Below are 56,973 nucleotides of genomic sequence, written 5' to 3'. Positions count from 1 at the left end.
GATAGGACGTGCGTCGTCGAAACCGGCAGGCCGAGATGGTCGGCCGCACCGATCGTCAGCATGGCGACGACTTCGGCGGCTGCACCCTGGCCATACGTCAGGTGGGTCTTGCCGATCTTTTCGCCGACGGTGACGACGATGCGCTTCCAGCCGACCATGGTGCCAAGGCCGAGTGCCAGCGCCACGGCAACCTTCACCCAAAGCGGGATGAACTTGGTCGCGTGATCGACGGCGGCGTGATAGTTGGTCACGGCTTTCAGGTCGTCGGCGCTCATCGGCAGCAGCTTCTGCTTGTCGATCAGCTTCAGCGATTCACCGATCAGATAGATGTCGTTACGAACGTTGCCGACGAGGCCGTTCGGCAACTTTTCGACGCTCGGATAAGCGGCGATCTCGACGCTCGTGGCGTGGATATAGGCCTGCAGTGCCGGGGTGGTTGCGTCCGTCCAGGTCTTGCTCTTCACGGCATCGCTGACGACAGCCTTCGGGTCCGCAGGCGTGGCAACGCCGGGCTTCACATACTTGCCGAGGACAGTTTCGACCTGCGTCGAGGCTGCCTTGTAGGCATCGAGGTAGTTGATATCGGGTGTCCGGTTCAGCGCGAAAGCGGTCGGTACGAGGCCGATGAGGATGAGCATGATCAGACCCATGCCCTTCTGGCCGTCATTCGAACCGTGGGCGAAGCTGACGCCGGTGCAGGTGAAGATCAGCAGAACGCGAATCCACAGCGGAGGCGGCGCATTGCCCTTCGGCGCTTCATAGAGGTCCTTGTTGCGGATCAGAACTTTGGAAACCAGCAACAACAGCGCAGCGAGGCAGAAACCGATGATCGGCGACAGCAGCAGCGACAAGCCGACATTGCTTGCCTGCGACCAGTCGACACCGCTCGTGGCGGAACCGGCAGGGGCGAGGAACTGATTGGCAAGACCGACGCCGATGATGGAGCCGACGAGCGTGTGCGAGCTCGATGCCGGCAAGCCGAGATACCAGGTGCCGAGATTCCATACGATGGCGGCGGTCAACAGGGCGAAGACCATGGCGAGGCCGGAGCCGGAGCCGACCTGCAGGATCAGTTCGACGGGCAACAGCGCCAGGATGCCGAAGGCGACGGCACCGGAAGAGGTCAGCACGCCGAGGAAATTGAAGAAGCCCGACCAGATAACGGCAAACTCAGCCGGCAGCGAGCGGGTGTAGATGACGGTTGCGACCGCATTGGCGGTGTCATGGAAACCGTTGACGAATTCGAAGCCGAGCGCGATCAGCAGCGCCAATCCGAGCAGGATCCACGGAACCGCGGCAGCATTGGCAAGATCGCTGCCAAGGGCATAGCCAACATAGGCAAGGCCGCCAAGTACAACGATGCCGAAGATCGGCAGAAACCATTTAGCGGAACCGCCCGCGCCGTGAATAGGGTGATTGCTACCCTCAGTATTGCTTGAAACGACGTCGACCATCTCAAACTCCTTTATGACAAATAAAGTTGACCATTTAAGCGCGGTTGATGAACCTCTAATGACGCATAAAGAGATACTTATGCGGGTCATGGTTGTATCGTGCTTGCTCGCCGGCAGATGCGTTTCGCGTTAAGCGAAAGCTTATGGAAGGATCATCTCAACTTAACGTTCAACGTCTTGATTTCGCCGCGAAAATGCCTTTTTCGGTTCACCCGGCGTTCAGACGGCAGGGGTTTAAATCCGCTTGCAAGGGACTTGAAGAGAGGATCATCACGATGAGATTGTCCGTGATTGCCGTTGCTGCCGTCCTCGGCAGCCTTGTCGTATCTTCGGCAGAAGCGATGCCTATCGCTGCCGTTGGAACCGTAGCTAAAGCGCCGGTCGTAAACGTCGATTATGCCTGCGGCCGTGGCTGGCACTTGACGCCTCGCGGCGCATGCCGGCCGAACCGCTATGGACCGCCGCGCGGCTATGGCTGGGGATATTACAGAGCGCCACCGCCGCGCTGGGGTTGGTATGGCCATCGCCCCTATTATCGTGACGGCTGGGACGGTGGTTGGCGGGGCCGGCCGCGGGATTGGTGAAATCAGACACGTCGCCGTCCGGTGACGGCGGGTGCCGTCTACTAGAGCGGGGCAGCGATTCATGGAATCGCTTTTCCGCTCTATCTCTTTGTTTTTACGCATTCCAGACGGAAAACCGTTTCGCACGTTTCCTGGAATGCGCTAGTCGGCAACGACCGGCTTTATCCGCAGGAGCCGCGCGGTCCACCACAGCGCGGTCACTGCCGTCATCAGTGCCAGCATCGTCGCGGCAAGGCTTTTGCCGTGCAGAAAGATGCCGGCGAGCTGCGGCCGGACAAGGTCGGCCGTGTTGAAGCCCTCGCCACTGAAACGGCAGAGAACAAGCGATAGATTGTTGCGTACAAGCACGCCGTCGATTTCGGAGATGAGATCGCTGGCGGCCGCTTTTTCATCCTTCATCGTGCGCATCTGCAGCAGCGCCATCTTGGCCGCGGCGAGATAGGCATGCGAGCATTCGTTAAAGGGGCTGTCCTCATCCGCGACGCTTCCCGGCATGACGCCCCAAAGGCAATAGGCGCGCTGAATCTGTGCGAAGTTCAACACGCGACGGAACGCCTCGTCGGTGTCGGATGCCGATGAGGCAAGCGCAACGATACGCCCGTAGTAGGGGGCGATCACAGCCATCTCACCATGGCTCAGACTTGGTATAGGAATGCCCGCTTGGCTTCCCGACGAACCACCGGTATGCGCCTTCGCCTCTATTGGCAGGCTCAGGATGCAGATCAGGTAAAAGACCGACAATAGAATGGCTGGTTTCAGCAAGTGAGTCCCACGCATGAAGACATGCGGGGGACATATCAGGCTTGCCATTTCAGGCCCGGCGCATGGCCGTGCGGCCGTTGCGAACCTGCGGCAGATCGCGTTCGGCCCATGCCCCGAAGGCGAGGCCAAGCGTCGTCCATAGGATCGCGTGCATGCCGAGCGAAGAGATCCGGAATCGCCAGAGCACGACGGCGGAAAACTGCTCCGGCACCTCGTTGATCGCCGGCAGCAGGTATTGCACCAGGCCGATGAACACGATGTAGGCGATGCCGGCGAAGATCGCGCCGTTCCATGATCCGTAGCGCGCCGCCAACTGACGGGCGAGGGATACCGCGGCAACCATGGCGACGATGGAGGCCACGATCATCACGAAGAACAGCTCGGTCCTGGCGCCGATCGTATCCGGAGTGCCGATTGCCGGCGGATTGGCCGGATATTTGATGTCGGGAACCAACGAAATGGCGATAAAGGCGGCGATAGCCAGCAGGGCGGCAGTGCCGCGCGCGCCAAAGGGGCTGACACGGCCGTAGACATAGGCGAAGACCAGGGCAAAAAGCCCGCCGACCGCTGCGGCATAGATGATGATGCCGGTAAAGAGACCGAGGCCCGCCTGCGTGGCGCGGCTGACGATCTCCGGTTCCGGCATTTCACCTGCCGCCTGGGCAGCCTGCTCCTCAAACGCGATCGCTCGATCGACGAGCGGCTCGCCGAACGTATGCGCGAAGGCGAAAATGAGAATGCCAGCAAGCACTCCGACCAGCATGCCGCGGAGCAAAAGGCGTCCAACCATGAGCGTTACCCCTTAGTGGCAGGGGAAGCCGAGCAGGTGGCGCGCGTCATGCACGAATTCGTGCACGTAGGATCCGGAGAACAGCGCCGTCGCGCCTTCTTCTGCGCCGATGAAATAGATCGCCAGCATGAGGAGAAGCCCGGCAAAGATCGCCCAGGGCAGGATTTCGCCAGCCGGGATCGGAGTCGGGATTGCGGTCGGTGCGAATGTGGTGTCAGACATTGTATTCCCTTTTTTGAATAACGCGTTCCATTTGCGGAAGGGTTTTTTACGGGAAGGGTCTGGCTCTCTAGGGGCGGTATCCGCCCTTCGATTACAGTGGCGCGACCGCGCCGGGATTGCACCGGCTTCCACACCCGTAACACTAAGTTTATATCTGGCAGCAAAGATAGTTGTCAATCAAACGCCATCGCGATGCGAAATCGCGACAAGGATGGAGTTATCGAGCTGTATGAAAGGGCGTCTGAGCTGGATTTGTCACGGGCCGACCCGCGCCAATCGTGAGGGACGCTTTCCCGGCGACGAGCCGCTGGAGGCAAAAGCGCTCGAGCGTATTCAACTGCCGTCCGGGCTCGCAACGGTCGACCGGGCGTGGACGAGCCCGGCGCTGCGGGCTCGGCAGACGGCTGCGGCTTGCGGGCTCGACGTCAGGGAGGAGCTGTCTTTCCGGGAGTGCGACTACGGGCGCTGGCAGGGCAGGCCGATCACCGAACTGCATGAGAGCGATCCGGAAGCGCTGACGCAGTGGATGCTGGATTTCGATGCGGCGCCGCATGGTGGCGAGCCCTTGTCCGCCGTGCTCGCCCGCGTCGGAGATTGGATGAAGACCCACATCGGCGATGGCGGTCACACCGTCGTCGTTACGCATGCGACCATCATTCGCGCCGCCATTCTCCATGTGCTGCAAGCGCCGCCTGCGGCGTTCTGGACCATCGACATCGAGCCGCTCGGCATCGTGGAGATGACCAGCGATGGCCGCCGCTGGCAGCTTCGTTTTCCGAATGCTGCAAGATAGCGCTCTAGTGGCGCGCCTTCCCCCGCTGCCCCTCGAAATAGACGAGATAGGCGGCAAGGCCTGATGTCATCACGGCAAGCCCGTACCAGGTGATGGCGTAGACGAGATGATTGTTGGGGAAGACGATCTGCGTCAGGCCGCCGACCGGTAGGTCGTCTGGATTCTTCGTGTCGTCCGCATCGATGAAATAGGGTGCGACGTTCTGGAGGCCCCGCGCCGCGGCGATCGCCGTGACGTCGCGGGAATACCAGCGCTCTTCCGCCGGCACGTTGGAGCGCAGCAGCGTGCCCTTCGGCTCGTTGATCCGCAGCAGGCCGGTAACGGTCGTCTCGCCGGCCAGCTCGCCTGCGGGGCGGGTGTTCGGATTGCGCTTGTCACTCGGTACGAAACCGCGATTGACGATGATAATCGTACCATCGGCCTCTTTCATCGGCGTCAGCACCCAGTAACCCGCACCGAGCGCGGTCGAGGCATAGACCTGCGCTTCCTTGTCGTTGAGGAAGGTGCCGGTTGCCTGGACATGCTTGTATTCATAGCCGGCGGCATCGATCGTGGGCCATTCCGCCGGACCGGGGGCGGCGACGGGCGGCGCATGCACGCGGGCATCGACGCGGGCGATCAGATCCAGCTTCCAGGACAGCCGCTTCACCTGCCATGTGCCGAGCGCAATGAGCGCCGCAGTCAACAGCAGAAGCAGGATCACCCAGATGGCAAGCGTGAGCGCGGAGCGCGGCTTTTCGGAAAGGGAGGGGGGGGGGATGTCGGTCAAGGCGCAAAACTCCATCGGAGGCGCGGCGCAGTCGTCCGGCGAATATCTGGCGCCGGGAATGGCGGCGGGCATCCGTCGGGACGCCCGCCGCTCGATCGTTATGGCAGGTTGCGCATCATGTCGGGCGACATGGTCATCATGTTCGAATTCAGGTGGTGCATGACCCAGAGCGAGCCGGAGAGCGCAATGATCACCAGCACGATGGTGAAGATCAGCGCCATCATGTTCCAGCCGCCTTCCGACTTGGTGTTCATGTGCAGGAAGTAGATCATGTGCACGATGATCTGGATGGCGCCGAGGATCATGATCAACACCGCGGTGACGGCCGGATCGGAGAAGACCTTGGCCATGACCAGCCAGAAGGGAATGGCTGTCAGGATGACGGAGAGGATGAACCCCGTCATGTAGCTCTTGAATGTGCCGTGGCCGGCCTCGTGGCCGCCATGGCCGTGATCGTGACCATGACCGTGGGCGTCAGCGGAATGATGCGAAGGATTGGCGTTCGAGCTCATCCGAGAACTCCCATGAGGTAGACGAAGGAAAACACGCCGATCCAGACGACGTCGAGGAAGTGCCAGAACATCGACAGGCACATCAGACGGCGCTTGTTTTCGACGATCAGCCCCCGGCGGCTTGTCTGTATCATCAGCGTGATCAGCCAGACGATACCGGTGGTGACGTGCAGGCCGTGCGTGCCGACCAGCGTGAAGAAGGCGGAGAGGAAGGCGCTGCGCTGCGGGCCGGCGCCTTCCAGGATCAGGTGATAGAATTCGTTGAGTTCGAAATAGATGAAGGCAGCACCGAAGAGGCCGGTGATMGCCAGCCACAACAGCGTTCCCGACTTGTTGTCTTTTTCCATCATCAGCATGGCAAAGCCGTAGGTGATGGAGGAGAGCAGCAGCATCGTCGTGTTGAGAGCGACGACCGGCAGCTCGAACAGGTCAGCCGGCGACGGGCCGGCCGCATAGTTGCGGCCAAGCACGGCATAGGTCGCAAAGAGCACTGCGAAGATCAGGCAGTCGCTCATGATGTAGATCCAGAAGCCCAGCATCGTGCTGCCTTCGGGATGATGCTCTTCCTTCAGGTAGAAGGCGGGCGTTTCGCCGTCTTTCAGAGCTGGTGCGCTATGGGTCGTCATGGGTCTTATACCTGTCCTGCGAGCTGCTTCGTACGCTCGTTCTCGGTCTTCACGACCTGATCGGCGGGGATGTAGAAGTCGCGCTTATAGTTGAAGGTATGGCCGATCGTAATGGCGATCATTGCGACGAAGGTGATGGCGGCAAGCCACCACATGTACCAGATCATGCCGAATGCGAAGGCGATGGAGAGAACGCCGAGGATGACGCCCGTGCCGGTATTCTTCGGCATGTGGATCGGGATGAAACCCTCCGTCGGACGCTGATAGCCACGGTTCTTCATGTCCCACCACGCGTCGTGATCGTAGACGATCGGCGTGAAGGCGAAGTTGTAGGCCGGCGGCGGCGACGAGGTGGACCATTCCAGCGTACGGCCGCCCCAGGGGTCGCCGGTATGATCGCGAAGTTCTTCGCGCTTCATGAAGCTGACGCCGAGCTGGATGAGGAAGCAGGCGATGCCGATGGCGATCAGTCCGGCGCCGAAGGCCGCGATGATGAACCAGATCTGCAGCGACGGATCGTCGAACTGGCTTACGCGGCGGGTGACGCCCATCAGGCCGAGGATGTAGAGCGGCATGAAAGCGAACCAGAAGCCGATCTGCCAGAACCAGAAGCTCATCTTGCCCCAGAAGGGATCGAGCTTGAAGCCGAAGGCCTTCGGGAACCAGTAGTTGACACCCGCGAACATGCCGAAGAGCACGCCGCCGATGATCACGTTATGGAAGTGGGCGATCAGGAACAGCGAGTTGTGCAGCACGAAGTCGGCCGGCGGAACCGCAAGCATGACGCCGGTCATGCCGCCGATGGTGAAGGTCACCATGAAGCCGACGGTCCACAGCATCGGCGGCTCGTAGCGAATGCGGCCGTGGTACATCGTGAACAGCCAGTTGAAGAGCTTCGCACCCGTCGGGATCGAGATGATCATCGTGGTGATGCCGAAGAAGGAATTGACGCTGGCGCCCGAGCCCATCGTGAAGAAGTGGTGCAGCCAGACGAGGTAGGAGAGGATCATGATCACGCAGGTGGCGTAGACCATCGAGGCGTAGCCGAAGAGGCGCTTGCCGCAGAAGGTGGCCACGACTTCCGAGAAGACGCCGAAGGCCGGCAGGACCAGGATGTAGACTTCCGGGTGACCCCAGATCCAGATGAGGTTGACATACATCATCGGATTGCCGCCGAGGTCGTTCGTGAAGAAGTTCGTACCGGCGTAGCGATCGAGGGTAAGCAGAGCGAGCGTGGCGGTCAGGATCGGGAAGCTCGCAACGATCAGGATGTTGGTGCAGAGCGACGTCCAGGTGAAGACCGGCATTTTCATGAAGGTCATGCCCGGCGCGCGCATCTTGACGATAGTGGCGATCAGGTTGATGCCCGAAAGCGTCGTACCGATACCCGCGACCTGCAGGCCCCAGATGTAATAATCGACGCCGACGTCAGGACTGTAGGCGATGCCGGAGAGCGGCGGATAGGCCAGCCAGCCGGTCTTTGCGAATTCGCCGATGAAGAGCGAGATCATGATGACGATCGCGCCTGCCGTTGTCATCCAGAACGAGAAGTTGTTCAGGAACGGGAAGGAGACGTCGCGTGCGCCGATCTGCAGCGGCACGACGAGGTTCATCAGGCCGGTGACGAAGGGCATCGCCACGAAGAAGATCATGATGACGCCGTGGGCGGTGAAGATCTGGTCGTAGTGATGCGGCGGCAGGTAGCCCTCGGAACCGTTGAAGGCGATCGCCTGCTGCAAACGCATCAGCAGCGCGTCGGAAAAGCCGCGCAGCAGCATGATCAAAGCCAGCACCACATACATGATGCCGATCTTCTTGTGGTCGATGCTGGTGAACCATTCCTTCCAGAGGAAGCCCCAGAGGCGGAAATAGGTGAGCAGGCCGAGCACGGCGATGCCGCCGATGGCGACGCCGATGAAGGTCGCGACGAGGATCGGCTCGTGATAGGGGATCGAATCGAGCGTCAGCCGACCGAAGATGAATTTATAGAGGTCCGGGTTGGAAAACATGGATTGCCTCTGTCCTTATAAATGTCTTGTTACTGAGCGCACGGGATCAATTGCTCGGCTGCTGTGCCGGCGTTGACGAACCGGCGGTCGGTGTAGCGCTGGACGAACCGGCTGAAGCGCCGTTGCCCATCTGCATATTGCCCATGTCCATGCCCTGCATGGAGGCGTCGCCGTGCTGCATCTCGTGAGCTGTGGTGTCGCTTGCCTTTACCGGCGTGACCTCACCGGCATCCGCACCGCGGTTGTCGTAGATCAAGCGCTCGCGGTTTTCCTGGCTGTCCTTGCCGGCGCCGCCCTTGGCATCGATATGCATCATCTCGCCCATGCACATCTTGCTGGGATCGGCGCACATATTGAGGATGGCGTCATAGAGACCGTCGTCGACCGAATTGAAGTAGCGCACCGGCTCTCTTTCGCTCGGCTTGGCGAGCGCCAGATATTCCGTGCGGCCGAGGGCCGTGCCCTGGCTCTTCACCTTCTGGACCCATCGGTCGAAGTCGGCTTGGCTAAAGCCATGGAATTTGAAGCGCATATGCGAGAAGCCGGCGCCGCTGTAGTTGGCGGACAGACCCTGATATTCGCCGGGGTGGTTGATGACGGCATGCAGCTTCGTTTCCATGCCCGGCATGGCGTAGATCTGGCCCGCAAGTGCCGGGATGAAGAACGAGTTCATCACCGAGGAGGCCGTGATCTTGAAATTGATGGGTGCATCCACCGGCGCGGCCAGTTCGTTGACCGTGGCAATGCCGAGATCGGGGTAGAAGAACAGCCATTTCCAATCGAGCGCCACGACTTCGACATTCACGGCCCTCGTGGTGGTCGTTACGGGCTTGCCGGCGTTGACGCGATCGAGCGGCCGATAGGGATCGAGCTGATGGGTGCTGATCCAGGTCACCGCGCCGAGCGCAATGATGATGGCCAGCGGCGCCGACCAGATCACCAGTTCGAGGCGGGTCGAATGATGCCATTCCGGATCATAGACCGACGTCGCGTTCGACTGGCGATATCTCCAGGCAAACAACAGGGTAAGGAAAATCACCGGGACGATGATCAGCAGCATCAGGACGGTAGAGACGACGATAAGGTCGCGTTGCTGCACGGCGATGTCGCCGGAGGGAGCCATTACCACCATATTGCAGCCCGAGAGCAGCAGGGTGAGCGGCAGGACGGATAACAGGCTGAAAATCTTCGATAGTCTTGGCACGTCTCAAAGCTCTTTTTGTTATTGACCGTACCGCGACTAAAGGACGGCGGTCATGAACGGTATGAGGTGTTTCGTCGCACCGCAGCAAGCTTGGGTGCAATGCGGGATCGACTGCAAACGTCACCTATCGGGAAAATCCTGAGAAATCCAGAAGGTTTTCCAACGACCGGTTGCCTTTGTCGCGGCTAATATACCGAGATCGGCGGATATGGCTACCGGTGGCGGCACGCCAACCCGGCATTGTCTTGGCAAAAAGGTCCGAATTCGGCCGGATCCAATCGCTAATTCGCGAATTATTCCATGCACGATACTTGATAAGTTCGTAAGTTTGATAAAACATCTTATCTCGACGCGACTTCGTGGAGGAATTCGCGTCCGGAGAGGGAGGCTCCCGTATATGGTCAGCGCCACGCATGAATCATTAAATCCAACGTCCGCCGGTTTGGAACGCGATGCTCGCAATATGCATGCTCGCGGTACTGTCGACCCCGGCAGTATTGCCATCGGCGTGATCATCGGTCGCACGTCCGAGTTTTTCGATTTCTTCGTTTACGCCATCGCATCCGTCCTGGTCTTCCCGAAGCTGATCTTCCCCTTCGCGGATCCCCTGCACGGCACGCTGCTTTCCTTCCTGGTTTTTTCGCTCGCCTTCATCGCCCGCCCGGTCGGTTCGTTTATCTTCATGGCGATCGACCGCACCTATGGCCGCGGCGTCAAGCTGACGATCGCGATGATTCTGTTGGGCGGGTCCACGGCGTCGATGAGCTTCCTGCCTGGCTACCACGAAGTCGGCGTCTATGCGATCGTCCTGCTTGCCGCCTTGCGTATCGCTCAGGGCCTCGCGCTCGGTGGCGCCTGGGACGGTCTTGCCTCGCTGCTGGCGCTCAACGCGCCGGCCAACCGTCGTGGCTGGTATGCGATGATCCCGCAGCTCGGCGCGCCGACCGGCTTCATGCTGGCAAGCGCTCTGTTCGCATATTTCGTGGCAAACCTCTCGACGGTGGATTTCCTGGACTACGGCTGGCGCTACCCCTTCTTCTGCGCCTTCATGGTCAACGTCGTGGCGCTGTTCGCCCGGCTCCGTCTGGTTGCTACACCGGAATTCGGTGCGTTGCTGGAGCGCCATGAGCTGGAGCCGGTCAGGATGACGGAGCTTCTGCGTGTGCATGGCCGCGACGTGCTGATCGGCGCTTTCGTGCCGCTGGCAAGCTTCGCGACCTTCCATCTGGTCACGGTCTTCCCGCTTGGTTGGGTAACACTTTATAGCGCGCAAACCCCCGGTTCGTTCCTGTTGGTGGAGTTCCTCGGCGCGATCTGCGGTATCGCCGCAATCGTCAGTTCCGGCCTGCTCGCCGACCGTATCGGCCGCCGCAATCAGCTTGCCGTTGGTGCCGTGTTGATCGCGGCCTTTGCTTTCGTCGCACCCTGGCTGCTCGATGGCGGTGTCACCGGCCGCCATGTCTACGTGGTGGTCGGCTTCACGCTGCTCGGCCTCTCCTTCGGCCAGGCCGCCGGCGCCAGCGCCTCGCGTTTCAGCCGGAACTATCGCTATAGCGGTTCGGCATTGACCTCGGACCTCTCCTGGCTGATCGGTGCCGGCTTTGCGCCCTTCGTCGCGCTTGCCCTCTCCAGCCAGTTCGGTCTGGTCTATACCAGCCTCTACCTGCTCTCCGGCGTGGTTTGCACGCTGGTTGCGATCTTCTTTAGCAAAACGCTGGAAACGCGCGACAACTGATCGAACCTTTGGAACATTGAAAGCCGCGGCGTGAAAGCGCCGCGGCTTTTTCTTTTGATAAGACCGTGTGCATCGTCGATGCGATCGAAACCACCTACGTTCCGCGCCTGGCTGGACCTCGCCGACAAGCGATCCCTTAAATCTTGACTCCCTTTTCAAACTTTTGTGATAAAAAAGGACACACTGAAACTTGAAAACGATAGTCAAGAAAAATATAGGCTACCGCACCACCGTCACGGACGGGTTTCAAGCGAGAGGACGCCTATGACTTTTTCCTTTACCCATCTCACCAGCGCCTTAGCGCTTGCCGCAGGTCTTGCGGTTGCGCCGCTGATGGCCAATGCCGCCGAATCCGAAGGCATCGTCGTCTATAATGCGCAGCACGAGGCGTTGACGCAGGCTTGGGCAGATGGCTTCACCAAGGAAACCGGCATCAAGGTGACGATCCGCAATGGCAGCGACATGCAGTTCGCCAACCAGATCGTCGAGGAAGGTGCGGCATCTCCCGCCGACATATTCCTGACGGAAAATTCTCCCGGCATGGCACTGGTCGATGCCAGCAAGCTCTTTGCGCCCGTAGATGCCGATACGCTGGCGCAGGTGCCGGAAACCTTCAAGGCGGCGGATGGCGATTGGGTCGGCGTTGCCGCCCGTTCCACGGTTTTCGCCTACGACAAGACCAAGCTCAAGGAAAGCGATCTGCCGAAGTCGCTGCTCGACCTCGCCGATCCCGCCTGGAAGGGCCGTTGGGGTGCATCGCCGGCCGGTGCCGACTTCCAGGCGATCGTCAGTGCGCTTCTTGAACTGAAGGGCGAGGACGTCACCAAGTCCTGGCTGAAGGCTTTGAAGGCAAACGCGACTCCCTACAAGGGCAACAGCGTTGCCATGAAGGCCGTCAACGCTGGCKAAATCCAGGGCGCGGTCATCTATCACTATTACTGGTTCGGCGATCAGGCGAAGACGGGCGAAAACAGCAAGAACGTCACGCTGCATTACTTCAAGAACCAGGATCCGGGCGCCTTCGTCAGCATTTCCGGCGGCGGCGTTCTCGCCTCCAGCCAACACAAGAAGGAAGCTCAGGCGTTCCTGAAGTGGATCACCGGCAAGGGCGGTCAGGCCGTTCTGCGCGACGGCGATTCCTATGAATATGCCGTCGGCAATGGCGCTCAGTCGAACCCGAAGCTGGTGCCGCTCTCCGATCTGCAGGCGCCCAAGGTCGAGCCTTCCAAGCTGAACAGCAAGAAGGTCACCGAACTCATGACCGAAGCCGGTTTGATCTAAGTCCTTGCATCCGGTCCGCATGCCCTGCTAGGGGCATGCGGATGGCCATTCGGCCATTTCGATCCCGGCAATCGCCTTTGGTGGCGATTGCCTTCCTATTTCAGGGCGTGAAAGGCAGCTAAGGCTTGCTGCAGAAGAACACATATGCCGCGCCGGCCGCTCAGGCCGCTGCCATGCGATTGCCCCCGTTGACCGCTGCGTCCGGTGGCCGTGTTCCGCACGCTTCTGTCATCGCCCTTGCATCCGTCGTCGCGCTTTTGAGCCTTGTGCCGCTCGGCTTCATCGTCTGGGTCACGGTCGATACCGGCTGGAGCGAAGCCATCGCGCTCATTTTCCGCAGCCGCGTCGGTGAATTGCTGACCAATACGGTCCTTCTCGAAGTCTGTACCATCCCGCTCTGCATCATGCTTGCCGTCACGCTCGCCTGGCTGACCGAGCGTACGAATATCCCGGGTGCCCGCATCTGGTCGTGGCTGGCGGTCGCGCCGCTTGCCGTGCCCGCTTTCGTGCACAGCTATGCCTGGGTCAGCCTGTTGCCGGGCATGCGTGGGCTCTGGAGCGGCGTGCTGGTATCGGTGCTTGCCTATTATCCCTTCCTCTATCTGCCGGTGGCTGCACAGTTGCGCCGTCTCGATCCGGCGATCGAGGATGCCGCCGCCTCGCTCGGCCTCGGTCCCTGGCGCGTCTTCTTCCGGGCGATCCTGCCGCAGCTTCGCCTTGCCATCTGCGGCGGCTCGCTGCTGATCGGCCTGCATCTGCTGGCGGAATACGGTCTCTATGTGATGATCCGCTTCGACACCTTTTCGACGGCGATCGTCGATCAGTTCCAATCCGCCTACAACAGCCCGGCCGCCAATATGCTCGGCGGGGTTCTCGTTTTCTGCTGCCTGCTGCTGCTCGGCATCGAGGTTTTGGTGCGCGGCAACGAGCGTTACGCCCGTGTCGGCTCCGGCGCAGCTCGCCCGGCGGACCGTCGCCGTCTCGGCTGGCTCGTCATCCCGGCCATCGCACTGCCGCTGGCAGCGGCCGTGCTGACGCTTGGCGTGCCGTTCGTGACGCTGGCGCGCTGGCTTTATCTTGGCGGCGCCGGCATCTGGCGGATGGATACGGTCGGCTCGGCCTTGCTGCAGACGATCGCGCTTGCCGTTGCCGGCGGCTTGCTGGCCACCATCGCCGCCGCTCCCATGGCCTGGCTCTCGGTGCGCGCGCCGAGCCGGCTGCAGCGCATTCTTGAAGCCTGCCACTATTATGTCGGCTCGCTGCCGGGCGTCGTGGTGGCGCTAGCGCTGGTGTCGATCACTGTGCGGCTGGTATTGCCGCTCTATCAGACCTTTGCGACACTGCTGCTCGCCTATGTCCTGCTGTTCCTGCCGCGCGCATTGGTGGGCTTGCGCTCCAGCATAGCTCAGGCACCGGTCGAGCTCGAACGCGCCGCCATGGCGTTGGGACGCACGCCAAGCCAGGCTGTGCGGCAAATCACCATGCGCCTTGCCGCGCCTGGTTTTGCGGCGAGCGTCGCCCTTGCCGCTCTCGGCATCACCAACGAATTGACGGCGACGCTAATGCTGTCGCCCAACGGCACGGAGACGTTGGCGACGAAATTCTGGTCGCTCACCAGCGAGATCGACTATGTCTCCGCCGCGCCCTATGCCTTCATGATGGTGGTGCTGTCGCTGCCGCTCACCCTTCTTCTCTATGCACAATCCAAGCGGACGGCCGGACAATGACCTTTCTGGCGATTAAAAACATCGGCAAGCACTATGGCCCGGTGCACGCGCTTGACGACATCGGCCTCACGGTCGCTGCAGGCAGCCGCACTGCAGTTGTCGGCCCTTCCGGTTCCGGCAAGACGACTCTGCTGCGCATCATCGCCGGCTTCGAGACCCCGGATACCGGCCAGGTGCTGCTGGAAGGACATCTGCTGGCGGATGGGCCGGCCGTCATACCCGCGCATCGCCGCGGCATCGGCATCGTTTCGCAGGACGGCGCGTTGTTTCCGCATTTGAGCGTGGCAGAGAATATCGGCTTCGGCATGGAGCGCGGACAAGCAAACCGCGCCGAGCAGATCAACGCGTTGATCGACATGGTGGAGCTCGATCGCGGCATGCTCGATCGCCGCCCGCACCAGCTCTCCGGCGGCCAGCAGCAGCGCGTGGCACTTGCCCGCGCGCTCGGCCGCAAGCCGAGGCTGATGTTGCTGGACGAACCGTTTTCTGCGCTCGACACGGGCTTGCGCGAAAACATGCGCAAGGCAGTTGCCCGCGTCCTACAGAATGCAGGCATCACCACGATCCTGGTAACGCACGATCAGGCGGAAGCGCTCTCCTTCGCCGATCAGGTGGCGGTGCTGCGCGAGGGGAAATTGGTGCAGGCTGGAACGCCGCAAACGCTCTATCTCAATCCCCGCGACCGCGAGACGGCCACCTTCCTCGGCGACGCCATCCTGTTGCCGGCCGAACTGGGCGATGGTTTCGCCGATTGCGCGCTTGGCCGCATCCAGACGGACGCAAACGGCCGGCGGGGACGGGCGGAAATCATGCTGCGCCCCGAGCAGTTGCGGTTCAGCATGATCGACGGCACTGCCTCCGATGCCGTATGTGCTGGCAATGTCATCGATGTCGAATTCGGCGGCGCGGTCTGCACGGTGACGCTTGCTCTTGCCAATGTCGCAGGCGTTTCACCGCTCACCATCAAAAGCTCGAGCGTCGGCCTGCCGGAGATCGGCAGCACCGTGCACGTCAGCGTGCTCGGCAAGGCGCATGTCTTCGATGCGGTAGGCTGAAAGCCTCTTTCCGGTTGAAACCGCTGGCCCCTTCGTAAAAACACCTTCGCCCCAGCGGGGAGAAGGCCGAGCGAAGCTCGGGTTGAGGGGCGTTGCACCGTTAGGGTTGCCCTTCGCAGGTCCTCGTCCCTCATCCACCCTCCTGAGCTTGTCGAAGGGCGGCACCTTCTACCCAAGGCGAGAAGGCAGCACCGGCGTCTCCAACACCCGCCCCGTCACTACATCCGCAATCCCGCGATCCGTCTGGTGCGGCCCGATGTTGCAAGCGAGCGTCGCGCCGAAGCAGGCTTTGAAGACGAGGTAAGGCGGCCGCCATTTGGTGATCTTTTCCATCGCCTTGCGGATGGCACGGAAGGCGAGGGCGGTTTCTTCGAGGGGCATTGCGGTCACCAGCCCGGATAGGGGTAGGGGCAGCAGCATGTCGACTTGACCATTCGAAACAACGGCCATTCCGCCGCCGGCGGCGATGACGGCGTTGGCGGCAACCGTCATGTCCCTGACATTGCCGCCGAAAACCGTGAGATTGTGGCTGTCGTGCGAGACCGTTGTGCAGAAGGCACCGCGCCATTCGCCCCAGCCGGTCAGAAAACCGACGCGCGGTCGTCCGTCCGCCTTGCCGTGACGATGAACGACGGCGATCATCGTGGTCCCCGCAGGCGGCACGACGAATCCGTCCACGACATCGGCCTCTGCCTCGCCCCATTGCGTGAAGCGCGGCTGGTCGATCGTTGCAAGACGCACCCGATCGCCGGCGGCCGATACACGAAAATCGTCTTCGCTGAGAGGCGCGAGTTTGACCGAATTCTGGAGCGGCGTGGTATCGAGATGAGCGATCCTGCCGATGATCTTGCCAGCCTCGGCAACGATCCTGCCGTTGGCAATCACCTGCTTCGCCTTGAAAGCGTGAAGGTCTTCGAAAATGGCGATGTCGGCGCGGCGGCCGGCGGCGATCAGACCGAGATCGTTGCGGCCAAGCCGCATGGCGGCGTTCAACGTCGCGGCCCTCAATGCCCATTCGGGCTTCAGCCCGTCGCGCACCAGACGCCGGACGACATCGTCCAAGCCGCCGTCAAAATGCAGTTCGTCCGGAAAAACGTCGTCGGTACAGAKGGTCACCGTCTGCGGCATGAAGCCGAGATTGTTGATGACCTGGACGAATTGCTTGAGCAGGTGGTCGTGCGAGCCGCGCAGCTCGATCGTCATGCCGGCGGAGAGCTTGGAGAGCAGATCGGCGCCGGAGGTCAGCTCATGGTCTGAGGTGACGCCTGCCGCCATGAAAGCATTGAGATCGGCGCCTTCCAGCCCGCGGGCATGGCCGCAGACGAGCTTGCCGGATTGCAGCCCGGCATTGACGATCGCGCTTGTGCGCAGATCGCCGTCTATGACGCCACGCATGGTCATGACCTCGGCAACGCCGGCGATTTCGGGCCAGGCCAGCATGCCGGCCATGGCGGAAGCATCGAAATCGGCGCCCGCCAGCTCCAGCCCGGGCGCGGAGGGCACACAGGAAGGGGCAAGCGGGATCACCCGGAGCGGCAGCGACCGTGTCGCCTCGATCGCCCAGCGCACGCCGCCGAGGCCATGCACATTGCCGAACTCATGCGGGTCCCAGACGACACTCGTCACCCCATGCGGCAACACGGCTTCGGCATAGGCCGCCGGCGTCACCATCGAGCTTTCGATATGCATGTGCGTGTCGATCAGGCCGGGAGAGAGAAAGGCACCGCTGGCGTCGATCGTCCTGATGGCGTCCGTGCGGCCGCCCGGCGCATGCACGCTCGCGATCAGCGCGCCGACGATGCCGATATCGGCGGCCCGGATTTGGCCGGTCACCATGTCGACGAGCTGGCCGCCTGTTATCAGCAGGTCGAAAGGCGTATCGCCACGAGCGACCTCGACGGCACGAAGCCGCAGCTCATGTGCATTGAGATCGGCGGGCTCGCTTGGAGAATGTCGGATCATCGGCGTGCCTCGTTGATCAGCGCGCCGAAAATGATGACGCGCGCCATGTCGGCGTCGATCTCGGCGGCAAAATAAGCATTGAACTCCGCATGTGACGCGCGTGTCTCGACGACGGTGCGCCCGCGGGTGTGCCGCCCCTGCAGCTCGACGTCGATCCGGGCATGCTGAAGCGTGGCGATGTCGGGAGCGACGAAAATAGCGGCAGCGGTCGGATCATAGATCGCCATGGCGGGACGGCCGCGGCTGATGCCGATATTGACGTAGCCGCCCAGGAGATCGCCAAGCAACTCGGCGTTCTTGCCGGCGGCCTGGCGCACAAGGTCGACATCGTCAGGCCGCGCCAGCACCTTGCGGCAGACGTCGAGATCGATCATTCGCAGCGGCAGGTGATGGGCTAGCACGATGGCAAGCGCTTCAGGATCGGCATAGGCATTGAATTCGGCGGAGGCCGTGTGGTTACCGKAGGTCACGCCGCCGCCCATCCAGGTGAGTTCGTCGATGCGGGCGGCAAGATCGGGCCGGGCGAGCGCCAAGGCAGCGATATTGGTGAGCGGCCCGAGCGCCAAAATTCGTTTCGGCTCCGTGTCGCGCTCCAGCCAGCCACAGAGGGCGGCGAAGGCATCGCTTACCGGCAATTCATTCGCCGGCGGCAAGCTTTTGCCCATGGTCGGCATGCCGCTTTGTCCGAGAATGCGTTGCGCTGTTTCCAGCTTGCAAAGCACCGGCAATTTGCGGCCCGTGTGGATCGGAAATTCCCAGCCGAAAGCTGCGGCGGCACTGGCGGCGTTGTGGCGCACCTGCGCTAGCGGCGCATTGCCGCTCACCAGCGAAACGCCGTCGATCACGAGGCTCGAATGCGCCACCACCAGAATGGCGGCGATATCGTCGAACCCCATATCGGTATCGATCCAGATCCCCATGGCCCTATCCGTGTTTTGCAAGCGAAGCTGCTGCTGCGACCGGCAGGTCGAAGGCGAGCTCGCTGCCCATGGCGTGAACGGCCGCGGCCGCGTCCACTTCGGCTTTGATAGGCCCGAGCGGCGTATCGAGCAGATATTCGCGGCTGTCGCCGGCGAAAGACGTGCCGCGCACGGTGCCCCTGAAAGGACCTGAGCCCAGGGTTACCGCACGCGGCCGCCAGGCCAGGCCCGCCGCAGACGATGGCGCGGGGGACGAAAGCGTAACGGCGCCGTTCGCCGTCTTCAGCCTGCCGTTCTCCAGCGCAAAGACATTCTCGAAGCCGACGAAATCGGCAACGAAGGCCGAAACCGGCCGGTTATAGATATCCTCCGGCGAGCCGATCTGCTCGATGGCGCCGTTCAGCATKACGACGATGCGGTCGGCGAGCGCCAGCGCCTCCACCTGATCGTGGGTGACGAAAATCATCGTCACGCCGGTTTCCTTCTGCACCCGTTGCAGCTCGGTGCGCATTTCCAGGCGCAGGCGGGCGTCGAGATTCGACAGCGGCTCGTCGAGCAGCAGCACCTTCGGCTCCATCACCATCGATCGCGCCAGTGCCACGCGCTGCTGCTGGCCGCCGGACAATTGGCCGGGCTTGCGGCCGGAGAAGCTGGTAAGACCCACGGATTTCAAACCGGCACCGACACGGGCGTCGAGATCATTGCCGCGCATACCCTTGAGACGTAGGCCGAAGGCGACGTTTTCATAGACGGTGAGATGCGGAAACAGCGCGTAGGATTGAAAGACCAATCCGACGGCGCGCCTATTGGCGGAGACGCGGGTGATATCGGCGCCATCGAGCTTGATCTTGCCGGACACGGGCGCGAGCAACCCGGCAATTGCCCGCATCGTCGTCGTCTTGCCGCAGCCGGAGGGGCCGAGCAGGGCCACAAGTTCGCCTTTGCCGATCGACAGGGTGAGGTCATTGACCGCGACCGTGTCGCCATAGGCGAGCGTCAGCCTGTCCAGCGTAAGGTAGGAGGGGTCAGACATAGCGGGAAAATCCTAGGAAGCGCTCGGCAAGGAAGACGATGCCGATGGAAAGGAAGGCAAGCAGCGCCGACAAGGCCGCGACGGAAGGGTCGTAGGTCGTTTCCATATAGCCCAGCATGTCGATCGGCAGCGTCTGTATGCCTGGCTTGGCGAGAAACAGCGATACCGGCACCTGATTGAAGCTGGTGACGAAGCCGAGGATGAAGGCGGCGAGCACGCCGCTGCGAATATTCGGCAGCACCACGCGAAAGAAGGCGCCGAGCCGCGACGAACCGAGGAGCACCGCCGCCTCTTCCATATCGGAGCGCAGATTGTTGAGGCTGGCCGAGACCACACGCACGGCATAGGGAAGCACCAGTGCCGTATGCGCGAAGAATAGCGCCAGCGTGATATCGAAGGAGAAGGGCACGACGAGGTAGCGCAGGATCGCCAGACCTACGATGATCCCCGGCACGATGATCGGCAGGGAGACCATCGTGCGGATCGTCTCGCCGCCCGGCAGCCTGTATCGCGACAGTGCGTAAGCCGCCGGAATGCCGAGGATCAGCGCGAAAAGCGTGCCGCCGATCGCCAGAAACATCGACATGGCGAAGCTTTCGCGGAAACTGTCGATGGTGAAGACCTTTGCCACCCAACGCAGCGACAGGCCCTGCGGCGGAAAGGCCAGCGTTTCGCCGCCGGAAAGAGATGCCGCCACGATGATGACAAAGGGGCCGATGAGGAAGATCAGCAGCAAGAAGAGGACGAGCGGAGAAAACAGACGCCGCATCATGCCCGGTTCCTCGCGGTGGCGAGCCGCTTCAGCACCAGATTGGCGCCGAAACTCATGACGATGAGGATGAAGGCGATAACGCTGGCCGAAACATAGTCGTTGGAGACCGAGATGCGCTGATAGAGCAGCGTCTCCAGCATCAGCACTTTCGAGCCGCCAAGAATAGCCGGCGTGATATAGGCCGTCAGCGAGCCGGTGAAGACCAGCGTGCCGCCAATCACCAATCCCTCGCGCGTCAGCGGCAGCACCACTTTCCAGAACACCTGGAACCAGTTGGCGCCAAGGACGCGCGCGGCCGGAATGGCATCCTTCGGCATGTTCTCGAGCGCGCTGATCAGCGACAGGATCATCAACGGCAGGAAGAGCTGCAGAAGGCCGATGAAGACGGCGGTCTCGCTGAACAGCAGGCGCAGCGGCTCATCGCTCAAGCCGAGGCCCTGAACGGCCCGGTTGACGATGCCGGTACGCCCGAGAATGACGATCCAGGCATAGGTGCGCGCCACCGGCGAGATCATCAGCGGCAAGACGACGAGACCAACCAGACGGCCCTTGCCCTTCGGCGGCAGGTTGACGATAGCGAAGGCGCTGGCATAACCGATGACGGCGGAAACAGCCGTGACCTCGACGCCGAGCCGGAGCGTGCGCAGGAAGACCGTCTGGTTCAGCGCCTCCGAAAAGAAGCCGGTATAGGCCGAAAGAGTCCAGCCGCTGGTGGGGATATGAAAGCCTTCCGAGAGCAGAATCAGCACCGGCGCGAGGAAAACCACTGCGACGAAGACCGCCGCAGGCAGGGCAAGCGCCAGAGCTTCGGCCCTATTCTGGAACATTAAGGCTAACCTTCATGAAAATGGGGAAGACGGATATCCCGATGCTGCATTCGGGATATCGTTTCGACATGGCCTTATTGGCCAACCCTGTTATTCCATTCCTTGACCCAGTCATCGCGCTGGTCGAGAGCGACCGCTGACGGGATCAGCTTCAGGCTTTTTGCCGTGTCTTCACCATAGGTCAGGTTTTTGGCGACATCGTCGGGTAGCTTCACGTCCTTGTTCGCCGGGCTGTCGATGAGTTTCGTGGCGAGCGCCGTCTGCACCTCCGTCGAGATCCAGAAATCCATGAACTGCAAAGCGAGATCCCGGTTCTCCGAGCCCTTGGTGACGACCATGACATTCATGCCGCCGGTCTGGCCTTCCTTCGGCGTTGCCCAGGCGACGGGCACGTCGAGCTTGGTGAAGCCCGCCCAGGAGAAGCGTCCGATCGGCGCGGCCCAGATTTCTTCCTGCTGCATCAGTTGCACGAGCTGCGAGGATTTTTCGTAGAAGGTGACGATATCGCTCTTGTGTTCGCCGATGGCGGCGATTGGGGCAGCGAGGTCGGGCGTATCCTTGCCAAGCGCGAGGCCCAGCATGTAGAGCGCCGGCGGACCCTGGTTGGTCGTAACGTTCGGCCATGCGACATGGCCGACATAGTCCGGCTTCAGAAGATCGGCCCAGGAATCGATCTTCATCTTGTCCAAGCGATAGGCGATCGAGGTGGCATAGAACGTATAGCCGACGCTCATGCCGTCGCCGTTCGGGTCTTTGGCGAGGTCGTAGAGCTTGTTGAAGTTGCTGAGCTTCGAGGTATCGATCTTGTCGATCAGGCCGGCACGGGACGCCTGCAGCGCGTCCGCCATGGAGATTACGGCCATGTCGACAACCGGATTGGCCTTGTTTTCCTGCATCTTCGCCAGGCGCTCGACGCTGTTTCCGGTCTCGACCACCAGCTTGCAGTCGCATTTGGCTTCGAAGGGATCGTAGACGAGCTTCTTGTAGTCGTCCTGGGCGAAGGCATAGACGGAAATGGTGAGCGTGCGTTCCTGTGCCTGTACGCCGAGCGATGAAAGAGCAAGCAAGGTGGTGGCCGAAGCCAGGAGCAATCGTTTCATGTCAGGAGCTCTCCCGCTGAAAGGTTTGTGCTTGCCAGCCCGAGCGGACCGGAAGATTGACGGACGACAAGCTGCATTGGCACGCGGGATTTCTCCGCCGTGACAAGCCGGTTGACGTGCAGCGGCTCGTCCGCGGACGCTTCGCGCGGTCTCCCCTTTTTGATCGGTTCGCCATTTTGGATGGCGCTGACCAGTGCGGTGATCGCGATCTCGGCAATCGCCGCGATGTCCATGCGTATCGTGGTGAGCGCGGGTGTCACGACCGGCGACCAGATGAGATCGTCGAAGCCGGTGACGCTGGCGCTGTCCGGAACGGCGATGCCGGCCCGTTGCAGTTCGGTGAGCGCGCGCAAGGCATGCAGGTCGGAAACGGCGGCAAAGGCCGTAAAGCCCTGCTGCACCTTGTCCGCCAATCCCAGCAGGCAGCCAGGCCCGTCCTGTTCCTCCAGCTTTTCGATCCAGAGGACCTCGGTCTTTATCGTGGCGTCGAGGGCGGATTTGAAGCCGCCGATGCGGTCGTTCTGTACGCTGGAGGCGCTGCTTCCGCCGATCAACAGAATCTTGCGGTGCCCGAGATTGCGCAGATGACTGGCGATTTCACGACCGCCCTGCCAGTGGTCGGCGGAAACCGTGTTGCCCGGCGTCGAGGGCGTATCGATGACGGCCACGGGACAGCCGGCATCGGCAATGCGGGTGCCGCGCCGCGGCACGATCACCATGCCGTCGACGCCGCGTTMCACCAGCCGGTGGATCGCCTCGGTCTGCGTGCCGACGTCACCGCGCGAATCGGCAATCAGCACACCATAGCCGGCGATGGCGGCGGCATGTTCGATTGCCTGGGCGATCTGCGGAAAGAGTGGATTGGAGATATCGGGCAGAACCAGCCCAAGAACGCCGCTGCGCCCGGTCCTCAGCGCCCGGCCAGCCTGGCTTGGCACATAACCGAGCGTGGCCGCCGTGGCGCGGATGCGCTCCACCAGTTCAGCCGAGACTCGCCCCTTGCCGGAAAGGGCATTGGACACCGTGGCAACGGAGACGCCGAGCGAGGCGGCGATCCTGCTGAGATTGGGGCCGGGGCGCGCGGTTGCCATCTGGTCGGTGCACCATGGGGACGTCGGGTGATTAATCGTTTAATCAAACGCCTATAGAAATTGGCGGCTTTTGTCGAATCCAAATTGAGGCGGGTAGGTTGCAATCTTATTGCCGGCCACGGTGGCGGCACGCTGCGACGGAAGGCGAAAATGAAGGGGAGGACGCGCGATCTCGCTCGCGCGTCCTCGTTTGAAACTCAAGCGGCGAGCGCGTCGAGGATGCGGACCCAGGAGCGGATGCCCTTGTGATAGGATTTCAGCTCGTATTTCTCGTTCGGCGAATGGATGCGATCGTCGGCGAGGCCGAAACCGACCAGCAGGGATTCCATGCCAAGCATCTTCTGGAAGTCTCCGACGATCGGGATCGATCCGCCCATGCCGATAACGATAGCCGGCTTCGGCCACTCGCTGGAAAGAGCGTTCTTTGCTTTGGTCAGTACCGGCGAATCGTAGGACAGTTGGATTGCCGGCGAGGCGCCATGGGCATGGAACTCCACCGAGCAATCGGCTGGAACCTTCGAGCGGACGTAAGCGCGGAAACTATCGCGGATTGCATCTGGGTTCTGCTGCCCTACGAGGCGGAACGATACCTTCGCCGACGCCTTGGCGGCGATCACGGTCTTGAAGCCGGCGCCGGTATAGCCGCCCGTGATGCCGTTGACCTCAGCCGTCGGTCGCGCCCAGGTGAGTTCCATCACCGAACGGCCTTTTTCGCCGGAGGGTATGGAGAGGCCGACTTCGCCGAGGAATTTTTCCGTCGTCATGCCGAGCGTTTCCCAGGAGGCCTTGATGTTGCCCGGCGTCTCTTCGACGCCGTCATAGAAGCCGTCGAGCGTGATGCGGCCGGTCTCGTCATGCAGGCCGGCGAGAATGTCGGTGAGGATGTGGATCGGGTTGGCGGCCGCGCCGCCGAACATGCCGGAATGCAGGTCGCGATCGGCGGCATTGATGATGATTTCTTCGCCGACGAGGCCGCGCAGGCCTGCCGAGATCGCCGGCGTATCGCCATCCCACATGCCGGTGTCGCAGACCAGCGCATAGTCCGCCTTCAGCTCGGCGGCGTTCTCTTCGAGGAACGGCTTCAGCGACGGGGAGCCGGATTCCTCTTCGCCTTCGAACAGGATGGTGATGCGGACCGGAAGCGCACCCTTGATTTCCTTGTAAGCGCGGACGGCTTCGACAAAGGTCATCAACTGGCCCTTGTCATCAGAGGTGCCGCGGCCAGTCAGGATCTTGCGGCCTTCGCCCATATCCTTGACGGCAGGCGCGAAGGGATCGCTCTCCCAAAGCTCGATCGGATCGACCGGCTGCACGTCATAGTGACCGTAGAACAGCACATGCGGCGCATCGGCGCTCGCTGCATCATGATGGGCAACGACCATCGGATGACCCGGCGTGTCGCGCACGGAGGCGGTGAAGCCGAGCGAGGTCAGGTAGGCGACCAGCCATTCCGCCGCCTTGTGGCACTCCGCCTTGAAGGCCGGATCGGTCGAGATGGATTTGATACGCAGCAGTTCGAACAGATTGTCGAGACTGGACGGAAGGTTCTGATCCGCACGGTCGAGAACGGGCGATACATCGGTCATATCCGACTCCTTACGTGAAAATTGGCCGGACGATAGACCAAAGCCAGTTCGGTTTCGAGGCAGGAAAATCGAAAATTTCCGAATGCACGGTCAGTTGAACGAGACGCGCGGTGCTAGAGATGCTTGGCGTTTTCCAGGATGCGCCTGATATATTCGAGCAGCAGTTCGCGCTCGAAGGTGCGGAAGCCTCGAAACAGCTCCTTGTCCGCAGCCATAGCGGCTTGCACGGCTTCCGTCTGCATGGCGGCAGCTTTGCCGGTCAGGAACACCAGTTGCGCGCGTTTGTCGGATGGATGCGGCCGGCGCTCCACCAGCCCATCGCGTTCCATGCGCGACAGGGTATTGGCCATCGTCGCCTGCTCGATGTCGACGCGCTCCAGCAATTGCTTCTGGGTCAGCCCGTCTTCGGACCACAATTCCAGCAGGATCGGAAATTGGCCGGGGGAAAAACCAAGCCCCGCCGCCCGTTGTTGCAACGAGCGGGCAAATCCCTTCGCCATCTGATTGGCAAGGTAGGCCGCAGAGTCCATGCGATTAAATCCCATGATTGCAAGTATGCCCGTATTTTGGAGCAAAACAATCATCAAATCTTGGGTGAAATGTGTCTGATGCAGGCCAAATTCTGGTGATATTTGGCGGGTTGTTTTACTGACTATGTGAATGAAATCTAATAGAAAAGCCGCCATGGTCTGGAGGTGGGACCATGGCGGCTTCAAAGGGGGGACAAAGGCCCGGAGAGGGGGATAGGCCTTTGTCCAAGTCTGACATGGCGGGGGACAGGCCGGTTGCCAGACCCTCGGCGTAATCAATCGCCGGTGAGTATGAAATGAGGCTCTAAATATGGTTTTTCAAGGGAATCCGCAGATTAGATTGATTAAAAATTGGTAACGTTTGAGTGAGAAATTTAGCCTGTCCGCAGACCGCTTGATTGGAACTTTATATGGACGTTGGAGGTGCGCCACGCTATCCATGCTTCCATGAAAAAAGGTGATCATCTCTTCCTCGTCGACGGCTCCGGTTTCATTTTCCGGGCCTTTCATGCCCTGCCGCCGCTGACGCGCAAATCCGATGGATTACCGGTCGGCGCCGTCTCCGGTTTCTGCAATATGCTGTGGAAGCTGCTGACCTCGGCGCGCGATACCTCGGTCGGCGTTACGCCGACACACTTTGCCGTCATCTTTGACTATTCCTCGAAGACATTCCGCAAGGATATCTACGACGCCTACAAGGCAAACCGCTCGGCACCGCCGGAGGAGCTGATCCCGCAGTTCGGGCTCATCCGCCAGGCGACGCGCGCCTTCAACCTGCCTTGCATCGAGACCGACGGCTTCGAGGCGGACGACATCATCGCCACCTACGCCCGCCAAGCCGAGGCGGCCGGCGCCGACGTCACCATCATTTCCTCCGACAAGGATCTGATGCAGCTCGTCACCCCCATGGTCCACATGTATGACAGCATGAAGGACAAGCAGATCGGCATCCCCGATGTCATCGAGAAGTGGGGCGTGCCGCCGGAAAAGATGATCGACCTGCAGGCCATGACCGGCGATTCCGTCGACAACGTGCCCGGCATTCCCGGCATCGGCCCGAAGACGGCGGCGCAGCTTCTGGAAGAGTTCGGCGATCTCGACACGCTGCTTGCCCGCGCCGGCGAAATCAAGCAGCAGAAGCGCCGTGAAAACATCGTCGCCAATGCCGAGCTGGCCCGAATTTCCCGGCAGTTGGTGACGCTCAGGACCGATGTGCCGCTGGAGCTGCCGCTCGATGATTTGGTGCTGGAATCCCAGGACGGCCCGAAACTGATCGGCTTCCTGAAGGCGATGGAGTTCACCTCGCTCACGCGCCGTGTCGCCGATGCCTGCGATTGCGATGCGGCTGCGATCGAACCATCCGAGGTCAAGGTCGAGCGGGGCGACACTGCCCATGGCCCCGACCTCGATGTCGCTAAAAATGTCGATCTTGTTGCTGGCGGCGAGGTGGCTGCCGAAGGTGCCTCCGTGCCGGCGCCGGTGGTCAAGGCGCGTATGGCGTCTGAAAGTGCCTCAGAGCCCCGCGAACTCGCCAAGGCACGGGCGGCAAGCTTTGCCACCGCGCCGATCGATCATTCCACCTATGTCACCATCCGCGACGTCGCTACTCTGGACCAGTGGATAGCGAACGCGCGCGAAACCGGCATCGTCGCCTTCGATACGGAGACGACGTCGCTCGACGCCATGCAGGCCGAAATCGTCGGTTTTTCGCTGGCGATCGCCGATAATCGCAACGATCCTTCCGGTACGGTCATCCGCGCCGCTTACGTGCCGCTCGGCCACAAGAACGGCGTCGGCGATCTGCTCGGCGGCGGATTGGTGGATAATCAGATCTCGTTGCGCGATGCGCTTCCGCGGCTGAAGAATCTGCTTGAAGACACCTCCGTCCTCAAGATCGCGCAGAACCTGAAATACGACTACCTGCTGATGAAGCGCTATGGCATCGAGCTCAAGGCCTTCGACGACACGATGCTTCTGTCCTACGTGCTCGATGGTGGCGCCAATGCCACGCATGGCATGGATAGCCTGTCGGAGCGCTGGCTCGGCCACAAGCCGATCGCCTACAAGGATGTCACCGGCAGCGGCAGATCCAACATCACCTTCGATCTCGTCGATATCGACCGGGCCACGGCCTACGCCGCAGAAGATGCCGATGTGACGCTGCGGCTCTGGCTGGTGCTGAAGCCGCGGCTGTCCGCCGAAAAGCTCACCAGCGTCTATGAGCGTCTGGAACGGCCGCTGGTGCCGGTTCTCGCCCATATGGAGGAGCGCGGCATGACCATCGACCGGCAAATCCTGTCGCGCCTTTCCGGCGAGCTGGCGCAGGGTGCCGCCGCCCTCGAGGATGAGATTTACACGTTGGCCGGCGAGCGCTTCAACATCGGTTCGCCGAAACAGCTCGGCGACATTCTCTTCGGCAAGATGGGCCTAGCCGGCGGCAACAAAACCAAGACCGGGCAATGGTCGACCTCGGCGCAAGTGCTGGAAGACATGGCGGCCGCCGGCTTCGAACTGCCGCGCAAGATCGTCGACTGGCGCCAGCTCACCAAGCTGAAATCCACCTATACCGACGCGCTGCCGGGCTATGTCCATCCCGAGACCAAACGGGTCCATACCTCCTATTCGCTGGCCTCGACCACGACCGGGCGCTTGTCCTCCTCCGAGCCGAACCTGCAGAATATTCCGGTTCGCACGGCCGAAGGTCGCAAGATCCGCACGGCTTTCATTTCGACGCCAGGTCACAAGCTGATCTCGGCCGACTATAGTCAGATCGAACTGCGCGTGCTGGCGCATGTCGCCAATATCCCGCAACTCGAACAGGCCTTCGCCGACGGCGTCGATATTCACGCCATGACGGCCTCGGAAATGTTCAGCGTGCCGATCGAGGGCATGCCGAGCGAAGTGCGCCGCCGCGCCAAGGCGATCAATTTCGGCATCATCTACGGCATTTCCGCCTTCGGCCTCGCCAACCAATTGTCGATCGAACGTTCGGAAGCCGGCGATTACATCAAGCGGTATTTCGAACGCTTCCCCGGCATCCGCGATTATATGGAAAGCACCAAGGCGGCAGCGCGCGACAAGGGCTATGTCGAGACCATCTTCGGCCGCCGCGTGCATTTTCCGGAAATCCGCTCCTCCAATCCGTCCGTGCGCGCCTTCAACGAACGCGCCTCGATCAATGCGCCGATCCAGGGTTCAGCGGCCGACGTCATCCGCCGCGCCATGATCAAGATGGAGCCGGCACTTGCGGCCGCCGGCCTCGACGATCGCGTGCGCATGCTGCTGCAGGTGCATGACGAACTGATCTTCGAAGTCGAAGACGCCGATGTCGAGCGTTCGACGCCGATCATCGTCTCGGTCATGGAAAATGCCGCCATGCCGGCGGTCGATATGTCCGTGCCGTTGAAGGTCGACGCGCGCGCGGCTCACAATTGGGACGAAGCGCATTGAGCGGTGGGTTGGAAACGGTCTATCCCGCCCCTTCGACAAGCTCAGGAGGGCGAGATAGGCCCTTTGCGTATGCCTCGTCTTCTTCGGCTCCGGCCGCTTACTTCCCAATCAGCGCTTCCAGCACCGAAATGATAGCACGCTCGGCCTCTTCGAGCGTGCTGCTATTATCGATATCGGCTATGTCATAGCTGCCCTGAACGGTCAGCGAGCTTCTTTCCAGCCGCTTCAGCACATCCTCACGGCTCTCGCGGCCTCGTGCCATCAGCCGCTCGGCCAATACCTCGCGCCGCGCCGTGACGTTGATGACCTTAAGCCGTGGAAAGGCGGTCTGGAAACGGTCGAGTACGGAGCGCGAACCATTGGCGATGACGAGATGGCCGAGGGCTAGCTCATCGCGGACCGCTGCCGGAATACCATATTTCAAGCCGTGCGCTTCCCAGGAGATGGCGAACGCGCCGGCGCGCTGCATGGCGTCGAAATCGGCATCCGAGACGCTTTTGTGATCCTCGTTGCCAGCATCGCCTTCGCGGGTGATGACGCGGCGGACGAAATGGACATCCGGCCGGCCGGCGAAATACCGGGCGGCGAGATTCATCAGCGTATCCTTGCCGGCACCGCTCGGCCCGACGACGACGGCGAGCGTGCCCGCGGTCGCATAGGCCAGGCCAAGATTAGCCGGCTTTATGTTGGCCTCGACCGTCATGCGACACGTCGTCCTTCTCGCCAGACCGAGCGCGTCACCGGCACGCCATGATCGCGGCGGACACGCACGAGATCGGCGCGCAGGCCTTCGGCGATGCGGCCACGGTCGTTCAGGCTGACAGTCTTTGCCGGGGTGGCGGTCACCATGGCGATCGCTTGCGGCAGCGAAATGCTCTCKATCTCGTCGGCAAGGATGAAGGGAGCATGCAGCAGGCTGAGCGGCACATAATCGGACGACAGTACGTCGAGCACGCCGAGTTCGGCGAGATCGCGGGCGGCGATATTGCCGGAATGCGACTTGCCGCGAACGATGTTCGGCGCGCCCATCAGCACGCTCATGCCGGCACCATGCGACGCCTTGGCGGCGTCAACGCTGGTCGGGAACTCAGCCAGGCGAACGCCGTAATTGATGGCTTCGTCGACATGGGCGAGTGTCGCGTCGTCATGGCTGGCGATGGTGATACCGCGCTCGGCGCAAACCTTGGAGATGACATCGCGATGCGGCGTTGCGTATTTGGCCGATTCTTCCTGGCGCTTGGCAACGAAACGGGCAAAGGCCTCGTCGCTCAAGCCGCGCTTCTTCTGATAGTAGAAGATGTATTGGTCCATGGTCTGGAACTGGCGCTGGCCCGGCGCGTGGTCCATCAGCGAAACCAGACGGACATAGGGGTCCTTCTCGAAATCCTGGAAATGATCGAGGACGTTGTCGGCGGAGACTTCGCAGCGCAGATGGATCAGGTGTTCGGCGCGCAGCCGGTCCTCGCGCTCTGCCGCCTGAATGGCATCGGCCATGTCGCGCATCTCGCCGCGCTCGAAACCGCCGTCTTCATCTGAGCCCATGCGCAGGCAGTCGAATACTGTCGTGATGCCGGAGGTGACGATCTGGGCGTCATGCGCCTGGATGGCCGCTGTCTTGTTCCAGCGCACGCCGGGGCGCGGCGAATAATGGGCCTCCAGATGGTCCGTATGCAGCTCGACCAGGCCCGGGATCAGATAGTCGCCCTCGAAATCCTCGCCGATAGCAGACTTGCCCTCGGAAATGCCGGCAATGCGACCGTCACGGATCAGCACGGAGCCTTCGACGATTTTGTCTTCGAGGACGATGCGGGCGTTGGAAAGGACGGTTTCTTTGGTCATGTCAGGTCTTTCGCTATTAGGCGCCGGAAAGCGGCAGCCAGGAACGGACGGTAAAGGGGGCGCCGCGCTCTTCTTCGATGAAGACGGCGAGGCCGGAAACGGCGAGTGCCTTGCCTATATAGTCGGCGAAGCGCTCGCGCAGGACTTCTTGCATGTCGGCTTGACGTTCGGTTGGGACGCGCCCGGTCAACGTCATATGGAAACGGAATTCGTCATTGACGTAGGGATAGCCCCAGCGCAGCAGATTGGCGCGCTGCGGTTCTGTCAGGCCTTCCGGCTTGCGCCGGGCGATGTCGTGATCCGAAAGCGGTGCGCGGAATGGTTCGAAAGTCTTGACCACACGCGAGGCAAAATCCTGCAGCGGCTGGTAAAGCGAGCCGGGCACGAGCGCGAAGAAATGACCGAGCTGGCCGAGCACCAGTTCCGGAATGGTGAAAGCCTTGGTGCGCGCGGCGAACTCGGCGGCGACATCGAGAAGATCGCACTCGGTCACCGAGCCGGCAAGCTCGAATGGCGCTTTCAGCGTGGCGTGAAAGCCGTAGCGGCGCGGATCGGCGGTCAGTTCGGCATGGCCTTCCGGCACGGGACCCATGGCCTTGTCGGAAAAGATGTCATCGGAAAATGCATCGCGGCCCAGCCAGAGAGCGGCAAGCGCGGTCAACGGATCGTCTTTGGGCGGCGTGAAATAGAGAGCATAGCGCAAGGCTGCGTTCCTTGGAAAAATCGGCTGCGCACGACACTGTTGGGTGATTTGCGACAAACCGCAAGAGCAGCAAGGCAGCAGCGGCTCGAATCCGGCTAAAGCGAACTCAAGCAATGTTGTCTTGCCGACCTGCGCTACCGGATTCCCGTGACAAAATGATGATGCGCTGCGATTTTTCCGAAGGCTTTCTACCTGCCGTTTTGCGTGCCCATCAGGCGCGAGCGTAGCGCATTGGAAGCGGCGTCGAACAGGAAGACGACGATGAGGATCAAGAGCACCATATAGGCAACGTTTTCCCAATTGGCATTGGTGCGCATGGCCTCCCAAAGCTTCAGGCCGATGCCGCCGGCACCCACTGCGCCGATGATCGTGGCGCCGCGCACATTAGATTCCCATTGGTACAGAGTCTGGCTGACGATGACGGGAACGATCTGCGGCATGATCCCGTAGCGATGCACGAGAACCGTCGAGGAGCCCGTCGATTTGACGCCTTCGCGCGGCTTGTTGTCGATGTTCTCCAGCCCTTCGGAATAGAGCTTGCCGAGGGTGCCGGTCTCCGTCAGGAAGATCGCGCCGCTGCCGGCGAGCGGGCCGGGGCCGAAGGCGCGGGTCAGGAAAAGCGCCCAGATCAGCATGTCGACCGAACGCAGGAAATCGAAGAAGCGCTTCAATATCTGATTGACCAGCCGGTTCGGCGTGATGTTGCGCGCCGCCATGAAGGCCAGCGGGAAAGCGGCGAGCGAACCGAGCAGCGTGCCGAGGAAGGCCATGACGATCGTCTGGAACAACTTGGTCCAGACATCGCCATGCTGCCATGCGCCATTGTTCCAGATATTGTCGAATGCCAGCGAGAGATTGGACTGGTCCGGCTCCAGTCGCGGCCCGGAAACGATCAGGCTGATGACTTCGCTCGCCGGCTTATCGAAGAAGGGCGAGTGCGTATCGAAGACAAAATTTGCCCAGCCGATGAAGCGCTTGCGGATCTTCACGCGGTCGGTGGAAATGCTGACGTCGCCGGCAAAGCCCATATTGGCGAGGATATTGTCGTCATAAACCGTGATCCATGACGGCAGTGGCTCCGAGCCGAGGACCTTCGGCGCAGCGCCGGTGAAGTCGATCGGAACAGTGACGCCATGTGCGGTCAGGATCGCTTGCGTCTTGGTAACCGTCACGCTGCGGCTGCTGCCGCTGACGGAGACGGTCAGGCTGCCGTCAGGATTGTTCGTCACCCAATCCGGATGTGGATCGTCGCCGAGCGGCGAAAAACGCGGATATTTGACGCTGATCTTGTCACCGGAAACGCGGAACTCCGGCTGCACGTCGTAGCTGACCCATTCACTCAGATAGATACCGACGCGTTCCCAATGTGCTTCCGCGACGATCTTCGGCAGGTCGAAGAACCAGACGGCGTAGATGCCGTAAAGGATCACGCCGAGAAAGATCATCAGCGCGCCGAAACGCTGGCGGAACGATCGGTGCAGGATTTCCGGATAGCGGGCTTCGATTTCCTGCATGCGGCCGGCGTCGATGACGGACATAGGCAACCTCAGTGTTGCAGAAGGAAGGCATGTTCGCCGACGAGACGGCGACGGAGCCATGCGGAAAATTGGTCGACGGCGATGATCGTGACGAAAAGCAGCAGCACGAGTGCCACCGTCTTGGCGCCAAAACCGCGCGAGATCGAAAGCTTCAGCTCCTCGCCGATACCGCCGCCGCCGACGGCGCCGATGATGGTGGAAGCGCGAACGTTGATCTCCAGGCGCAGCAGCACGTAGGACATAAAATTCGGCAGAACCTGCGGCAGCGCGGCGAAGCGAACGCGCTCCGTCCAACTCGCGCCGACCGCCTTCATGCCCTCGTCCGGCTTCATGTCGATATTCTCKATCACCTCATAGAAGAGCTTGCCGAGCGCGCCGATCGTATGCAGGCCGACGGCGATGATGGCAGCGATCGGGCCGATCGACAGGATCGCCGAAAACAGGCCGGCGATGACGATCTCGGGAAAGGCGCGCAGCAATTCCATGAAGCGTTTGGTCACCAGACGAACCGGATGCGACGGCGACATGTTGCGCGCAGCAAAGAAGCTGAGGGGCAGGGCGACGACAAAGCCGATGAGGGTGGAAACCAGCGCCACGTTGATCGTGATGATCATCAGCTCGAAATATTCAGGGATATAGAAATCGCCCCAGACATAGACGCGGCCTAGCGGGAAATTGAATTCCTCGCCGCCGACGCCGTTTGCGCCGTTGGGGCTCGGCAGGTCGAAGAGCGCACGATAGACGTCGGACCAATCCTTGGGGATGAGCCAGCTCAGGAAATCGAAAAGATGCGGCAGGCGGTCGAAGAAATGGCCGGCATTGCTCTCGTCGGCAAAGCGGACGGAGCTCACGAAGGCGGTGATCAGGATCAGCAGGCCAATGCCGGTATAGAGGCGGCGGCGAGCCACCATCCTGCTCCAGGCGTCGCCGATGTCCTTGGCGCTCTGAGGCGCACCTTGCATCTGTAGCTGAGTATCGGCAACCGTCATGAAATCCTGCCCTTGTGATAGGAAAAGGGCGGCCGTCGCCGGCCGCCCCGCAGTCTGGATAGGGATCAGCCGCCGATGGCAGCCTTACGAACTTCGACAACGGCCTTGTAGAAGTCCGGGTTGACCTTGACGTAACCCTTGAAGTCGCCGCCTTCGATTGCCGAGAAGCACTTGGCGTCGGTGGTCGGGAGCTTCAGGAAGAAGTCGGTCAGCTTGGCCTGCCATTCGGTGCCGAGAGCGTTGCGAACGACGAGCGGGCCGTTCGGGATTAGCGGCGAGCGCCAGACTTCGACGAGCTTGTTCGGATCGACGGCGCCCTTGTCGACTTCCTTGCGGAAGGTACCGGAGGTGTAGCCGTCCTTGAAATCGCCGAGGCCCGAAGAGTCGTCAACGGCAACGTCGACCTTGCCGTCATAGGCGGCGAGCAGGTTGTTCTCGTGACCGCCGTTGAACTGGGTGGAAGCGAAGAACTTGTCGTTCGGCATGCCGGTGGTCTTCGGAATCTGCGTCAGCGGAACGAGGTAGCCCGAGGTGGAGTCCGGGTCGGCGTAGCCGAGCTTCTTGCCCTTGGCGTCGGCGATCGTCTTGATGCCGGAGGACTTCAGGGCGAGACCGATCGAGTAATAGCCGGTCGAGCCGTCCGTCTGCTGCGTGGTCAGGATCGGGGTAACGGCCTTCGGGTCCTTGATGTAGGTGGCTGCATAGCCGGAAGCACCAAGTTCAGCGAAGTCGAGCGTGCCGCCGAGCAGGCCCTGGATGACGCCGTCATAGTCGGCAGCCGGGAACAGCGATACCTTCTCGAAACCGAACTCCTTCTTCAGGTGGTCGGAGAGGCAGGCATAGTTGCGCAGGCGGTCGGCTTCGTTTTCGCCACCGAGAATACCAACGCGGAATTCCTTGATGTCCTGAGCGGCAGCGCCGCCAGCGAGCGCGAGAAGCGCCGTGGCTGCGAGAAGGGTCTTCTTCAACATGGGTTCGTCTCCTGATTAACCGGTGTCCCCGGATGTCTTCGGTCTAGAAGAAATGCGCCCTTGACGTGGGCCTTCGATCGCGGCCGGCTCCCTCAGAGACCGGCCAGTGCCAGCGGTTGCGGGCCGGCAGATGCATTTGCCGCGCCTTGCGCGGGCTGATCGGAAAGATTGATGGCGGTCGACGTCATCGTCTCGTCGACACCGGCGCCATCTTTGTCGGTGCCGTAGATTTCCTTGACGGCGGCGGCCGTCAGATCGGCCGGCTTGCCGTCGAACACCACGCGGCCGGCCGCCATGCCGACGATGCGTTCGCAGTAGTTGCGCGCGGTATCCAGCGTGTGCAGGTTGGTGATGACGGTGATACCCTCGCGCTCATTGATATCGCGCAGCGCATCCATGACGATCTTGGCGTTCAGCGGATCAAGCGAGGCGATCGGCTCGTCGGCAAGCATCATTTTCGGCTGCTGCATCAGGGCGCGGGCGATGGCGACGCGCTGCTGCTGGCCACCCGACAGCGTGCCGGCCATCTGCAACGCGGTCTGTTCGATGCCGAGGCGTTCAAGCGCCGCGATGGCTTCGATACGCTCTTCGCGGCTGAAGATGGACAACAGGCTGAGCGTCGTCGAGCGCTGGTTCAGGCGGCCGAGCATGACGTTGGTAAGCACGTCGAGGCGGGGAACCAGGTTGAACTGCTGGAAGATCATGGCGCAATCGCGCTGCCAGTTGCGCAACGCCCGGCCGCGCAGCTTGGAAACTTCGATGCCGGCGAAATGAATGGAGCCCGAGCTCGGATCGGCAAGGCGGTTGATCATGCGCAGCAGCGTGGACTTGCCGGCGCCTGAGCGGCCGATGATGCCGACCATCTGTCCTTGCGGAATGTCCAGCGTCACGGAATCGACAGCGAGCTTGTTTCCGAACCGGCGCGAAACATTCTTCAGCTCAAACATGAGGCCTTCCCTTTCGCGGCTGTCCGGCTCCGCAACAAACGTTGACGTTGGCGCAGCGGAAACCTGTTGGACGAGCGCATGGGCTTTCGCTTCGAAAAGCCTCGAGACCGCCATACGCTGAGCATAGGCAACGCATTAGTCCCCGTTCGTGAAGCTCCAATGTCAGATTTGTGTAACTGCTGTTACAATCCCCGCCGTTTGCGCCCTCCCGTAACGGCATGCAAAAGCCCGAAAACCGCAGGGTTTTCGGGCTTCGGAGAGGATTCTAGCAAGGATTGTGCCGCGGGCGTCAGGCGCCGTAGCGGATCAGGAAGTCCTCGGCCGCAAGGGCGCGGAAATCGTCAAGCGCAGTACGCAATGTGGTGTGATCCCAGTCCCACCAGGCAAGCTTGTCCATGCGCTCGCCGACAGCTTCGGTGAAGCGCTGGCGGATGAGCTTGGCCGGCACGCCGCCGACGATCGTATAGGGCGCAACATCCTTGGAGACGACCGCACCGGCGCCAATGACCGCACCGTTACCGACGGTGACGCCCGGCAGGATGGTGGCGCCATGGCCGATCCAGACGTCATGGCCGATGGTTACGCGGTTGTCGCGCCGCCAGGTGAAGAAATCCGTCTCCATATCGGCATCCGGCCAATAGTCGGCGGCGCGATAGGTGAAGTGATGCAACGTCGCCCGCCAGGTCGGATGGTTGGTGGCGTTGATGCGCACAGCCGCGGCAATGTTGACGAACTTGCCGATCGTCGCACACCAGACCGCGCCGTCCTGCATGATGTAGGAATAGTCGCCGATCTCGGTTTCATCGATGCGGCAGCGGTCGGAGACTTCGGTGTAGCGGCCGAGCGTCGAATTGCTGACGCTGGCCGAGGGGCTGATGAAGGGCGTTTCGCCCAATTGGCGGCTCATGCGGCGGACTTTCTGGGCGAAAATTGCGACACATCGAGAACGCGGCTGCCAACGGCCTCGCGCACTTCCTCGTCATGGAAGATGCCGAGGAGGGCGACGCCGGCCTTTTTCTTCTTTTCGATCATGTCGACGACGGCAGCACGGTTTCTCGCGTCGAGAGAGGCGGTCGGCTCATCGAGCAGCAGAATGGCATGATCGGTGATGAAGCCACGGGCGATATTGACGCGCTGCTGTTCGCCGCCGGAGAAGGTGGCGGGCGGCAATTGCCAAAGCTCTTCCGGCAGGTTGAGCTGCGCCAGCAGGCTGCCTGCTCTTTCGCGGGCGGTCTCGGCACTTGCGCCACGCGCCAGCAGCGGCTCGGCAACCACGTCGATGGCAGCAACGCGCGGTACGGTGCGCAGGAACTGGCTGACATAGCCCATGGTATGGCGGCGGACTTCCAGCACGGTGCGCGGATCGGCGGCGGCGAGATCGACGATCCTTTCCTTATGCATCACCAGGATCTGGCCGCTATCGACGGCGTAGTTGCCGTAGATCATTTTCAGCAGCGAGCTCTTGCCGATGCCGGAAGGGCCGCCGAGAACCACGCATTCGCCCGATGCGACCGAGAAGGAGACGTCGGCGACGACCGGCAGGCGGATGCCGTCGCGCAGGTGCATGGTAAAGCTCTTGAAGACTTCGGAAACGACGAGGGGAGTGGCCATGGCTTTAAACCTGCAGGATCGAGGAGACGAGCAGTTGCGTATAGGGCTCGCGCGGATCGTCGAGCACGCGGTCGGTAAGACCATGCTCGATCACCACCCCGTCCTTCATCACGATCATGCGGTGCGACAGCAGGCGGGCAACGGCGAGGTCGTGCGTGACGATGATGGCCGACAGGCCGAGATCGTTGACGAGGCCGCGTACGAGATCGAGCAGGCGGGCCTGAACCGATACGTCGAGGCCACCGGTCGGCTCGTCCATGAACACCAGCCGCGGGCCGGTCACCAGGTTGCGGGCGATCTGCAAGCGCTGGCGCATGCCGCCCGAGAAGGCGCGCGGTTGATCGTCGATACGGTCAGCGTCGATTTCCACGCGTTCCAGCCAGTCGATGGCCGTATTGCGGATATTGCTGTAGTGCCGGTTACCGATCGCCATCAGCCGCTCGCCGACATTGGCGCCGGCCGAAACGGTCATGCGCAGGCCGTCGGCCGGGTTCTGGTGCACGAAGCCCCAGTCGGTGCGCATCAGGAAGCGCCGTTCGGCCTCGTTCATGCGGAAGAGTTCGCGATAGGTCTCGTCGCGCATATGGTACTCGACGCTGCCGGTGGTCGGCAGCAGCCGGGTCGAAATGCAGTTGAGCAGCGTCGTCTTGCCGGAGCCGGATTCGCCGACGATCGCCAGCACTTCACCGGGCCAGAGATCGAAGGATACATTGCGGCAACCGATGCGGCTGCCATAGAATTTCGAGATATCCTTGACCTTGAGGAGTGGCGTGTCGCTCATTCGGCGGCCTCCTGGTTGGGTGCCAGCATGGTGCCGATATGGCCATGGGCGCGGCGGTCTTCGCAGAAATCGGTGTCGGAGCAGACAAACATCCGCCCGCCCTTGTCGTCGAGGATCACTTCGTCGAGATAGACCTGCTCGGCACCGCAGAGAGCACAGGGCTTATCGAAACGCTGCACTTCGAAGGGATGATCCTCGAAATCGAGGCTGACGACTTCGGTATAGGGCGGCACGGCATAGATACGCTTTTCGCGGCCGGCGCCGAAGAGCTGCAGCGCATCCGACATGTGCATCTTCGGATTGTCGAATTTCGGCGTCGGCGAGGGGTCCATCACGTAACGGCCGGCCACCTTCACCGGGTAGGCATAGGTGGTGGCGATGCGGCCGTTGCGGGCGATGTCTTCGTAGAGCTTCACATGCATGAGGCCGTATTCCTCGAGCGCATGCATCTTACGGGTCTCGGTCTCGCGCGGCTCCAGGAAACGCAGCGGTTCGGGGATCGGCACCTGATAGACCAGCACCTGGTTGGGTCCAAGCTTGCCTTCCGGGATACGGTGGCGCGTCTGGATGATGGTTGCCTCGTCCGTGCGGGTGGTGACGGCGACGTCAGCCACCTTCTGGAAGAAGGCGCGGATAGAGACGGCGTTGGTCGTGTCGTCGGCGCCTTGGTCGATGACCTTGAGCACATCGTCCGGCCCGATGATCGCGGCGGTCAATTGCACGCCGCCCGTGCCCCAGCCATAGGGCATCGGCATTTCGCGCGAGGCGAACGGCACCTGATAACCGGGAATGGCGATCGCCTTCAGGATGGCGCGGCGGATCATCCGCTTGGTCTGTTCGTCGAGATAGGCGAAGTTATAGGTGGCGAGTTCGGTCATTCGGCAGCCTCCGTCATCGGGTCCTTGCCTGCATTCTGTGCATTCTCGAAGTCGCGGCGCATGCGGCGCACCAGGTCGAGTTCGGCCTGGAAGTCGACATAGTGCGGCAGCTTCAGATGTTCGACGAAGCCGGTCGCCTGCACGTTGTCGGAATGGGAGATGACGAATTCCTCGTCCTGGGCCGGTGCGACGATATCCTCGCCGAGTTCATCGGCGCGGAGCGCCCGGTCGACCAGCGACATCGCCATGGCCTTGCGTTCGCTTTGGCCAAAAACCAGGCCATAGCCGCGGGTAAACTGCGGCGGTGCCTTGGCCGAACCCTTGAACTGGTTGACCATCTGGCATTCGGTCACCTGAATGCTACCCAATGACACGGCAAAACCGAGTTCCGGCACATCCAATTCGACCTCCACTTCGCCGATGCGGATTTCGCCGGTGAAGGGGTGGGTGCGGCCATAGCCGCGCTGGGTCGAATAGCCGAGCGCCAATAGGAAGCCTTCATCGCCGCGGGCGAGCGCCTGCAGGCGCAGATCGCGGGTCATCGGGAATTCCATCGGTTCGCGCGTCAGGTCGCCGGTTTCGTGGTCGATCGGCATGTCGCCGTCGCCTTCGATCAGCCCTTCCTGGCTCAGAATTTCCGAGACGCGCATCACGCGGCCTTCTTCCGCCGGCCGCTGCATCGGCTCGTCCACCGGCATATCCGTGAGCAGGCTCGGGTCGAGCAGGCGGTGCGTATAGTCGAAAGTGGKACCGAGAAGCTGGCCGCCGGGCAGGTCCTTGTAGGTGGCGGAGATGCGGCGTTCGATCTTCATCGCCGAGGTATCCAGCGGCTTGGAATAGCCGAAGCGCGGCAGCGTGGTGCGGTAGGCGCGCAGCAGGAAAATCGCTTCGATCATGTCGCCGCGCGCCTGGCGAACGGCAAGGGCGGCGAGCGTGCGGTCGTAAAGCGAGGCTTCGGCCATGACGCGGTCGACGGCGAGCGCCAGTTGCGCGACGATCTGGTCGATGCCGATGGCAGGCAGCGAACGATCGCCGCGGCGACGATCGGCGAGCAGCCGGTGAGCATTGGCGATGGCGGCTTCGCCGCCTTTAACGGCAACATACATGCGTCACATCTCCGTCGCGATGATCTTGGTGGTGCGCGGCAGGCAAAGGAATTGCCGTTCCGCCGTCAGAACGAGATCGACGCCGCGCGGGAAAAGCGCGCGATTGTCGTTCCAGATGCGCGGAAAAGTATCGGGCAGGCCGATCGGAGCGATCATGCGGATACCGGCGATGCCGGGGCCTGAGAGCGCCAGTTCCTTGCCGCCCTCAAGGGCTGCGATTTCTAAAACCAGTGTCGTCGAACGGTCGGGATATTCCTGCGTGCCGACGGCGAACTGGTTGAAGGAGGCGAGCGCCATGCCGGCCTCGACGAAGGCAAAGCGTGCCTCGATCTTTTCCGGTGTCACCGGCGTGCCGGTGTGGAAGCTGAGCCAGGCGGGCATGGCCGATTTGGCAAGACCGCTCGACAGCCAGACCGGCGTGTCATGGTCGCACAGCGCCAGGCTGATCGCGCCGGCTGCAATGCCGAGCTGGGCGGGCGGAGCGATGTCGGAGGTAACGGTCTGGATGATGCCCGGCCGTGCCATGGCATCCATCATCATCTTGAAGACGCTCTGCGCGTCGAACACCGGATCGGTAAAACCGCCGGTCAGCGCCTCGTTGCCGGCGATCATGGAGGTGGTGGAAGGGCTCATTTGTCTTCTCCGCGGACCATGGTGAAGAAATCGACGCGGGTGGCGGCCGTTTCCTCGGCACGTTTGCGGTCATATTCGGCAATCCGATCGGTAACCGGCAGCAGGATCGCCTTCTCCACGAATTCCTTGGTGGCGGGCTGATGCCAGAGTGCATCGAAGATTGCTGCAAGCCGCACCTTGTCGCGGTCGGTGCCGAGAGCATGCGCGTGGCCGATCGCACCGGAGCCGAGCTTGACGGTGGCGCGCGTCACGGTAACCTCGCCGAGATTAAAGGGTGAACCGCCGCCACCGATGCGCCCGCGCACCATGACGAGCCCGGTTTCCGGACCTCGTACAGGCTGGACCACCGGTTTGTCGGGCAGTGCCTCCCAGGCCGCGTCAAGCTCGTCGCGTTCGGCCCGCGCCAACAGATCGGCGGCGCGCTTGCGTTCCCGCCGCTCCTGCGCCGCCGCCTCTTGTCTCTGTGCTGAATTCATCGCGTCATCCTCAAAATGTCTATTGATATAGACAACCATACAAGGTAGTTTTATATTTATTGGCGAGACGTGACAAGCGTGTGACATTAGCAGCAGGCGACATGGCGGGGCAGAAGGTACAAAGACAGACGGGCGTAGCGCTCTGGCGGCAGATTGCTGACCGGATTCGCACTTCGATCAATCACGGCGATTTCGATGAAGCAGGCATGGTGCCGCCGGAAACGGCGCTGGCGCTGCAGTTCGGGGTCAACCGCCACACGATACGAAGCGCACTTGCGGCACTGGCGCAGGAAGGGATCGTCAGGGCCGTGCAGGGGCGCGGCACACTGATCGAGCGCAAGGAGCGCCTGAGCTTCCCGATTTCGAGGCGGACGCGATTTTCACAAGGGATTGGCGATCAGGTGCGCGAGACCCGCAGCGTCCTTCTTGCGACCAGCGAAGAGCCTGCGAGTACGGAATTGGCGCGGCAGCTCAAGATCAAGATCGGCACCCGGCTGGTGCGCCTGGAAACGCTCGGTCAGGCGGATCATCGTCCGGTTTCGCGCGCCACAAGCTGGTTTCCGGCGGATCGCTTCGGCGCCATTGCCGAGATTTATCGGACGACCGGATCGATCACCAAGGCGTTTCGCGAGCTTGGCGTACCGGATTATGTGCGTGTCGTCACCGAGATCACCGCGACCCATGCCGACGAAGGCGATCTGGCCGACCTGCAACTATCCCCGGGCGCCATCGTGCTGGTCGCCCAGGCGCTCAATGCGGATCTCGACAATATCCCTGTGCAATATTCGATCTCCCGCTTCGCCGCCGACAGAGTGCGGTTCACCGTTGAGAATTGAGGGTGGGCTAGCCCCTCATTCGACCTGTCGGCCCCCTTCTCCCCGCAAGCGGGGAGAAGGGGATGGGCGCGCGCCCCACAGCCTTCCCTCTACTAACCTGTCGAGACGAGGGTACAAAGGTCGTCCCCTTTCCCCGTAAAACGGGGAGAGGGCTAGGGTGAGGGGCTTTCAGGCGTTATTTGGTTACGCTCAATGCGCGCCGGACATGTCGCCGAGCACTTCCTTGGAAGCGACGGTGGAGTCGGCGTTGAGCTTGTAGACCATCGGCACGCCGGTCGCGAGGTTGAGCGACAGGATCTGTTCCTTGCTGAGCCGGTCGAGGACCATCACCAGCGAACGCAGCGAGTTGCCGTGGGCGGCGACCAGTACCTTTTGGCCGGCGAGCACGCGCGGCAGGATTTCCGTGAGGTAATAGGGCCAGACACGGGCGCCGGTGTCGCGCAGGCTTTCGCCGCCGGGCGGCGGGACGTCGTAGGAGCGGCGCCAGACATGCACCTGCTCTTCGCCCCACTTGGCGCGGGCATCGTCCTTGTTCAGGCCCGAAAGATCGCCGTAGTCGCGCTCGTTCAGCGCCTGATCCTTGATGGTTTCGAGACCGGGCTGGCCGACTTCATCGAGGATGATCTTCAGCGTGTGCTGGGCACGCGTCAGCGCCGAGGTGAAGGCGACATCGTACTTGATGCCGTAATCGGCGAGCGCCTTGCCACCGGTCCTGGCTTCTTGGATGCCGAGTTCGGTGAGGTCGGGGTCCTTCCAGCCGGTAAAAAGATTCTTCAAATTCCAGTCGCTCTGCCCATGGCGAACGAGGACGAGAGTACCGCTCATGAAATATTCCTCCTTGATAGAGCAATTCCAGGAAAAGTGCGTGGCGGTTTTCCGTGCGGAATTGCGTGAGAACAAAAGGCTGGAGCGGTTCACCACTCCAGGATGGGATCAGCGTGTGGAAAGCCCGAGGACGTCGAGCATGGAATAAAGGCCGGGTTTCTTGTCGCGCGCCCAGAGCGCGGCCTGAAGCGCGCCGCGGGCAAACAGCGAGCGGTCACCGGCGCTGTGGGACAATGTCAGGCGTTCGCCTTCGCCGGCGAAGATGACGGAATGGTCGCCGATGACGGCGCCGCCGCGCAGCGTGGCGAAACCGATGGTGCCGACTGGCCGCGGACCGGTATGGCCGTCGCGCACGCGCACGGAATGATCGTCGAGATCGATGCCGCGGCCCTTCGCCGCCGCCTGGCCGAGCAGCAACGCGGTGCCGGAGGGGGCGTCGACCTTGTGCTTGTGATGCATCTCCAGCACTTCGATGTCCCAATCTGCCGGCGGAAGCGCTCGCGCCGCCTGCTCGACAAGGACGCTCAAGAGGTTGATGCCGAGGCCCATATTGCCCGATTTGACGATGCGAGCGTGGCGGGAAGCAGCCTTGAACTTGGCTTCGTCTTCCGCCGAGCAGCCGGTCGTGCCGATGATGTGGACGACGCGCGCCTGGGCGGCGAGGCCTGCGAAGGTGACGCTGGTGGCCGGTGTGGTGAAGTCGATCACGCCTTCGGCATGCAGGAAGGCTGAAAGCGGATCGTCGGTGACGGGAATGCCGATCGGCCCCAGCCCGGCAATTTCGCCGGCATCCTTGCCGATGAAGGCGGAACCGGGACGGGCGACCGCGGCGTGCAGGGTAACACCTTCCGTGGCGTGGATGAGGCGGATCAGGGCTTGGCCCATACGTCCGGCTGCGCCCACCACCACCAGCTTCATCGCATCATCGGTCATGTCTTCTCAATCGTCTTATTTGCGGGAAGTGCCGGAAACGGCCGGCCGCTGGAGGTTGTTGAGGCGAGCGTAAAGGCCATTGTCGGCGGTCGCAAGCGTCTCGTGGTTGCCCTCTTCGACGACGCGCCCGTTCTGCATGACAATGATCTTTTCCGCCCGCACGACCGTCGACAGGCGATGGGCGATGACGACGACGGTGCGGCCGCTCATGGCTTCGTCCAGCGCCTTCTGCACGGCTGCTTCCGATTCGGTATCGAGCGCGGAGGTTGCTTCGTCCAAAAGCAGGATCGGCGCGTTGCGTACCAGCGCGCGGGCGATCGACAGGCGCTGGCGCTGGCCGCCGGAAAGCGTCACGCCATTCTCGCCGACCGGCGTGTCATAGCCTTGCGGCTGGGCCAGGATGAAATCATGGGCATAGGCGAGCCGGGCTGCTTCCTCGACTTCGGCATTCGTCGCCTCCGGACGGCCATAACGGATGTTGTCGCGGATCGTGCCTTCGAAAAGGTAGGGCTGCTGCGAGACATAGGCGGTCTGCTCGCGCAATGATTGCTTCGTGACATGGGCGATGTCCTGCCCATCGATGAAGATGCTGCCGGCCTTGGGATCGTAGAAGCGCGGGATGAGATTGATGACGGTGGACTTGCCGGCGCCGGAGGGGCCGACCAATGCCGTCGTCTCGCCGCCCTCGGCAACGAAACTCACGCCGTTCAGAACCGCCTCGTCACCATAGGCGAAGTCAACGTCACGAAACTCGATACGGGCCTGGGTGACAGTGAGTGGCTTGGCGTCGATCAGGTCGCGCTGGCGCGGCTCCATGTCGAGCAATTCGTAGATCATGCGCGCATTGACGACGGCCCGCTCTAGCTGCACCTGCAATTTGGCTAGACGGCGGGCCGGATCATAGGCGAGCAGCAGCGACACGATGAACGAAAACACCGCACCTGGCGGGACGTTTTCATAGATCGAACGATAGGCGGCATAGGCAAACACACCGGCCACGGCAAAGCCGGCGACCGTTTCGATCAGCGGGCCGTTACGCTCGGAAATACGGGCAATGCGGTTTTGTCGGTTTTCAGCCGCCGTAATCAGCTTATCGACTTTGCGTTCGAGTTCGCGCTCCATCGTGAAGGCTTTGACGATGGAAACCCCTTGAATAGTCTCCTGCATCGCGCCGAGCACACGGCTGTTGAGAATGACCGCCTCGCGCGTAACGGCGCGCAGGCGTCTTGAGATGTGGCGCAAGGCCAGAAACACAGGCGGCGCAATGACGAAGAACAGGAGGCTGAGTAGCGGGTCCTGATAGACCATATTGGCCAGCAGAAAGACAAATGACAAAAAGTCACGCGCGGTCGATGTGATGATAAGGTTCATCACATCGCGGATACCGGAAACGTTCTGACTCACTCGCGCCGCAATCTGAGCCGAACGGGCTTCGCTGAAGAAGCCAACCGACAATGTCATCAAATGTGCATAGAGGCGCCTTTGATAACGGGCAATGATGTCATTGCCAATTTTAGACAGAATGACCGATTGAAAATAACCAGCAAAACCACGGGCCACAAACGCGGCCAATATCGCAAAGCAAATCAGCCACATAACCTCGGCGCGGCGCTCGTAAAAAGCTCCGTTCACGATCGGTCTCATGACGGCGGCCATCGTCGCCGTAGACGCTGCGACGACAACGAGGCAAAATATTGCGATCGAGTAGCCCCAGATATGGTCGCGACCGTTTTCAGCAATGATACGCTTCAGCACAGCGGCGATCGTCTCACTGTCGATATCGGTTTTTTTGGTGTCAGGTGACTTCAAATATCGGCTTCCTGTCTCAAACCAAGCGAGCCGCATATGGCACGAGCTTTCGCGGGTCTATAAAGAGTTGGGACGACTTTGGCTAGATATGGCCTGTTGCACTGGTTAAAGCGGGTCATGGAGCCAAGCTCATTATAAGGGAAGGCAGCGCCTTCAAAAAGGCGTCGCGTGGTCGTGAGCGATCCCCTCGACGACCGCCGCCGAAGCCCACTTGATCAACGCCGCCAGCGGCGGCCGTCCGTCGCCAGGCCGAAATTGGCCGGCATGCGGGCGTAGGCCGAAAGGCCGGCGAGTGCGGCCAGTGGATGGGTGACCACATGCGTCGGGATCGTTTTCAGCAGCGCGGAATGCGGCGCCTTATCCTCGAAGGCGGCGCGGAATTCCGGCTTCTGCAGCGCCGGCAGGATCTTTTGCGAGATGCCGCCGGAAAGGTAGACGCCACCGCGCGCCATGAAGACCAGCGCGATATCGCCCGCGACACGACCGAGATAGGTGACGAACAGCGTCACGGTTTCTTCAGCCTGGGCGTTGGTGCCGGCAAGCGCATGGGTGGTGATATCAGCCGGTTGCGTCAGCACGGGCTCGATGCCGTCTGCCTTGCAGATCGCGTTGTAAAGATATTGCAGGCCGCGGCCGCAGAGGACCTGCTCGGCGGAGATACGGCCCTCGATGGGCTCCAGGTGCGGCCAGATCTGAAGATCGCGCGCGTTGCGCGGCCCGAGATCGATATGGCCGCCTTCGCCGGGCACCGGGATCCAGGCATGTTGGGCATGTATAAGCCCGGCAACGCCAAGGCCGGTGCCAGGCCCGAGTACGGCACGCGAGGCGATCATGCCTTCGGAGGTTTCGCCGATGGTCTCGCGATGCTCCTCGGAGACACCGGCTATCGCCAGAGCCTGTGCCTCGAAATCATTGATGATCAGCACATCCTCGAGACCGAGATTGGCGATCATCGTCTTCGGCCGGATCACCCAGTCGCAATTGGTCAGCGGAATTTCGTCGCCACGAACCGGCGCCGCAACGGCAAGGATCGCCGAACGCGGCTGCACCGCCGTCTTGTCGAGGACGCCCTGCTGGATCGCCTCGTCGATTGTTTTGAAATCGGCGGTATGCACGTTCGGGAAATGCTTCGGCTCGGCATAGACATCGACGAGGATCGAAAAGCGTGCGTTGGTTCCCCCGATATCGCCGATCAGAATAGGAAAGGGCAGGGGGGCTTCGCTGTGATTGAGCTTGGGCATGGCCAGGTCCGTGGTCTGCCGCCGAGGCGGATTAATGGTTCAGTGTTTTGATCAGTCGTTCTGCGGTGGCTTCGTTGAGAGCCATGGGAATGTCGTAGAGAACGGCAAGCCGCGTCAACGCTTTCACGTCGACATCATGCGGCACAGGGGTCAGCGGGTMGATGAAGAAAACAAGCAGATCGATATCGCCGGTGGCGATCATGGCGCCGATCTGCTGATCGCCGCCGAGCGGACCGCTCTTCATGCGGGTGACCGTAAGGCCAGGGCAGGCATCGAGCACCCGGCCGCCGGTCGTGCCCGTGGCAACGATATGCCAATTGGAAAGCGCATCCTGATTGCGGCGGGCAAATTCCGCCATTGCATCCTTCTTCTGATCATGCGCGATCAGCGCGATGCATTTGCCGGCCATGAAGCTCCCGTTCCGCTCAGGACCTAGTGCCCAAGACTTTTAATCGATTTATCTGCCTTCTATACCAAGAGACAAGCCTTTGAAAGACGGGTCGAACCGGTCGAAACCGGTTCAGCCGCTTTACTGCTGCGGGACGCTGCCGGGCGGGGTGTTGCCCGTATCGGCGCTGGAAACCGGCATCGCACCGGTCGTGGCGCTGGCCGCAGCAGCCTTGGTGCCGAAGGTAGCGGCGCGGGCCGAGGCGACGGAAGGTGCATCCAGCACGGCCCGGCAGGACTTTGGCAGATCGGAAACCATGACTTCGCGCGGCTTTGCCGGCGGCTTCTCGGTGGGCTTCGGCTTTGCCCAGGGCGCCGGTGTGAACCACCAGGCGAGCGACTTGTCGCAGCCGTCGCCAGCCGCCACAGGTGCCTGCGGCTTGCAGTTGGCCGAGCCTGCGGGGCAGCGGATGCGGATATGGAAATGCGAGTCATGGCCATATTCGGGGCGCAGCTTGCCGAGATAGGTTCGGTCGCCGGTCCACGTGTCGCACATCTTCTTCTTGATCGCCGGATTGACGAAGATGCGTTCGACTTCGGGGTAGCTCGCGGCGCGCATCAGGAGGCGGGCATGCTCCGGTGTCCAGACCTTGTCGTTGATCGTCAGGAACTTGTCCTTCGCCAGCATGCTGGTGAAGGGCAAGGTTTCGCGCTCGGCCGCTGTCAGCGTGTGCGACGGCATTGGCGTCAGCCAGACGTCGGCATCGAGGCCGATCTGATGCGAGGCATGACCGTTGAACATCGGGCCGCCGCGTGGCTGCGAGATATCGCCCACCAGAATGCCCGGCCATCCGTCATATTTGGCGGCGTCGCGCGACAGGCGCTCGAGGAGTGTGATCATTTCCGGTCGGCCCCAGCGGCGGTTGCGCGACGGGCGCATCGCCTCCCAGGTCGGCCCGTCGGTCGGCAGCGCCACGGCGCCGGAAAGGCAGCCCTTGGCATAAAAGCCGATCGATTGCGGCGGTCCCTGCGTCGGCAGCGTTACGGCGCCGAAGATCGCCTTGGCGCTGCCGGGCGTCGGGGTTGCCTGTTGCGCCAGCGCATCGCCGCTGATGAGGCCCGCGCCGATCGTGGCGGCGAGGGAAAGTTTGCTGACCAAATTGAAGGTCCGAACCAGGACAGAAATCATGTGGTTCCCTAAGAAGCTGCCGGCAATGGCCGAGGTGATTTGCGCGCGAATCTACCTTGAAAAGCAATTTTGGTGAATCCGTGTTTTATCGCTCGAGCCTAATGAGCGGCCGCAAATTGCCCGCTCGGACCGCTAAGTACATGATCAGCCAGCCAGAATTTCCGCCGTCTTGCGGATGCGCGATAGCCGCGGCAAGACCTTGGTGCAGGCGAAATCCTGCATTTCCTGCGAAAGGGTCGTCACCGCATCTTCGGCGACGATGATGGAATAATTGGCCGCATAGCCGTCGCGAACGGTGGATTCGACGCCGAAATTGGTGGCGACGCCGGTAAGGATCAGTGTTTTGATGCCGCGGCGGCGCAGTTGCAGATCGAGTTCGGTGCCGTAAAAGGCGCTCCAGTGGCGCTTGACGATGGCGATGTCGGGTGTCAGCGCTGCGATCTCGGCGGGTACGGCGAGAGCTGCGGGCGGTAAACCTCCCTCTGGAAAGCTGAAGGTTTCATCCACGGGCTGGTTGACAGCATCGACATAGTTTGCGGAAAATCCAACGGTCACAAAGACTGTGGTGCCGCCGTCGGCTTTCAATTTTTTGGCGATGGCGGCGGTATTCTCGACGACCTGTTGCGCAGAGTGGGGTGCGAGCGGGCGGCTGAGAACTAGGCCCTGCAGATCGATGGAGACAAGTGCGGTGGTTTGGGGATCGTAAAGAGGCATCAGGGGGCTCCGGGGAAATATGAGGTTATCCTCACAATGACAAATATGAGGGAATCCTCGCAAAAATCAAGCGCGGAACCGCAAACGCGTATTCCGAAGCGCCGCCGCGGCCATGATCGCGTTGCCGTGCTTCTGGAAGCGGCCGCAAAAATCTTCGTTCAAAAGGGCTATGATGCTGCGACGATGACGGAGATCGCCGCAGAAGCGCACTCGTCGATCGGCTCGCTCTATCAGTTCTTCCCGACCAAGCCGCTGCTTGCCGAAGCGCTGCATATCGATCGGCTGGAGCGGCTGAAGGCGGTGCTTCAGGACATCGCGGAAAAGAGCGGCGGCCTTTCGGCGGCCGATAGCGGGGAGGCAATCTTCGACAGGCTGGGCGCTTTCATCGAGGAGTTTCCGGAATTTCCGGTGGTTGCCGCCCGCCGCGACGTGCCGAAGGACCGAAAGATGCGTTCGCGGGCGGAGCTGAAGGAGCTGATTTCCGCCATCCTGCGGCGAGCCGAGCCGCCGATCACGGATGATGTCGCCTTGATGTCGGCGATCGTTCTCGAACTGCTGCGCATCGCCGTCGTCGCCGCCAACGAGCCGGAAACGGCAGGCGACCGGCGTCTCGTCCACGAGTTTCGCCTGATGCTGCGCAAACGCCTTGAAGAAGCTGCGGCAAAAGCCTGATTTCGCGGAATGGCAGTCGGCGGGTTTGTKAACAGATGAGCAATTCCGTCCTGCTTTTCGCCCTCATTTGGCCTATGCTTGATTCCCATCAAATCATCAGAGGATCATGAATGGCATTGTCGCGGTTGAAAGCAGGCTTGGTTGCTTCTCTTTTCTGCCTGCTAGTCTTGCCGGCGCCCTCCAACGCCGACGAGTTACAGTTCCGTATTGGCACCGCCATTCTCGGTGATCTGAAATACCAGCCCGGCTTCAAGCATTTCGACTATGTCAATCCGGACGCACCGAAGGGCGGCGAGCTGAAGCTTTCGAGCAACGGTACGTTCGATACGCTCAATCCCGTTTTGCTGAAGGGTAACCCCGCAGCGGGGCTCAGCCTGGTATTTGATACCCTGATGAAGTCGGCCGACGACGAAGTCTTCTCTTCGTATGGATTGCTTGCAGAAGGCGTGTCCTATCCGGAAGATGTCTCGAGCGCCACGTTCCGTCTGCGGGCTGAGGCCAAATGGGCCGACGGGACACCGGTCACCCCCGACGATGTCGTCTTCAGCTTCGAAAAATCGAAGGAACTCAATCCGTTCCTGACGAGCTACTATTCACATGTGACGCGTGCCGAAAAAACCGGCGACCGTGACATCACCTTCTCTTTCGACCAGAAGAACAACCGCGAACTGCCCTCCATTCTCGGACAGCTTCTGATCGTGCCGAAACATTGGTGGGAAGCAACGGGTCCCGATGGCAAGCCACGCGACATCACGCGTACGACGCTGGAGCCGCTCATGGGCTCCGGGCCATATAAGATCGTGTCGGTGTCGCCGGGATCTACCATCCGCTATGAACTCCGTGACGACTATTGGGGCAAGAACCTCTCCGTCAATGTTGGCGAGAACAACTTCGGAGCCATCTCGTATGCCTACTACGGCGACGACGATGTGGAATTTGAGGGTTTTCGTGGCGGCAATGTCGATTTCTGGCAGGATAACAGCGCCAGCCGTTGGGTAACGGGCTATGACTTCCCGGCCGCCAAGGATGGCCGCATCAAGCGGGAAGATTTGCCCAATCCGCTGCGCGCGACCGGCGTGATGCAGGCGCTGGTTCCGAACATGCGCCGCGATCAGTTCAAGGACCAGCGGGTACGCGAAGCGCTCAACTACGCCTTTGATTTCGAGGAGATCAACCGCACGGTCGCTTATGGTGTATATCACCGTGACGACAGCTATTTCTTCGGCACCAAACTCGCTTCCTCCGGTCTGCCCCAGGGGGAAGAGCTGAATATTCTGAACGAGATCAAGGACAAGGTGCCGCCCGAGGTCTTTACGACACCCTACAGCAATCCCGTAGGTGGCGATCAGCAGAAGTCTCGCGACAATCTTCGTAAGGCAATCGCGCTTCTCAAGGATGCCGGCTATGTGATCAAGGGCAACCAGATGGTCAATGCCAAGACCGGGCAGCCCTTTTCCATCGAGATCCTTCTCGGCAGCCCATTTGTTGAAAAATGGGTGCTGCCCTATACGCAGAACCTCAAGAAGATTGGCATCGACGCGCGCGTACGCACCGTCGATTCCTCGCAATACATCAATCGTGTCCGCAGTTTCGACTATGACATGATCTGGAATGTGTGGGCCCAGACCCTCAATCCCGGAAACGAGCAGACGGATTTCTGGGGTTCTGCCTCAGTTAACCGTCCAGGTTCTCGAAATTATGCGGGCATAGCCGATCCCGGTGTCGATGCACTGATCACCAAGGCCATCTTTGCCAAGGATGTCGCCGAAAAGGAGGCGTCGGCGAGGGCGCTCGACCGTGTTCTGCTCGCCCATCACTACGTCGTTCCGCTGTTCTATGCCACCAGCTTCCACATCGCCTATTGGGACAAGTTCGAACATCCGGCCAATCTGCCGGAATATTCGATGGGCTTTCCCGAGACATGGTGGTCGAAGAACGCCGGCAAATGAGCGGCTCTTGCAATGACGGGCATGCTGGCTCCAAATGCCCCATGCCGATTCGGCAATTTCAGCCTGAAATGACTGCGCCGGCTCTATTCGGCGGAAGGGAACAAACGACTTGAACGACGGATGGATTGAGGCGGGAGCAGGCATATTCCTCGATGAGGGAGTGACGGGCTGATGGGTGCCTATATCCTCAGACGTCTGCTGCTGATGATCCCGACCATCATCGGCATCATGGCGATCTCGTTTACCATCGTGCAGTTCGCGCCCGGCGGTCCTGTCGAGCAGGTGATCGCGCAGTTGACCGGCCAGGGCGACAACGCCAATGGCCGTCTTTCCGGCGGTACCGATCTGCTCGGCCAGCAGAACGTCGACGACAGCAGCTCGAAATATCGCGGCGCGCAGGGGCTCGATCCGGAGCTGATCGCCAAGCTCGACAAGCAGTTCGGCTTCGACAAGCCGCCGCTTACGCGCTTCGGGCAGATGATGTGGAATTATATCCGCTTCGATTTCGGCGAAAGCTTCTTCCGCAATACCACGGTGATCGATCTCATCGGCCAGAAGCTTCCCGTGTCGATTTCGCTCGGCATCTGGATCCTGATCTTCTCCTACGCCATCTCCATCCCGCTCGGCATCCGCAAGGCGATACAGGATGGATCGACCTTCGATGTCTGGACGTCCGGTGTCATCATCATCGGCTATGCAGTTCCGAGTTTCCTCTTCGGCATCATGCTGATCGTGCTTTTCGCCGGTGGCTCCTTCTTCGATTGGTTTCCGCTGCGTGGCCTCGTCTCCGATAATTTCGCCGATCTTACGTGGTGGCAGAAGATCATCGATTATCTCTGGCACCTCGTGCTGCCATTGATCTCGCTGTCGCTCGCCGCCTTCGCCACGACGACGCTTCTCACCAAGAATTCCTTCATCGAGGAGATCAAGAAGCAATATGTCATCACGGCCCGCGCCAAAGGGCTGAGCGAGCGGCGGGTGCTCTATGGCCATGTCTTCCGCAATGCCATGCTCATCGTCATCGCCGGTTTCCCCGGTGCCTTCATTTCCGCCTTCTTCACCGGTTCGCTGTTGATCGAGAATATCTTCTCGCTCGATGGCCTCGGCCGCCTCAGCTATCTCTCCGTCGTCCAGCGTGACTATCCGATCGTGTTCGCAACGCTCTATATCTTCTCGCTGCTTGGCTTGTTCGTCGGCCTGATCTCGGACCTGATCTATACTTGGATCGACCCCCGCATCGATTTCGAGCGGAGGGATGTCTGATGGACGCAGCGACCAACTCGACGGCCCCGGCAGTAGTAAAGCCGCCGCGCAAGGGCCTCTTTTCCCCGACCAACGTTCGCCGCTGGCAGAATTTCAAGGCGAACCGCCGTGGCTACTGGTCTCTCTGGCTGTTCCTGATCCTGTTCGTTGTCAGTCTCGGAGCGGAATTCATCGCCAACGACCGGCCGATCCTCATTTCCTATAAGGGCGAGATCCTGACGCCTGTCTTCGTCGATTACCCCGAGGAAAAATTCGGCGGCTTCCTCGCGCAGACCGACTATCGCGCAGAGGATATCAGGCAGGAGATCAACGCCAATGGCTGGATGATCTGGCCGCCGATCCATTATTCCTACCAGACCGCCAATTCGAACCTTCCGAAGGGAACCTCAGCTCCGACCGCTCCCTTCTGGCTGATGAGCAAGGAACAGCGCTGCTCCGGCTATGAAAAGGGCGTTGATGATCCGAATTGCACCCTGAGCAATCTCAACTGGCTCGGCACGGACGACCAGGCACGCGATGTGCTGGCGCGCATGATCTACGGCTTCCGCATCTCGGTGCTGTTCGGCCTGGCGCTGACCATCTGCTCGGCGGTCGTCGGCGTTGCCGCCGGTGCCATCCAGGGCTATTTCGGCGGCTGGACCGACCTTCTCCTGCAGCGTTTCATCGAGATCTGGTCATCGATGCCGGTACTCTACATCCTGCTGATCATCGCCTCGGTCCTGCCGCCCGGTTTCTTCATCCTTCTCGGCATCCTGCTTCTGTTTTCCTGGGTGGGCCTCGTCGGCGTCGTGCGTGCCGAATTCCTGCGGGCGCGCAATTTCGAATATGTCCGCGCCGCCCGCGCGCTCGGCGTCAACAACATTACCATTATGTACCGCCACCTGCTGCCGAACGCCATGGTCGCGACCCTGACCTTCGTGCCCTTCATTCTCTCCGGCTCGATCACGACGCTGACCTCGCTGGATTTCTTAGGCTTCGGCATGCCCCCCGGCTCGCCTTCGCTTGGCGAAATGATCGCCCAGGGCAAGTCCAACCTTCAGGCCCCCTGGCTCGGCCTTTCCGCCTTCTTCACGATGTCGATCATGCTGTCGCTTCTGATCTTCATCGGTGAAGCCGTCCGCGATGCATTCGATCCGAGGAAGACGTTCCGATGAGCGCAGACACCCCATTGCTTTCAGTCCGAAATCTATCCGTCGCCTTTCACCAGGGCGGCCAAACCTCGACTGCGGTCGACGGCGTCTCTTTCGATATCGCCAAGGGCGAAGTCTTGGCGCTGGTCGGCGAATCCGGGTCGGGCAAATCGGTGTCGGCCAACTCGATCCTGAAGCTGCTGCCCTATCCGACTGCCAGCCATCCCTCGGGAGAAATCCTGTTCAAAGGCAAGGACCTGCTGAAGGCGTCTGACAATGAGCTGCGTGCCGTCCGCGGCAACGACATTACCATGATCTTCCAGGAGCCGATGACCTCGCTCAATCCGCTCCATACGATCGAAAAGCAGATCGGCGAAATCCTGGCGCTGCACCAGGGCGTGGTCGGCCAGCAGGCGCGTGCCCGCATACTGGATCTCCTGAATCAGGTCGGCATCCGCGAGCCGGAAAAACGGCTCAAGGCCTATCCGCACGAGCTGTCCGGCGGCCAGCGTCAGCGCGTGATGATTGCCATGGCGCTCGCCAACCGGCCGGAGCTTCTGATTGCCGACGAGCCGACGACGGCGCTCGATGTGACGGTGCAGGCGCAGATCCTCGAATTGCTGCGCGAGCTCAAGGGTGCACACGGCATGTCGATGCTGTTCATCACCCACGATCTCGGCATCGTCCGCAAATTCGCCGATCGCGTCTGCGTCATGACCAAGGGCCATATCGTCGAGACCGGCACGGTCGAGGAGGTCTTCACCCATCCGCAGCATGAGTATACCCGGCATCTGCTGGCTGCCGAGCCGCGCGGCGAGCCGCCGGTGGGCGACACCAGCAAGCCCGTGGTCATGGAAGGCTCCGACATCAAAGTCTGGTTCCCGATCAAGGCCGGGCTGATGCGCAAGGTGGTCGACTATGTGAAAGCAGTCGACGGCATTGATCTCAGGCTAAGAGCCGGCCAGACGCTCGGCGTCGTTGGTGAATCCGGCTCCGGCAAGACGACGCTCGGCCTGGCGCTTGCTCGGCTGATCTCCTCCAGAGGCCGCATCAGCTTTGTCGGCAAGGACATTGCGGACTATTCCTTCAAGGAGATGCGGCCGCTGCGCAACCAGCTTCAGGTCGTCTTCCAGGACCCCTACGGATCGCTGAGCCCGCGTATGTCGGTCGGCGAAATCATTGCCGAAGGGCTGAAGGTGCATGAGCAATCTCTATCGGCGGAAGAGCGCGATCGGCGCGTCTGCTGGGCGCTGGAAGAGGTGGGTCTCGATCCCTCGACCCGCTGGCGCTTCCCGCATGAATTTTCCGGCGGCCAGCGCCAGCGCATCGCCATTGCCCGCGCCATGGTGCTGAAGCCGCGTTTCGTCATGCTGGACGAGCCGACCTCAGCGCTCGACATGAGCGTACAGGCGCAGGTGGTCGATCTGCTGCGCGACCTGCAGCGGCGCCATGACCTTGCCTACCTCTTCATCAGCCATGATCTGAAAGTCGTGAAGGCGCTTGCGAACGACCTGATCGTCATGCGCTTCGGCAAGGTCGTGGAGCAGGGTGTGTCGGCGGAGATTTTCCGTGCGCCCAAAGAGGATTACACTAGGGCGCTTCTCGCAGCCGCCTTCAACATCGAGGCGGTCCCCACCGCCGCCGTCCAGCAATAAAAGACAATCGCCATGCCGGTCAAAAGCCCTGTTCTCGTCGATCTCAAATTCACGCCTGAAGCCATCGCCGCGGCCCTTAAAACCGCTTTCACCGATCGTGGCAGCATCAACCTCGCCGATCCCGCCAATAAAGGCGCGGATCTGAGCCAGGTCGATTATGCCCTTCTGTGGAAGCCGGATGCCGATCTCTTTCAGCGCGCGCCCAACCTCAAGGTMATCTTTTCCGGCGGCGCCGGCGTCGATTCCATGTTGAATATCGAGGGTCTCCCCGACATTCCCATCGTCCGCTTCGTCGACCGCAGCTTGACGGTGCGCATGACGGAATGGGTCGTGCTGCAATGCCTCATGCATCTGCGCGACGTCTTCGGTCACTTCAGGCACCAGCGCAAGCGCGTCTGGGGCCATCTTTCGGCGCCCGAAGCACGCGAAGTCACGGTCGGTGTCATGGGCCTCGGCATTCTCGGCCTCGATGCCGCCACCAAACTCAAGGTCATGGGCTTCGACGTCATCGGCTGGTCGCGACAGAAAAAGCACATCGACGGCATGGAAACGTTCGACGCCGGCGAGCTAGATGCCTTTCTCGCGCGGACTGATATTCTCGTCGGTCTGCTACCGCTGACGCCGGAGACGACGGGGTTTTACAACAGCGCGCTCTTTTCCAGGCTTCGCCGCGGCGGTGCCCTGGGCAAGCCGGTATTCATCAATGCTGGACGCGGCAAGAGCCAGGTCCAGGCCGATATCGTCTCGGCGATCGAAACCGGCGTACTCGGTGGCGCGTCGCTCGATGTCTTCGATGTCGAGCCGCTGCCGATGGACGCCCCGCTCTGGGGCATGGAGAATGTCGTCATCACCCCGCACGATGCGGCGGTCTCCGAGGAATATTCGCTGATGCGCCATATCGAAGAACAGATCGCCCGCTTCGAGCGCGGCGAGCCTCTGCAATACCTCGTGGATCGCAGCCGGGGCTACTAAGCGCCTTCGGAACCTTCCAGACCCGCCTCCGTTTTCCAAATGACGTCGCCGCAAGGCGAATTTGGAAGGAGGCTGTCATGCCACGGAAGCTGGAAACCCATACGCGCTGGGAGGATTCTGATCACCGTCTGC

Annotated in this window: 54 protein-coding genes and 1 riboswitch (2 of these 55 cut by a window edge); of the genes, 15 read left to right on the top strand and 39 right to left on the bottom strand. The window is 61.3% G+C overall.

All coding sequences use genetic code 11. The features are described 5' to 3' along the window. Nucleotides 1-1,454, bottom strand: partial view of an inorganic phosphate transporter gene (locus QD357_RS20555; RefSeq protein ID WP_107106504.1) — the 5' portion only. The gene continues 148 nt to the left of window position 1, outside the view; the window shows 1,454 of its 1,602 coding nt (coding positions 1-1,454); it begins with the start codon at nucleotides 1,452-1,454; its stop codon lies beyond the left edge, outside the window. A gap of 275 nt (nucleotides 1,455-1,729) precedes the next feature. Here QD357_RS20555 and QD357_RS20550 point away from each other — a divergent pair, with 275 nt between their 5' ends. Next, a complete protein-coding gene (locus tag QD357_RS20550) occupies nucleotides 1,730-2,038 on the top strand; it encodes a GCG_CRPN prefix-to-repeats domain-containing protein (protein WP_107106505.1) in 309 nt (102 codons plus the stop codon). Nucleotides 2,039-2,179: 141 nt separating this feature from the next. Here the strand turns inward: QD357_RS20550 and QD357_RS20545 are convergent, their stop codons facing one another. The 3 genes from QD357_RS20545 to QD357_RS20535 are packed head-to-tail and all read right to left on the bottom strand — an operon-like array spanning nucleotide 2,180 to nucleotide 3,812. Further along, nucleotides 2,180-2,815 carry a hypothetical protein gene (locus tag QD357_RS20545; protein WP_107106506.1) on the bottom strand — a complete coding sequence of 212 codons (636 nt, stop codon included), beginning with the start codon at nucleotides 2,813-2,815 and terminating at the stop codon, nucleotides 2,180-2,182. 34 nt (nucleotides 2,816-2,849) lie between these two features. After that, nucleotides 2,850-3,590: a CbtA family protein gene (locus QD357_RS20540; protein WP_107106507.1), complete on the bottom strand. Its 741-nt coding sequence runs from the start codon at nucleotides 3,588-3,590 to the stop codon at nucleotides 2,850-2,852. 12 nt (nucleotides 3,591-3,602) lie between these two features. After that, complete coding sequence (locus QD357_RS20535) at nucleotides 3,603-3,812, bottom strand: CbtB domain-containing protein (protein ID WP_107106508.1); 210 nt, start codon at nucleotides 3,810-3,812, stop codon at nucleotides 3,603-3,605. 57 nt (nucleotides 3,813-3,869) lie between these two features. Then, nucleotides 3,870-3,942, bottom strand: a riboswitch (cobalamin riboswitch). A 99-nt stretch (nucleotides 3,943-4,041) separates the two neighbouring features. Between QD357_RS20535 and QD357_RS20530 the strand changes: the two genes are divergently transcribed. Further along, a complete protein-coding gene (locus QD357_RS20530; RefSeq protein WP_107106509.1) occupies nucleotides 4,042-4,605 on the top strand; it encodes a histidine phosphatase family protein in 564 nt (187 codons plus the stop codon). Between the two features lie 4 nt (nucleotides 4,606-4,609). Here QD357_RS20530 and QD357_RS20525 read toward each other — a convergent pair whose 3' ends face one another. From QD357_RS20525 to cyoA, 5 genes are all read right to left on the bottom strand, one after another. Next, a complete protein-coding gene (locus QD357_RS20525; RefSeq protein WP_181315984.1) occupies nucleotides 4,610-5,389 on the bottom strand; it encodes an SURF1 family protein in 780 nt (259 codons plus the stop codon). A gap of 83 nt (nucleotides 5,390-5,472) precedes the next feature. Beyond that, on the bottom strand, nucleotides 5,473-5,886 hold the full coding sequence (gene cyoD / locus QD357_RS20520) for a cytochrome o ubiquinol oxidase subunit IV (protein WP_107106511.1): 414 nt from the start codon (nucleotides 5,884-5,886) through the stop codon (nucleotides 5,473-5,475). Next, entirely contained in the window at nucleotides 5,883-6,512 is a 630-nt protein-coding gene (gene cyoC, locus QD357_RS20515) for a cytochrome o ubiquinol oxidase subunit III (protein WP_107106512.1), read from the bottom strand. Before cyoC ends, cyoD begins: the two co-directional genes overlap by 4 nt. Nucleotides 6,513-6,517: 5 nt before the next feature. Then, entirely contained in the window at nucleotides 6,518-8,521 is a 2,004-nt protein-coding gene (cyoB, locus tag QD357_RS20510) for a cytochrome o ubiquinol oxidase subunit I (protein WP_331371069.1), read from the bottom strand. 46 nt (nucleotides 8,522-8,567) lie between these two features. Next, a complete protein-coding gene (cyoA, locus tag QD357_RS20505) occupies nucleotides 8,568-9,725 on the bottom strand; it encodes a ubiquinol oxidase subunit II (RefSeq protein ID WP_107106514.1) in 1,158 nt (385 codons plus the stop codon). A gap of 397 nt (nucleotides 9,726-10,122) precedes the next feature. On the opposite strand from cyoA, the gene QD357_RS20500 reads away from it, so the two are divergent. From QD357_RS20500 to QD357_RS20485, 4 genes are all read left to right on the top strand, one after another. Further along, nucleotides 10,123-11,460, top strand: a complete 1,338-nt coding sequence (locus QD357_RS20500; protein WP_107106515.1) for an MFS transporter — start codon at nucleotides 10,123-10,125, stop codon at nucleotides 11,458-11,460. 264 nt (nucleotides 11,461-11,724) lie between these two features. Next, complete coding sequence (locus QD357_RS20495; protein ID WP_414124905.1) at nucleotides 11,725-12,741, top strand: iron ABC transporter substrate-binding protein; 1,017 nt, start codon at nucleotides 11,725-11,727, stop codon at nucleotides 12,739-12,741. A gap of 173 nt (nucleotides 12,742-12,914) precedes the next feature. Next, nucleotides 12,915-14,468, top strand: coding sequence for an ABC transporter permease (locus QD357_RS20490; RefSeq protein ID WP_181315985.1), 1,554 nt, complete (start codon nucleotides 12,915-12,917; stop codon nucleotides 14,466-14,468). Beyond that, entirely contained in the window at nucleotides 14,465-15,523 is a 1,059-nt protein-coding gene (locus tag QD357_RS20485) for an ABC transporter ATP-binding protein (protein WP_107106518.1), read from the top strand. The genes QD357_RS20490 and QD357_RS20485 overlap by 4 nt, the downstream gene beginning before the upstream one ends. 168 nt (nucleotides 15,524-15,691) lie before the next feature. Here QD357_RS20485 and QD357_RS20480 read toward each other — a convergent pair whose 3' ends face one another. From QD357_RS20480 to QD357_RS20440, 9 genes are all read right to left on the bottom strand, one after another. Further along, nucleotides 15,692-17,485 (bottom strand): adenine deaminase, encoded by a 1,794-nt coding sequence (locus tag QD357_RS20480; protein ID WP_414124904.1) that lies wholly within the window; start codon nucleotides 17,483-17,485, stop codon nucleotides 15,692-15,694. Continuing rightward, entirely contained in the window at nucleotides 17,482-18,405 is a 924-nt protein-coding gene (locus QD357_RS20475; RefSeq protein ID WP_414124903.1) for a nucleoside hydrolase, read from the bottom strand. Before QD357_RS20475 ends, QD357_RS20480 begins: the two co-directional genes overlap by 4 nt. A gap of 4 nt (nucleotides 18,406-18,409) precedes the next feature. After that, the gene (locus QD357_RS20470; protein ID WP_107106521.1) at nucleotides 18,410-19,438 is read right to left on the bottom strand and encodes an ABC transporter ATP-binding protein; all 1,029 of its coding nucleotides are present in this window, start codon (nucleotides 19,436-19,438) and stop codon (nucleotides 18,410-18,412) included. Further along, a complete protein-coding gene (locus QD357_RS20465) occupies nucleotides 19,431-20,210 on the bottom strand; it encodes an ABC transporter permease (RefSeq protein ID WP_107106522.1) in 780 nt (259 codons plus the stop codon). The genes QD357_RS20470 and QD357_RS20465 overlap by 8 nt, the downstream gene beginning before the upstream one ends. Continuing rightward, on the bottom strand, nucleotides 20,207-21,037 hold the full coding sequence (locus tag QD357_RS20460) for an ABC transporter permease (RefSeq protein WP_107106523.1): 831 nt from the start codon (nucleotides 21,035-21,037) through the stop codon (nucleotides 20,207-20,209). The genes QD357_RS20465 and QD357_RS20460 overlap by 4 nt, the downstream gene beginning before the upstream one ends. A gap of 74 nt (nucleotides 21,038-21,111) precedes the next feature. Beyond that, on the bottom strand, nucleotides 21,112-22,137 hold the full coding sequence (locus QD357_RS20455) for a polyamine ABC transporter substrate-binding protein (RefSeq protein WP_107106524.1): 1,026 nt from the start codon (nucleotides 22,135-22,137) through the stop codon (nucleotides 21,112-21,114). Further along, nucleotides 22,134-23,228, bottom strand: coding sequence for a LacI family DNA-binding transcriptional regulator (locus QD357_RS20450; RefSeq protein ID WP_414124902.1), 1,095 nt, complete (start codon nucleotides 23,226-23,228; stop codon nucleotides 22,134-22,136). Before QD357_RS20450 ends, QD357_RS20455 begins: the two co-directional genes overlap by 4 nt. A gap of 197 nt (nucleotides 23,229-23,425) precedes the next feature. Continuing rightward, entirely contained in the window at nucleotides 23,426-24,814 is a 1,389-nt protein-coding gene (locus QD357_RS20445) for a M20/M25/M40 family metallo-hydrolase (RefSeq protein WP_414124901.1), read from the bottom strand. Between the two features lie 113 nt (nucleotides 24,815-24,927). Continuing rightward, complete coding sequence (locus tag QD357_RS20440) at nucleotides 24,928-25,344, bottom strand: MarR family winged helix-turn-helix transcriptional regulator (protein ID WP_107106527.1); 417 nt, start codon at nucleotides 25,342-25,344, stop codon at nucleotides 24,928-24,930. Nucleotides 25,345-25,791: 447 nt separating this feature from the next. Here QD357_RS20440 and polA point away from each other — a divergent pair, with 447 nt between their 5' ends. After that, nucleotides 25,792-28,794, top strand: coding sequence for a DNA polymerase I (gene polA / locus QD357_RS20435; protein WP_107106528.1), 3,003 nt, complete (start codon nucleotides 25,792-25,794; stop codon nucleotides 28,792-28,794). A 97-nt stretch (nucleotides 28,795-28,891) separates the two neighbouring features. Here the strand turns inward: polA and phnN are convergent, their stop codons facing one another. The 14 genes from phnN to phnG form a co-directional block, all read right to left on the bottom strand. Beyond that, nucleotides 28,892-29,497: a phosphonate metabolism protein/1,5-bisphosphokinase (PRPP-forming) PhnN gene (gene phnN / locus QD357_RS20430; protein ID WP_107106529.1), complete on the bottom strand. Its 606-nt coding sequence runs from the start codon at nucleotides 29,495-29,497 to the stop codon at nucleotides 28,892-28,894. Beyond that, complete coding sequence (locus tag QD357_RS20425) at nucleotides 29,494-30,633, bottom strand: alpha-D-ribose 1-methylphosphonate 5-triphosphate diphosphatase (protein ID WP_107106530.1); 1,140 nt, start codon at nucleotides 30,631-30,633, stop codon at nucleotides 29,494-29,496. Before QD357_RS20425 ends, phnN begins: the two co-directional genes overlap by 4 nt. Before the next feature lie 16 nt (nucleotides 30,634-30,649). Continuing rightward, entirely contained in the window at nucleotides 30,650-31,336 is a 687-nt protein-coding gene (locus tag QD357_RS20420) for a DUF1045 domain-containing protein (protein WP_331371068.1), read from the bottom strand. A gap of 188 nt (nucleotides 31,337-31,524) precedes the next feature. Continuing rightward, nucleotides 31,525-32,874 carry a phosphonate ABC transporter, permease protein PhnE gene (gene phnE, locus QD357_RS20415; protein WP_107106532.1) on the bottom strand — a complete coding sequence of 450 codons (1,350 nt, stop codon included), beginning with the start codon at nucleotides 32,872-32,874 and terminating at the stop codon, nucleotides 31,525-31,527. Nucleotides 32,875-32,882: 8 nt separating this feature from the next. Then, nucleotides 32,883-33,863, bottom strand: coding sequence for a phosphonate ABC transporter, permease protein PhnE (gene phnE, locus QD357_RS20410; protein WP_107106533.1), 981 nt, complete (start codon nucleotides 33,861-33,863; stop codon nucleotides 32,883-32,885). A 65-nt stretch (nucleotides 33,864-33,928) separates the two neighbouring features. Then, nucleotides 33,929-34,834 carry a phosphonate ABC transporter substrate-binding protein gene (gene phnD / locus QD357_RS20405; RefSeq protein WP_028754441.1) on the bottom strand — a complete coding sequence of 302 codons (906 nt, stop codon included), beginning with the start codon at nucleotides 34,832-34,834 and terminating at the stop codon, nucleotides 33,929-33,931. 92 nt (nucleotides 34,835-34,926) lie between these two features. Further along, nucleotides 34,927-35,781, bottom strand: a complete 855-nt coding sequence (phnC, locus tag QD357_RS20400; protein WP_107106621.1) for a phosphonate ABC transporter ATP-binding protein — start codon at nucleotides 35,779-35,781, stop codon at nucleotides 34,927-34,929. A gap of 289 nt (nucleotides 35,782-36,070) precedes the next feature. Then, entirely contained in the window at nucleotides 36,071-36,688 is a 618-nt protein-coding gene (locus tag QD357_RS20395) for a DapH/DapD/GlmU-related protein (RefSeq protein WP_107106534.1), read from the bottom strand. Continuing rightward, nucleotides 36,685-37,392 carry a phosphonate C-P lyase system protein PhnL gene (phnL, locus tag QD357_RS20390; RefSeq protein WP_107106535.1) on the bottom strand — a complete coding sequence of 236 codons (708 nt, stop codon included), beginning with the start codon at nucleotides 37,390-37,392 and terminating at the stop codon, nucleotides 36,685-36,687. Before phnL ends, QD357_RS20395 begins: the two co-directional genes overlap by 4 nt. A gap of 4 nt (nucleotides 37,393-37,396) precedes the next feature. Beyond that, nucleotides 37,397-38,173, bottom strand: coding sequence for a phosphonate C-P lyase system protein PhnK (phnK, locus tag QD357_RS20385; protein ID WP_414124900.1), 777 nt, complete (start codon nucleotides 38,171-38,173; stop codon nucleotides 37,397-37,399). Beyond that, the gene (locus QD357_RS20380) at nucleotides 38,170-39,051 is read right to left on the bottom strand and encodes an alpha-D-ribose 1-methylphosphonate 5-phosphate C-P-lyase PhnJ (protein ID WP_107106537.1); all 882 of its coding nucleotides are present in this window, start codon (nucleotides 39,049-39,051) and stop codon (nucleotides 38,170-38,172) included. Before QD357_RS20380 ends, phnK begins: the two co-directional genes overlap by 4 nt. Further along, nucleotides 39,048-40,157: a carbon-phosphorus lyase complex subunit PhnI gene (locus tag QD357_RS20375; RefSeq protein ID WP_414124899.1), complete on the bottom strand. Its 1,110-nt coding sequence runs from the start codon at nucleotides 40,155-40,157 to the stop codon at nucleotides 39,048-39,050. Before QD357_RS20375 ends, QD357_RS20380 begins: the two co-directional genes overlap by 4 nt. Nucleotides 40,158-40,160: 3 nt before the next feature. After that, nucleotides 40,161-40,790, bottom strand: coding sequence for a phosphonate C-P lyase system protein PhnH (phnH, locus tag QD357_RS20370; RefSeq protein ID WP_414124898.1), 630 nt, complete (start codon nucleotides 40,788-40,790; stop codon nucleotides 40,161-40,163). Further along, the gene (gene phnG / locus QD357_RS20365; RefSeq protein ID WP_107106539.1) at nucleotides 40,787-41,266 is read right to left on the bottom strand and encodes a phosphonate C-P lyase system protein PhnG; all 480 of its coding nucleotides are present in this window, start codon (nucleotides 41,264-41,266) and stop codon (nucleotides 40,787-40,789) included. The genes phnH and phnG overlap by 4 nt, the downstream gene beginning before the upstream one ends. A 101-nt stretch (nucleotides 41,267-41,367) precedes the next feature. Here phnG and phnF point away from each other — a divergent pair, with 101 nt between their 5' ends. Next, nucleotides 41,368-42,102 carry a phosphonate metabolism transcriptional regulator PhnF gene (gene phnF / locus QD357_RS20360; protein WP_107106540.1) on the top strand — a complete coding sequence of 245 codons (735 nt, stop codon included), beginning with the start codon at nucleotides 41,368-41,370 and terminating at the stop codon, nucleotides 42,100-42,102. A gap of 189 nt (nucleotides 42,103-42,291) precedes the next feature. On the opposite strand, the gene QD357_RS20355 is transcribed toward phnF, so the two are convergent. The 7 genes from QD357_RS20355 to QD357_RS20325 all read right to left on the bottom strand — a co-directional run bounded on the left by QD357_RS20355 (nucleotide 42,292) and on the right by QD357_RS20325 (nucleotide 49,200). Then, nucleotides 42,292-42,927, bottom strand: a complete 636-nt coding sequence (locus tag QD357_RS20355; protein ID WP_107106541.1) for a 2,3-bisphosphoglycerate-dependent phosphoglycerate mutase — start codon at nucleotides 42,925-42,927, stop codon at nucleotides 42,292-42,294. A gap of 108 nt (nucleotides 42,928-43,035) precedes the next feature. Further along, nucleotides 43,036-43,860, bottom strand: coding sequence for a 4-hydroxy-tetrahydrodipicolinate reductase (gene dapB / locus QD357_RS20350; RefSeq protein WP_107106542.1), 825 nt, complete (start codon nucleotides 43,858-43,860; stop codon nucleotides 43,036-43,038). Between the two features lie 15 nt (nucleotides 43,861-43,875). Further along, a complete protein-coding gene (locus tag QD357_RS20345; protein WP_107106543.1) occupies nucleotides 43,876-45,669 on the bottom strand; it encodes an ABC transporter ATP-binding protein in 1,794 nt (597 codons plus the stop codon). Between the two features lie 215 nt (nucleotides 45,670-45,884). Further along, nucleotides 45,885-46,910 (bottom strand): glucokinase, encoded by a 1,026-nt coding sequence (locus QD357_RS20340; protein WP_107106544.1) that lies wholly within the window; start codon nucleotides 46,908-46,910, stop codon nucleotides 45,885-45,887. Nucleotides 46,911-46,941: 31 nt separating this feature from the next. Further along, nucleotides 46,942-47,319, bottom strand: coding sequence for a methylglyoxal synthase (locus QD357_RS20335; protein WP_414124897.1), 378 nt, complete (start codon nucleotides 47,317-47,319; stop codon nucleotides 46,942-46,944). Between the two features lie 120 nt (nucleotides 47,320-47,439). Then, nucleotides 47,440-48,486: a penicillin-insensitive murein endopeptidase gene (gene mepA / locus QD357_RS20330; RefSeq protein ID WP_107106546.1), complete on the bottom strand. Its 1,047-nt coding sequence runs from the start codon at nucleotides 48,484-48,486 to the stop codon at nucleotides 47,440-47,442. 144 nt (nucleotides 48,487-48,630) lie between these two features. Then, a complete protein-coding gene (locus tag QD357_RS20325) occupies nucleotides 48,631-49,200 on the bottom strand; it encodes an isochorismatase family protein (RefSeq protein WP_107106547.1) in 570 nt (189 codons plus the stop codon). Nucleotides 49,201-49,236: 36 nt separating this feature from the next. On the opposite strand from QD357_RS20325, the gene QD357_RS20320 reads away from it, so the two are divergent. From QD357_RS20320 to QD357_RS20290, 7 genes are all read left to right on the top strand, one after another. Continuing rightward, the gene (locus QD357_RS20320; RefSeq protein WP_107106548.1) at nucleotides 49,237-49,872 is read left to right on the top strand and encodes a TetR/AcrR family transcriptional regulator; all 636 of its coding nucleotides are present in this window, start codon (nucleotides 49,237-49,239) and stop codon (nucleotides 49,870-49,872) included. 110 nt (nucleotides 49,873-49,982) lie between these two features. Further along, on the top strand, nucleotides 49,983-51,821 hold the full coding sequence (locus QD357_RS20315; RefSeq protein ID WP_107106549.1) for an extracellular solute-binding protein: 1,839 nt from the start codon (nucleotides 49,983-49,985) through the stop codon (nucleotides 51,819-51,821). A 171-nt stretch (nucleotides 51,822-51,992) separates the two neighbouring features. After that, nucleotides 51,993-53,084: a microcin C ABC transporter permease YejB gene (locus QD357_RS20310; protein WP_107106550.1), complete on the top strand. Its 1,092-nt coding sequence runs from the start codon at nucleotides 51,993-51,995 to the stop codon at nucleotides 53,082-53,084. Next, the gene (locus QD357_RS20305) at nucleotides 53,084-54,238 is read left to right on the top strand and encodes an ABC transporter permease (RefSeq protein ID WP_107106551.1); all 1,155 of its coding nucleotides are present in this window, start codon (nucleotides 53,084-53,086) and stop codon (nucleotides 54,236-54,238) included. Before QD357_RS20310 ends, QD357_RS20305 begins: the two co-directional genes overlap by 1 nt. After that, nucleotides 54,235-55,869, top strand: a complete 1,635-nt coding sequence (locus QD357_RS20300; protein ID WP_107106552.1) for an ABC transporter ATP-binding protein — start codon at nucleotides 54,235-54,237, stop codon at nucleotides 55,867-55,869. The genes QD357_RS20305 and QD357_RS20300 overlap by 4 nt, the downstream gene beginning before the upstream one ends. Nucleotides 55,870-55,881: 12 nt before the next feature. Beyond that, complete coding sequence (locus QD357_RS20295) at nucleotides 55,882-56,841, top strand: 2-hydroxyacid dehydrogenase (protein WP_107106553.1); 960 nt, start codon at nucleotides 55,882-55,884, stop codon at nucleotides 56,839-56,841. Between the two features lie 77 nt (nucleotides 56,842-56,918). Continuing rightward, on the top strand, nucleotides 56,919-56,973 hold the 5' portion of the coding sequence (locus QD357_RS20290; RefSeq protein ID WP_107106554.1) for a hypothetical protein. It continues 230 nt past the right edge of the window; only the first 55 of its 285 coding nucleotides appear in the window; its start codon is at nucleotides 56,919-56,921; its stop codon lies off the right edge, out of view.

The organism is Rhizobium sp. BR 317 (genome assembly GCF_047445835.1).
Taxonomy (GTDB): Bacteria; Pseudomonadota; Alphaproteobacteria; order Rhizobiales; family Rhizobiaceae; genus Rhizobium; species Rhizobium paranaense.
Note: the sequence above shows the minus strand (reverse complement) of the source record. Positions and strands in the feature narration are given on the sequence as shown.

Excerpts from the sequence above, each read along its gene's own strand:
- QD357_RS20550 (WP_107106505.1), top strand. The coding sequence starts at position 1,730 with ATGAGATTGTCCGTGATTGCCGTTGCTGCCGTCCTCGGCAGCCTTGTC.
- QD357_RS20545 (WP_107106506.1), bottom strand. The coding sequence starts at position 2,815 with ATGCGTGGGACTCACTTGCTGAAACCAGCCATTCTATTGTCGGTCTTT.
- QD357_RS20540 (WP_107106507.1), bottom strand. The coding sequence starts at position 3,590 with ATGGTTGGACGCCTTTTGCTCCGCGGCATGCTGGTCGGAGTGCTTGCT.
- QD357_RS20535 (WP_107106508.1), bottom strand. The coding sequence starts at position 3,812 with ATGTCTGACACCACATTCGCACCGACCGCAATCCCGACTCCGATCCCG.
- QD357_RS20530 (WP_107106509.1), top strand. The coding sequence starts at position 4,042 with ATGAAAGGGCGTCTGAGCTGGATTTGTCACGGGCCGACCCGCGCCAAT.
- QD357_RS20525 (WP_181315984.1), bottom strand. The coding sequence starts at position 5,389 with ATGGAGTTTTGCGCCTTGACCGACATCCCCCCCCCCTCCCTTTCCGAA.
- cyoD (WP_107106511.1), bottom strand. The coding sequence starts at position 5,886 with ATGAGCTCGAACGCCAATCCTTCGCATCATTCCGCTGACGCCCACGGT.
- cyoB (WP_331371069.1), bottom strand. The coding sequence starts at position 8,521 with ATGTTTTCCAACCCGGACCTCTATAAATTCATCTTCGGTCGGCTGACG.
- QD357_RS20500 (WP_107106515.1), top strand. The coding sequence starts at position 10,123 with ATGGTCAGCGCCACGCATGAATCATTAAATCCAACGTCCGCCGGTTTG.
- QD357_RS20490 (WP_181315985.1), top strand. The coding sequence starts at position 12,915 with ATGCGATTGCCCCCGTTGACCGCTGCGTCCGGTGGCCGTGTTCCGCAC.
- QD357_RS20485 (WP_107106518.1), top strand. The coding sequence starts at position 14,465 with ATGACCTTTCTGGCGATTAAAAACATCGGCAAGCACTATGGCCCGGTG.
- QD357_RS20465 (WP_107106522.1), bottom strand. The coding sequence starts at position 20,210 with ATGATGCGGCGTCTGTTTTCTCCGCTCGTCCTCTTCTTGCTGCTGATC.
- QD357_RS20460 (WP_107106523.1), bottom strand. The coding sequence starts at position 21,037 with ATGTTCCAGAATAGGGCCGAAGCTCTGGCGCTTGCCCTGCCTGCGGCG.
- QD357_RS20455 (WP_107106524.1), bottom strand. The coding sequence starts at position 22,137 with ATGAAACGATTGCTCCTGGCTTCGGCCACCACCTTGCTTGCTCTTTCA.
- QD357_RS20445 (WP_414124901.1), bottom strand. The coding sequence starts at position 24,814 with ATGACCGATGTATCGCCCGTTCTCGACCGTGCGGATCAGAACCTTCCG.
- QD357_RS20440 (WP_107106527.1), bottom strand. The coding sequence starts at position 25,344 with ATGGACTCTGCGGCCTACCTTGCCAATCAGATGGCGAAGGGATTTGCC.
- polA (WP_107106528.1), top strand. The coding sequence starts at position 25,792 with ATGAAAAAAGGTGATCATCTCTTCCTCGTCGACGGCTCCGGTTTCATT.
- phnN (WP_107106529.1), bottom strand. The coding sequence starts at position 29,497 with ATGACGGTCGAGGCCAACATAAAGCCGGCTAATCTTGGCCTGGCCTAT.
- phnE (WP_107106532.1), bottom strand. The coding sequence starts at position 32,874 with ATGTCCGTCATCGACGCCGGCCGCATGCAGGAAATCGAAGCCCGCTAT.
- phnD (WP_028754441.1), bottom strand. The coding sequence starts at position 34,834 with ATGTTGAAGAAGACCCTTCTCGCAGCCACGGCGCTTCTCGCGCTCGCT.
- phnC (WP_107106621.1), bottom strand. The coding sequence starts at position 35,781 with ATGTTTGAGCTGAAGAATGTTTCGCGCCGGTTCGGAAACAAGCTCGCT.
- QD357_RS20395 (WP_107106534.1), bottom strand. The coding sequence starts at position 36,688 with ATGAGCCGCCAATTGGGCGAAACGCCCTTCATCAGCCCCTCGGCCAGC.
- phnL (WP_107106535.1), bottom strand. The coding sequence starts at position 37,392 with ATGGCCACTCCCCTCGTCGTTTCCGAAGTCTTCAAGAGCTTTACCATG.
- phnK (WP_414124900.1), bottom strand. The coding sequence starts at position 38,173 with ATGAGCGACACGCCACTCCTCAAGGTCAAGGATATCTCGAAATTCTAT.
- QD357_RS20380 (WP_107106537.1), bottom strand. The coding sequence starts at position 39,051 with ATGACCGAACTCGCCACCTATAACTTCGCCTATCTCGACGAACAGACC.
- phnH (WP_414124898.1), bottom strand. The coding sequence starts at position 40,790 with ATGAGCCCTTCCACCACCTCCATGATCGCCGGCAACGAGGCGCTGACC.
- phnG (WP_107106539.1), bottom strand. The coding sequence starts at position 41,266 with ATGAATTCAGCACAGAGACAAGAGGCGGCGGCGCAGGAGCGGCGGGAA.
- phnF (WP_107106540.1), top strand. The coding sequence starts at position 41,368 with ATGGCGGGGCAGAAGGTACAAAGACAGACGGGCGTAGCGCTCTGGCGG.
- QD357_RS20355 (WP_107106541.1), bottom strand. The coding sequence starts at position 42,927 with ATGAGCGGTACTCTCGTCCTCGTTCGCCATGGGCAGAGCGACTGGAAT.
- dapB (WP_107106542.1), bottom strand. The coding sequence starts at position 43,860 with ATGACCGATGATGCGATGAAGCTGGTGGTGGTGGGCGCAGCCGGACGT.
- QD357_RS20340 (WP_107106544.1), bottom strand. The coding sequence starts at position 46,910 with ATGCCCAAGCTCAATCACAGCGAAGCCCCCCTGCCCTTTCCTATTCTG.
- mepA (WP_107106546.1), bottom strand. The coding sequence starts at position 48,486 with ATGATTTCTGTCCTGGTTCGGACCTTCAATTTGGTCAGCAAACTTTCC.
- QD357_RS20325 (WP_107106547.1), bottom strand. The coding sequence starts at position 49,200 with ATGCCTCTTTACGATCCCCAAACCACCGCACTTGTCTCCATCGATCTG.
- QD357_RS20320 (WP_107106548.1), top strand. The coding sequence starts at position 49,237 with ATGACAAATATGAGGGAATCCTCGCAAAAATCAAGCGCGGAACCGCAA.
- QD357_RS20315 (WP_107106549.1), top strand. The coding sequence starts at position 49,983 with ATGGCATTGTCGCGGTTGAAAGCAGGCTTGGTTGCTTCTCTTTTCTGC.
- QD357_RS20310 (WP_107106550.1), top strand. The coding sequence starts at position 51,993 with ATGGGTGCCTATATCCTCAGACGTCTGCTGCTGATGATCCCGACCATC.
- QD357_RS20305 (WP_107106551.1), top strand. The coding sequence starts at position 53,084 with ATGGACGCAGCGACCAACTCGACGGCCCCGGCAGTAGTAAAGCCGCCG.
- QD357_RS20300 (WP_107106552.1), top strand. The coding sequence starts at position 54,235 with ATGAGCGCAGACACCCCATTGCTTTCAGTCCGAAATCTATCCGTCGCC.